Source organism: Cupriavidus sp. 05N40 (assembly GCF_056397305.1).
In genome coordinates, this window is sequence record NZ_JBFTND010000048.1 from 1 (window position 1) to 48,121 (window position 48,121).

Sequence of the window (48,121 nt, forward strand, 5' to 3'; positions counted from 1 at the left end):
TCACGCTCCTGGAGCCGTACCTACAGCCTGATAATTATTAAATCTATTTACGGGATGTTGTACTAGAGCGCCATCCCGCCTACTCGCTGCGCCGTGAAGCCATCGAATCCGCACGACGAAAGGATGACAGAGTGAATGTGACACCCCGCCAACTCCGGATCTTCCTGGCCCTTGCCAAGTCGCTCAACTTCAGCCGCACGGCCGAGCAGTTCTTCGTGACGCAACCATCGCTGCGCAAGGCCGTGAAGGACCTGGAGGATGCGCTGGGCGTCGTTCTGTTCGAGCGCTCGACGCGCTCGGTGCGCCTGACGCCGGTCGGCGAGCGCATGACCTCGCTGGCAAGGCGCGTCGTAGGCGAATTCGACAGCGGCCTTCAACGCCTGCAGAGCCTGACCGACCTGGAGGCCCACCATATGGCCATCGCCGCTATCTCATCGCTGGCGAACACCGTGCTTCCGGGCGTGTGCGCCAAACTGGAGAGCCGCTTCGCCGGGACACGCTTCACCATCTACGACGGCACCAACGCCTCCACGATCCAGCGCCTGATCAACTACCAGGTGGATTTCGCCCTGGCCTCCGCCGCCCCCTCGCACCCCGAACTGGAGTACGAGGAAATCATGCGCGACCGTTTTGCCCTTCTGGCACCAGCAGCATGGAAAAAGATGGTGCGGCCAGTCATGCGCATGGAAGAGCTTCCCGAACTGCCGCTCATCAGCGGCACCGACGCAAGCACCGCCAAGGAGTACGTGAACGCGGCCTTCCTGCAGCGAGGCATCGTCTTCCGGCCGAAGCTCTCGTTTGACCAGGTGGCCACCGCAGCGGGGTTCGTGCGCCAAGAGGTGGGAATCGCGATCCAACCCTACCTGGGCATCATGCCGTTGCTGGATTTGCGGGGCATGCGCCTCTGCCAGATCGAGGATGGCCCGATCCGATCCGTCGGCATCGTCAGGCGCAAGGGCTCATCCTYGTCGCCCATCATCGAGCAAGCCGTGGCAGAAGTGCGCGCGGCGGCCAAGCAATTAGTGCAGCAGCTTCCGGCCTGGATTCATCCGCCCGCGGCTTCGTGAGCGGTTCTCCTGAAGCGACGGCCTTCGACCATGATATCCCGCGGAGCCCACGCATGCGTCGTCATGCTCGGCGGCGATGGAAAAACACGGTTTCTCAACAGGAATCAATTGCGGGGCCGCCGATCTACCGCGAGCGAGGCGGAAGGCACAGCGGTCCGATTGTGTCCGGTAGCAATGTGGCACAGCCACAGCCATTGAGAAAAGGCACTGAATGCGCAGGCACTCATACTGCGGGTCGACGCTCGCAACGCGCCAAGGTGATGTATGGGACAAAATTCGTGAAAGGGTGCTACGAGGCATCGCCCACGCAAGACAGCGAGGGTATTGCACCACTGTCTGCCAACCCGGCCAGCCGCTTGGCGTCGGGACTACTTTTGTAGGACCAGATCGGGAACTGCCGGATACCATACGCACGGATACGAACCTGAGCCAAAGGCCCGCATGGCAAGAGAAGACATCAATGATTTGCTCGCTTTCGTCCATGTTGCGCGCGAGGGCAGCTTTACGCGCGCGGCGGCGAAGCTGGACGTGACACCGTCCGCGTTGAGCCATGCAGTGCGGGGACTCGAAGCCCGGCTTGGCGTCAAGCTGCTGGTCAGCACGACGCGCAATGTCTCGACCACCGAAGCCGGCGCGCGCTTGTTCGCCAGCGTCGCGCCACGGTTCGACAACATCGACGCCGAGTTGTCCGCGATTGGCGAGTTCCGGGACAAGCCGGCCGGCACGATCCGGATCAATTCGGCCGAACACGCCGCCAACAGCGTGTTGTGGCCAAAGCTGTTGGAGGGCCTGAAGGACTATCCCGACATCCACGTCGAGATTACGGTCGATTACTCGCTGGCGGACATCGTGTCGCAGCGCTACGATGCAGGCGTTCGCATTGGCGATCAGGTGGCGAAGGACATGATTGCCGTGCGTATCGGCCCAGACCAGCGCATGGCCGTGGTCGGCTCCCCGGCCTATTTTTCCGGACGCAAGCAGCCGAAGCATCCACAGGATCTGTCCGCACACGACTGCATCAATCTCCGGCTGCCAACCTACGGTAGCCTGCTGCAGTGGGAATTTGCCAAGGGCAAGCACAGTCTCAAGGCGCGCGTGAACGGGCGCTGGACCTTCAATAGCAGTTCGCCAATGTTGCGCGCGGCGCTGGCCGGGCAAGGCCTGGGCTATGTGCCTGAAGGCATGGCGCTGGAGCATATCGCCAACGGCAGCCTGATCCGCGTGCTCGACGACTGGTGCCAGCCTTATCCCGGCTACTACCTCTACTATCCCAGCCGCCGGCAATCGTCCCGCGCACTCGCCATCGTGGTCGAGGCGTTGCGGCATCGGCGCTGATTCCGTTCGGTGATGGCGTCCGGGGGCGGCCAAACTGGACGCCATTCATGAATCTGGCTCAAGATCACATGCGCCGTTGCTGTCTTAATCTGCGGCTCGGCAGTCCGTAGCATTGGGGTAACCAAAAACGCCCAGTTTGGGGGCAAACCCGCCCCTGCTTTCAGAACGCATGATCCCGCCCCAGTCACCGACCGCCCCGACCCACGCCGCACAGCCCGAGGCAACGCTGCGGCTGATGCTGATCCTCAGCGCGCTGATGTCGTTCGCATCTATCTCGACGGACATGTACCTGCCCGCGCTGCCGACCATCAGCCGGATGATGCATGCGAACCCGGCCAGCCTCCAACTGACGTTCTCCGCATTCCTGATCGGGTTCAGCATTGGCCAACTGATCTGGGGCCCCGTCGGAGACCGTCATGGCAGGCGACTGCCCATTGCACTCGGCCTGGTCCTGTTCACTATTGGTTCGGCCGGATGCGCAATGTCAACGAGCGTTTGGCAGATGATGGGATGGCGGGTGGTCCAGGCCCTCGGCGCCTGTGTCGGGCCGGTGCTGTCACGTGCCATGGTCCGCGATCTGTACGCGCGCGACGATGCGGCGCGCGTCCTGTCGACGCTGATCCTGATCATGGGCGTGGCGCCGCTGCTGGGCCCCTTGCTCGGTAGCCAGATCCTGGCGTGGTGGTCCTGGCAAGGCATCTTCTGGAGCCTTGCCATCGTGGGCCTGCTGACGATGTTTGCATTGCGGGCATTGCCGGAAACGCTGCCGCCCGCCCGCCGGACGACCACGCCGATGCGCCATGTCGTGCGGGACTACCTCGCGCTCGTCAGCGACCCGCGGCTGATCGGCTATGCCTTCTCGGGCGGATTCTTCTATGCCGGGGCCTATACGTTTATTGTCGCGACGCCGTTTGCCTACATCGACTATTACCATGTCACCCCTCGGGCTTACGGCCTGCTGTTCGGCGTGAACATCATTGGGATGATGGCGGCCAATTTTGTCAACGCACGCCTGCTGAAGACACTTGGAAGCGAGCGCCTCTTTCACCTGGGCACCTGGGTCCTGGCGATTTCGGGTGTGGTCCTTGCGCTGGACGCCCGCTTCGGCTGGGGCGGTCTGACCGGCCTGGTCCTGCCTATCTTCGTGTACATGTCCATGAACGGCTTTATCGTCGCCAACTCGGTGGCCGGCGCGCTTGCCGCGTTTCCGCACAAGGCTGGCTCGGCATCGTCGGTAGTCGGCGCCATGCACTACGGCAGCGGCATCCTGAGTGCCGCCATGGTTGGCTGGTTTTCGGACGGCACCCCCTGGACCATGGCATGGATCATGGGTGCGGCCGGCATCGGCAGCCTGGCTACGTCACTGCTCTCGCGGCACCTCGCCGCGCAAAGGGCGGGGGCGTCGTGCCCGACATAGTCATTGACGGGCCGGCATGAACGTCTCCGACGCCAGTTTTGCCAACGGAACCATCCGGGCGAACGGCCGCAGCCGCTCCCTGGCATCGTTGGCCGGCAAGGACGGCATCGTTGCGCAAGACCACATCGAGTTCGGCGATCTGGCGCGGCGATTCCAGCAATCGACGGCCGATGCGCCCGTCGACCGTTCACACGTTCTCGCGCAGCGCCTCCACCAGCACGGCAAGCGCGCGCGACGAGTGTCGGCTATTGGGGTAGTAAAGGTGATAGCCCGGAAAGACCGGCGACCAGTCTGCCAGCACCCGCACCAGCTGGCCCTGCGCAATGGCCGTATCCACGGCGCTCAGTGGCACATAGCCGATCCCGAATCCGGCCAGACATGTCGCAACGATCTGCGCGACATTGTCGAGCACGAGCTGGCCATTCACCCGCACCTGCAATGAACGCCTCCCCTTCTTGAATTCCCACGCATACAGGCCACCTTGCGTCGGCAAGCGCAGGTTGATACAGCAATGCCCGGTCAGCTCCTGTGGAGCCGCAGGTTGCGGCCGCGTCGCAAAGTATCCTGGGGTGGCGACCACCGCCATTGGCATATCCGGGCCGATGCGTACGGCGGTCATGTCCTTGGCCACTTGGTCGCCCGGCCGAATCCCTGCATCGAACCGGTTCGCCACAATGTCGGTCAGCCCGTAGTCAATGCAGACCTCGATACGGATGTCCGGATACCGCGGCAGCACGTCCACCAGTCTTGGCCACAACACCGTATTGGCCGCATGCTCGGTCGCGGTGATGCGCAGCGTTCCGGCGGGCTTGTCGCGCAACTCACCCACGTTCGATAACTCCGCCTCGATCTCTTCAAACTGCGGCGCAACGGACTGAAGCAAGCGTTCGCCCGGCGCCGTGGTCGACACGCTGCGCGTCGTACGTGTCAGCAAACGCACGCCAAGGCGGGATTCCAGAGACCGGATCGAATGGCTGAGCGCCGACTGCGAGACGCCCAGCTGCCCCGCGGCGCGCGTGAAGCTGTGCTCCCTTGCGACAGCAATGAAGGCCAGCAGATCATTGAAGTTTTCGCGTGGCATTCACGAATCCAGCTCAAGAAGATGTGTGGATTCTATCGGCTAGTTGTCTCACATCCAAGCCGATGCAGTGGTGGCACAGTCAGGGCTGCAGCAGCACCTTGATCGCCCGGCGCTCGTCCATCGCCTTGTAGCCCTCGGCCACCTCGGCGAGCGGCAGCTTCAAGTCGAACACCTTGCCCGGCTCGATCTTGCGCTGGAGCACGAGATCGATGAGGTCTGGCAGATAGCGCCGCACCGGGGCGGGACCGCCATGCAGCCGCGTCTGGGTGAAGAACAGCCGCTGGCCTTCCAGCTCGACGCCATGCGGCACCCCGACATAGCCAACCGATCCGCCCGGCCGTGTGGCATCGATGGCTTGCATCATCGCTTCGCGCGTCCCGACGCATTCCAGGACTGAATCCGCCCCGATACCATGAGTCATTTCCTTGATCCGCTGCACACCGGCATCGCCGCGTTCCGTGATGATGTCGGTCGCACCGAACTCCAGCGCAAGGTCCTGGCGCGTCTTGTGGCGGCTCATCGCAATGATGCGCCCGGCGCCCATCTGCCTGGCGGCCAGCACGCCCATCAGCCCAACGGCACCGTCGCCAACCACGACTACCGTAGAGCCCGGCCGCACGTTTGCCGCGTCCGCCGCATACCAACCGGTTCCCAGCACATCCGACACCGCTAGCAGGCTCGGTATCAGATCCTCGGGCGGCAGCTCCGCCGTCGCGATCAGCGTGCCATCGGCCAGCGGCACGCGCGCGCGCGGCGCCTGCGCACCGCTCATGAATTCGCGCTGCTGGCATGAGGACTGATATCCGAAGCGGCAATGTGGGCATGTGTTGTCGGAAAGGCAGAACGAACCGACCACAAACTGACCCGGACGCACCGACGTGACCTCGCTGCCGACCTCCTCGACGATGCCGCAATACTCGTGCCCCATCGCCTGCGGTTCCGTGACCTCGTTGAGCCCGCGATACGGCCAAAGATCAGAACCGCAGATGCAGCTCGCCGACAGGCGGATGACGGCGTCGGTTGGTTTCAGAATCCGCGGCTCCGGGCGCTCTTCGTAGCGCACGTCGCGCGGGCCATAGAGAACGGTGCCAAGCATAGCTATGTTCCTCGTTGATGTGATGTCACCCACTCGACATGCTATCGAGCGGTCCCCTGTCARGCGCTCCCCTCGTACTGCTCGGCGCAAACTTGTTCCATCCAGTCCACTACCTTGCCATCGAGAGACTCCGCGATGGCGATGTGCGTCATGCTCGTGGCCGCCGTCGCGCCGTGCCAATGCTTGGTGGATGGAGGGATCCAGACCAGATCCCCGGAGCGGATCGTCTGGACCGGCGCGCCCCATTGCTGCACGAGGCCCGTGCCTGCCGTGACAAGCAGCGTCTGGCCGAGTGGATGGCTATGCCATGCAGTGCGTGCTCCCGGCCCGAAGATCACTGTCGCACCGCCGACGCGCGCCGGCGCTTCCGCCTGAAAAAGGGAATCGATTCGTACGCTACCGGTAAAGAATTCCTCCGGCCCGTCCTTTGATGGTTGTGAGCCGATCGGTGTCACTTTGATCATCATTACTCCTGGTGTGCCGGCGCGAGTCATGCTCGCCATCAGACTGCGCTACGGAAGCGACCGGCATTGATCCACGAAGGTTACCGTGGCAGGAGAGTTGGAACTAGCCGGGAATATCGGCAAGTTGTCGTGAATTCTATTCATGAATCCTGGCGCCCCACGCCGCCCGTCCCGACCGCTGCTTCAGGCGCGCGAAAACCATCGCGACAATAGCTGGTTGACTTCGAGCGGGCGTTCATACTGGACCCAATGCCCCGCTCCGGGTACCACGCACCAGTCGCGATGCGATACTCCGCTGGCGAGTTGCTGTGCGGCCTCGACCGCCTGCGCAGTGACATCGTGCTCGCCCCACATCAGTAGCGTCGGGCCACTGAAACTCGATAGCGCATCGCGCAGCAGCGGCTTTCTGGAAAGCGCCTTGCTATGGAACCGGGTGGCCTTGCACATGCGCTCATGCAGATCCATGGCAAGTGCGTCGATGCTGCCCTGGTCGTGCAGCATGAGCGCGCCCAGGTTGTGCCTGAGCGCAGCGAGCATCTGGCCGCGGTCGTCCGTGCGCCAGTTGACCATTTCCGCCCCCTGGCGCCGGGGGCCGCCATGGCCGGCGGAGCCCAGCAATGCCAGCCGCTCGACATTGGGCATGCTTGCCGCCATGTGAGCCGCAACGACCCCGCCAAAGGAAAAGCCTGCAAGCCCGAACCTGCTGGTGCGACCCAGTAAATCGTCGAGGCTGCCTGCCACTGTGCCGACCAGCCGCGCAAGGCGGTCGGTGGCGTGCGGATCGCCGTCGAGGGTGCCGGAGTCGCCAAAGCCGGGTAGGTCGGGCAGCCACAGCGTATGCTCCCTGCCTAGCGCCTCGATATTCCTGATCCAGTGCATCCAGCTACCATGCCCGCCATGGATCAGCACCAGCGGCGAACCTTGCCCGAACTGCCGCCACACGACCTGCGCGCCGCCGCACTGGACCCGGTGAACCACGGCCATGGCATCGAGCCGGCTGAGCAGGTCATCGGTCCCTGGCCTGTTGCAAGCGGGCGATGCCCTTGTCACCACTTCAGCACCAGTGCATCTACCGCCAGTACCCCGTGGCCTTCCGGGAACACCATGAGCGGATTCACTTCCGCCTCGGCAATCCGCAGGTCCGGCTTCACTGCGAGCTGCGAGAGTGCGGAAACGGCCCTGGCGAGGGCTTCCAGGTCCCCCCGCTGTTTACCCCGCAAACCCGAGACTGTTTTCAGCGCCTTCACCTCGGTAATCATTTCACGCGCTACCTCGACGCTGACCGGCGCGAGCCGGATACTGCGGTCACGCGCGACTTCGGCCCAGATGCCACCGGCCGCCAGCATCACGATCGGACCCGCTTCGGCATCGACGCGGTAGCCTACGAGCACTTCCGTCAGACCCTTGCTCATCGGCTGCACCAGGACTTCATCGCAGCGCTTGCCCGGCGCGCGCTCCGCCAGGTTCTGTCGCAGCGTCGCCAGTGCCGCGTCAAGCTGGGCGTGGTCCTGAATACCGAGCACCACGCCGCCGACTTCGGTCTTGTGCGGAATCTCTTCCGAGCATACCTTCGCTACGACCGGGAAATCGAACGGAAGCCGGCCTGCCGGCCCGGCCAACGGCAGCGTGACTGCAGGTGCATGCGGCACACCGACCTCGTCCAGGATGCCGTATGCCTGCGCCTCGTTCAGCGGCGTTGCCGATACCGCTGGCGCAACGCCAGCCGTGGGCTGCACCCCCGGTAACCTGCGGGCAAGCACGGACGCAATTGCATCCGCGCAGGCCTCCGGCGACCGGAAGCACGGCACGCCTGCCTTGGTCAGCGACGCAAGCGCTTCGGGCGCGTCCGGCACCAGCATTGCCGCGAGCGGCTTGCGGCTCGCCGCGCTGTCGGTGATCGGCTTGACTGCGAGCTGGGGCTGGAAGCGAGCAGAGGAGCCCACCACCGCCAGCACCACGTCAAACTCGGGGGCGTCAAACATAATGTCGAGGGCACCTTTCATGACGCCATAGTTCGTGCCGGCCAGGGTCAGATCCAGCACGCGGCCGGCGGAGACAGCGATTCCGGCTGCTTCGAGCCTGGCCAGCGTGGCCGGCGATGCCGGCTCTACCACCACGTCGCGGATGCCAAGTTGGTCGACCACCATGGCTGCGCCGCCGCCCGTCGTGGTGACGACCCCGACGCGCCGCCGCGGGGCACCCTCGGCTTCAAGCGGAATGCGCCTGGCCAGCGGGAACGCTTCAAGCAGCGCTTCGATAACGCCAACGCGGGCAATGCCCAGATCCTTCAGGAAGGCATCGGCAATGTCGTCTTCGCCCGCCAGCGCGCCGGTGTGGGTGGCAGCCATTTCAGCGGCTGCAGCTGAGCGCCCCAGCTTGTAGGCAATCACCGGCTTGCCCCGTTTGGCCGCCTCCAGCGCAAAGGCTCGCAATTTGTCACCGTGGCGCAGGCTTTCCAGGAACAGCAAATAGCCTTCGATACCCGGATCGTCCAGGGTTGCGGCACAGATCTCGCCGACACAGAGATCAGCCTCGCCGCCAACCGATACCAGGCCGGCGAAGCCCACGCCACGTGCCTTGCCCCGTGAGACCAGCGCGCCAATCATGCTGCCGCTGTGGGATGCCACGAAGACCTTCCCGCGCGGCAGCTCCGGCTCGGCAAACGCGGCATTCGCGGTGAGCACGAGCCCCGCCTCCGGATTGATTACGCCAAGACTGCTTGGCCCCAGCACGCGGACCCCGGTGGCGCGGCTCAGTTCGCGCAGCGCTTCCTCCCGTGCGGCGCCATCCGGCCCGGATTCCGAGAACCCGCTCGCCAGGATGGTGACGACCTTGACGCCAAGACGCGCGCATTCGCGCACCGCATCCAGCACCGTGTCGGTCGGCGTCAGGATAAAGACATGCTCCGGAACCTCCGGCAGCGCGGCCAGGCTCTGATATGCGGTCTCGCCCTGGACAGTCTGCCGGTTCGGATTGACCGGGTAGACCTTCCCTGCGTATCCCGCGGCACGCAAGAACTTCAGGGGCCGCCCTGCAGTCTTCGCAGCATCGTCCGAGGCACCGAACAGTGCGACGCTGCGGGGGGCCAGCAGAGCTTGGGCGAGTGCATGATCAGGTTGGTTCGAAGCGGTATTCATGTTTAGTCCAACGTTACTTTCACTGTCTTGAAGGTCTTGGCCATGTGCTCGACATCCTTGTCGATATAGGCCTTGAACTCACTCGATGTATTGCCCACCAGCACAGCCCCTTGCGGCTGCAGGTTGTCCCGCATTTCCGTGGTCCCGACCGCCTTGATGACAGCCTGCTGCAGCTTCTCGACGATAGGTCGCGGCGTACCAGCCGGGGCGAACAGGCCGCTCCAGGAATCCACTTCGAGTCCGGGCACACCGGCTTCCGCCATGGTTGGCACGTTGGGCAGCAGCGCCAGCCGCTTCGGCGCCGTCACCGCGATGGGACGGAATTGCCCGGCCTTGAGATACGGCATCGCGGAGACCGAGGTCATGAATGCCATGGAAACATTGCCTGCGATCAGGTCGGTAATCACGCCCGACGCGCCCTTGTAGGGGACATGGATCATGTTGATGCCGGCGTGTTGTTTTAGCATTTCCCCGGCCAGGTGCTGGGTGCCGCCAGTCCCGGTCGAGGCAAACGACAGCTTCCCCGGTTGCTTCTTGGCGAGCGCGATCAGTTCCGCAACCGTATGCACAGGCAAGGTCGGGCTCACTGCCAGGATCGCAGGTGCCGACATGACCTGCGAGATCGGCTCAAAGCTCTTGCGGACGTCCCACTTCAGATTCTTGTAGACGAATCCGTTCGAGGCGATCGGCGCTGCAGCAAACAGCAGCGTATAGCCGTCGGCCTTGGCGCCGGCGACCTGGTCTGAGGCGATATTGGAGCCGGCGCCGGGCTTGTTCTCCACCACGAACGGCTGCCCGAACGTAGTCTGCAATTGCTTGGCCAGCAGCCTCGCAACCACATCGGTAGGGCCGCCTGCCTGATAGCCAACGACCACGCGCACAGGCCGGTTCGGATACTCAGATGCGGGGTCCGCGCTGGCGCCGCCGCTTCCCAGTGCCAGCACCAGCGAAGCCAGCGAGAGCGCTGGGGCGCGGCTTAGTCTTGCAAACATGGTTGTCTCCGGTTCGATTTTGATTATGGGGTGCGGGCGCGTCAGCCAGCCTTGGGGGGGCGCTGCGAGAACGAACGCTCGAACACGCCTTCGGCAATCCGGTTCTTCAGCATTTCAATCGAGCCGCCGGCGATCATCCAGCCGCGGATCCGGCGCAGGCAGTATTCGACAATCGACTCCTGGCTGTAGCCCATACCACCCATTACTTGCAGCGCTTCGTTGGCGACATCCCATCCGGCCTGGTTGCAAGCCAGTTTCGCCATGGCCGTGCTATGCGCCGAAGGCAGGCCATGCTCACCCTCCATGGCGGCGCGGTACAGCAGCAGTTGCGCGGATTCCAGCTTCAATGCCATTTCGGCAAACTTCCACTGGATCCCCTGGAATTCGCACAGTTCGCGACCAAATTGCTTGCGAATCCTGGCGTGCTCCCGGGCGACGTTGAAGCAGTGGCGGCCCAGCGCCAGCGATCGCGACGAATTGCCGAGACGTTCAACGTTGAAGCCGGAAATCTGTCGCTTGAAGCCGCCTTCACCAAGCAAGAGGTTGTTGGCCGGAATGCGGCAGTCCTCGAAATAGAGCTGGCACCACGCTTCGCCGCTCATGAATTTCGACGGCTCACCCACCTGAAAGCCCGGCGCGCCGCGCTCCACCAGCACCGAGCCAATCCCGCCGACGCCCGGACCAAAGCGCACGTAGATCAGGAACAACTCTGCCTCGGGACTGTGCGTCGAGAAGATCTTGCTGCCGTTGATCACATAGTGATCGCCGTCACGCCTTGCCGAGGTCTTCAGTTCCGTGACGGCCGAGCCGGCTTCCGGTTCGGTCATGCCGAGCGCAATGAGCTTTTTCCCTGCCAGCAGGTCAGGCAGGAAACGCGCCTTCTGCTCCGCCGTTGCGTACTCCACGAAGGTGCGGATTGGACCGAAGTTGCCCGCCTGCACGATATCCGCGCTCTTGGGACACACCAGGGCCACTTCCTGGATCGCGATCACGGCGTGCATCAAGGTGCCGCCTTGTCCGCCATCTTCCTCAGGGAACGCGATGCCAAGCAAGCCCTGTTCTGCCAGCATTTGTGCGGCATCCCAGGGATATTGGGCGGAATGGGCACGTTCGAGTGCACCGGGGGCTAGCTTGTCCTGGGCGAAACGCCGCACCGATTCCGCAAACGCCTGGTGCTCTTCGCTGAGTTCAAAGTTCATGTCTGCCTCGCTTATCTGGACTGTTGACTGTTGTCAGGATCGTCCATCGGAGCAGCGTTGTGAACTTCGCGTTTGGCACCCAGCCAGAACAAAATGTAATGTCAGCTAACCTGTGTCGCCCATGGCGCCATGCGTCGAGGGCTCACCGGTCGTTCGCCCGGCCGGCCTCCATCGCGACCGTTTCAAGAAGCCAGTCGCGAAACACAGCGATCTTTCTGGCCTCACGCTGCACCTTCGGGCGTACCAGGTAGTAGGCCTTCTCACCGCGGTAGGGCAGCGCGAAGGGACGTACCAGCCGCCCTGCCTCAATCTCGGCTTTCAGCATGGCAATCTGGCCGATGGCAATGCCCAACCCGTCAAGCGTCGCCTGCCAGGTAAGAACCGAACTGCCGAAGCTCATTCGCTCGGTGCCTGTCGCGGCTTCGGCCATCCCGGCAAATATCAACCAGTCGTCCCAGTCGTTGCGGCGATAGTGGGAAACCAGCAGGCGGTGGTGCAGTAGCGATTCCAGCTTCCCCCGCGGTCCACGATGCCCCTTCAGGTAATCCGGCGTGCACACCGGCTCGATCTCGTCGGGAAAAAGAAAGTCGCTGTTTACTCGTGGCCAGCGTCCGTCACCAAATTGGATAGCCAGATCCGCGGGTCTGGCGGCTAACCGCCGATTGCGAGACATGCAACTCCTGCGCCGCCAGCGTCAGGTTCTGGGTCCGCGCAACGACCTCGAACACGCGCAAGGGATTCAGGGGGGGAATGCGTCGCGCCATGCGGCCATTGTCATGAGGAATGACTTTTTATTATATCTGAACGCATGCCCCCCAGCGCTCGCATGCCGGCCTGGCTCGCCAGTGCCCGCCCTTTGGCAAGTGCCGGATCCTTCAGAGAAGGATCTGTGCGCCTTCTCCTCGGTGTACGGCTAGAGTTCATCTAGCCCCCGCTCGCGGCCAAACGGTGGACATGGCGCCAGCCTACCCCTCCTTTGCCAACCGCGCCGCTGCGAGGTGCAGCCTCAACGGCGTCCCAGCTTCACGTAGCGTGCCAGGTGGTAGTCCTCGTCGCCCAGCGCGTGGTCGGTCATGACGAGGCCCTTGGCAAGGTGCGAAAGTGGCAGCTCCCACGTCATGCCGATACCGCCGTGCATCTGAATGCACTCCTCGGCCACGCGCGTGCCCACGCGGCCGAGCGTGACCTTGGCGGCCGACAGAGCCCGCTCGCGCTCGATGCGCCCAGCCTGGAGCGCGTTGGCCGCATTGATGACGCTCGAGCGCGACTGCGCGATGCCCAGCCAGAGGTCGACCATGCGGTGCTGCAATGCCTGGTTGCTGCCGATAGGTGCGCCGAACTGCTTGCGCGTGCGCAGGTAGTCGAGTGTCCTCGCATTGGCGGCCTCCATCGCGCCGAGTGCCTGTGCACACAGCGCCAGCACACCATGCCCCAGGGTGCGCTCGATGGCGTCGAAGGCCTCGCCCTCGATGCCGATCAGCGCCCCGTCGGAAAGGCGCACGCCGTCGAGCACAAGATCGGCACCGCRCCCCCCGTCCACAAGTGCATAGCCGCGCAACTCCAGCCCCGCAGTGTCCGCCGGCAACACGAAGAGCGACAGGCCCGCCATCTCGTCGTCGTTGCCCGCGGTGCGCGCCGAGACGATGAAGAAGCCGGCCTGTTCGCCGTGACGAACCACCGCCTTGGCACCGTCGAGCACCCAATGCCCTTTGACACGGCGCGCCCGCGTCGCCACGCGCGCGTGCTCGTACCGCGAACCAGGCTCGCCGTGTGCGAAAGCCGCCAGGACGCGACCGCCGAGGATGTCGGCCAGCAAGTCGCGATGCGCACCGCTGCTGTTTAGCGCGAGGGCCGTGCCGCTCATCAGCGTAGCCAGGAACGGTTCGAGCACCAGTCCGCCGCCAATGGTCTCAAACACCACCGCGATGTCAAAGCCACTGCCGCCGAAGCCACCATCGATTTCCTCGAAGAGTGCGCCGACCGCGCCCAGTTCGACGAAGCGCTGCCACAGCGCTGCGCTGTAGCCCTCGGCCGATGCGGCGATGCGCTCGCGCCGCTCGAAGCTGTACTGCTCCGCGATGAAGCGGCGCAGCGTGTCGGCCAGCATCCTCCGCTCGTCGGTCAGTTCGAAGTTCATTCGCCCTCCTTCACAGGTGCAGCATCGTCTTGGCGATGATGTCGCGCTGAATCTCGTTGGAGCCGCCGAAGATCGACAGCTTGCGGTTGTTGAGGTATTGCGCGCTCGCGGTCGCGGCCTCCACCGGCCCACCCGCCAGGGCCTGCGCATCGCCCAACTGCGGCTGCGCGTATGGCCCGACGGCGCGCCGGATGAGCGAGGCCAGTTCCTGCCGGATCTCGCTACCCAGAATCTTCAGCGCGGAGCTTTCCGGTCCCGGCGCGCCACCGTTCGCGACCGCGGCAGTGACGCGCAGATTGGTCGTCTTGAGGTTCTCCAGGTCGATCTCGACGCGCGCCATGCGTGCCGCGAAGGCCGGGTCGTGGCCCAGCGGCTGGCCGTTGCTCATGACCTTGGCCGCTACCGCCTTCAGGCGCTGAAGCGCCACGACCGAGAAGCCGATACCCGCGTTGCGCTCATGCGTGAGGAGATACTTGGCGCAGGTCCAGCCGTCGTTCTCCTCACCCACAAGGTTTTCGACCGGCACGCGCACGTCGGTAAAAAACACCTCGTTGACTTCATGCTCGCCATCCAGCGTGACGATCGGCCGCACCTGGACGCCGGGCGAAGTCATGTCGATCAACAGGAAGCTGATGCCGGCCTGCTTGCGCTTCTCCCTGGCGGTGCGCACCAGGCAGAAGATCATGTTGGCGTGCTGCGCCAACGTGGTCCATGTCTTCTGGCCGTTGACGATGTAGTGGTCGCCGGAGCGCACGGCCGTGGTCGTCAGTGACGCCAGGTCCGACCCCGCTCCGGGCTCGGAATAACCCTGGCACCACCAGTCGGAGCCGTCGAGGATGCGCGGCAACCAGTGCTTCTTCTGTGCCTCGGTGCCATACCGGATCAGCACCGGCCCGAGCATGATCAGGCCGAACGGCACGGTGCGCGGCGCATCGGCCAACGCGCATTCGTACTCGAAGATGTAGCGCAGGACCGCGTTCCAGCCCGGCCCGCCGTGCTCGCGCGGCCAGTGGCTCGCGAGCCAGCCGCGCGACTGCAGGATGGCGTGCCACTGCTGCATCTCGGCTTTGCCCAGCGTCCGGCCCTCGGCCACCTTGGTGCTTAGCGAGGCGGGCAGCCGCTCCGCGAGGAAGGCGCGCACCTCGGCCCGGAAGGCCTCTTCGGCGGTAGTGAAGTTCAAGTCCATCGCAAGCCTCGGAATATTTCAAAGAGCCCGGCCGCACCCATGCCGCCGGAGCACATGGTCACCACCGCATACTTCGCCCTGCGGCGCCGTCTTTCGAGCAGCACGTGACCAGCCAGGCGCGCACCGCGTGGGCGGCCAGTGCCGGACCGGGCGTGATGTTGAACTCGCCGCGAAACGACCTGGTGAGCGGCGTGCGGGCAGTGGCGACGATAACGGCTTCGCGCATGACCTTGGCCTCATTCCAGCGCGATGCCGCCGATGCGCTGGATCAGTTGACCCCACACCTGCGTGTCCTGTTGCACTGTCTTTGCGAAACCGGCGGCGGACGGGCCGCCTATCTCGTAGCCAACCTGCGCGAGTGCGGAGCGCATGTCCGCGGTCTTCATCACGCTCCCAAAGTCGGCCACGAGCGCATCGACCAGCGGCTTGGACATATTGGCCGGCCCGAAAATGCCGAGCCAGCCGACCAGCGGGCCGAGCGTGGGATAACCGGCCTCGGAAAAGGTCGGAACAGTGGGATATGCCGTGATTCGCCGTGTGCCGGTGATGGACAGGCCGCGCAGTCGGCCGCCCGGCTGCAGGAAAGCGGCGGATGAACCGATGTCGCAGAACACTGCGCTCACCTGCCCGCCGATCAGGTCATTGATGGCAGCGGCACAGCCCTTGTAAGGCACGTGGACCAGGTCGACGCCAGCCTCGTGCTTGAAGACCTCGCCGATCAGGTGGCCGAGCGTGCCGTTGCCATAGGAGCCATAGCTCAGCGTGCCGGGCCTGGCCTTGGCCGCGGCGACGAAGTCGGCGAGATCTTTCGCCGGGCTCTCGGCCTTGACCAGCATCACCAGCGGCGTGACACCGATCTGTGTGATCGGCGTGAGATCCCTGGTCGCGTCGTAGGGCAYCTTCTTCATCAGATGCGGCAGCACCGTGATGGTGGAGCCCGCGGCCAGAATCAGCGAACTGCCATCCGGCGCCGACTTGACGATGTTGTCCACGCCGAGCATGCCCGATGCGCCTGGCCGGTTCTCCACGATCACCGGCTGTCCGACTGCGGGCGCCACCTTGGCCGCCAGGCGGCGCGCAATGGTGTCGATGCCACCACCCGGCGGCACCGTGACGACGATGCGGACCGGCTTGCCCGGCGTCGGGGTGGCCGTGGCAGCTTGCGCCCAGATGGGCGGCTGCAGGGCGAGCGCGCCGGCCAGGCACAGCGCGGCCTTGATCCTGATTTTCTTCATGCTTGTCTCCTTCTGTTGTCCCCGGCAAAGTCGAACTCAGATTCGACGGGCTTGATCGCGCCAGTAAGGCTCGCGCAGCAGGCGCTTGAAGATCTTTCCCGTGTCCTCTCGTGGCAGCGCCGCGTGGAAGTCGATGACGCGCGGTACCTTGAAGTTGGCGACGTGCTCGCGCAGGAAGGCCTTGATCCCGCTCGCATCGAGCCGCGCGCCGGGCCGCAGTTGCACCGCCGCCGCGACGGCCTCGCCGTACTCGTCGTCGGGGATGCCGAAGACCGCGCAGTCGGCCACCCCGGGCATGCCCTGCAGCACGGCTTCGACCTCGGCAGGGTAGATGTTGACGCCGCCCGAGATGATCATGTCGGTGCGGCGGTCGCAGATGTACAGAAAGCCCCGTGTGTCGAGGTAGCCCACATCGCCGAGCCCCACCAGGCCATCCATTTCCATCGCGTCGCGCGCTGCCTGGTTGTTGACGTAGGTAAAGTCGGGCAGCGCGGGCTGGCGCACGTAGATGGCACCGACCTGACCGGCCAGCAGCGGTTGGCCCTCATCATCGAGGATGCGCAGCTTCGCCGGCCCTAGCGCCCGGCCGACCGAGCCGGGGTTCTCCAGCCAGGTGGGCGAATCGATGAAGGTGACATAGCCGGTCTCGCTGGCGCCATAGGCCTCGGTGATCACCGGGCCGAACCACTCGATCATCCTGCGCTTCACCTCCGGCGCGCACGGCGAGCCCGTGGACGCCACGTGGCGCAGCGTGGCGACGCTGTGGCGCACACGCTCCGCATCGCCGAGCGCGAGAAGCCGGCGGTACATGGTGGGCACCAGGTAGGCGTGCGTCACCGCGTGTTGCTCGATGAGCTGGAGCGTGCGCAGCGCGTCGAAGGCCGGCTCCAGGATCAGCGTGGCACCAGCGTCGCAGGCCTGTACCAGGTACTGCGTCGACGCGCTGTGGTAGATCGGCGCGCAGAGCATAGCGGTCACCCCGGGCGCCATGCCCGAGGCGATGCGCCCGATGCGGCGCGACTCCTGCTCCAGCTCTTCGCGCACTTCGGGAGACAGCGCCAGGCGCCGCACGCCCTTGGGCTTGCCGGTGGTGCCTGAAGTGTATTGCACCGAACCGAAATGCAGGCGCGGCCGCGGTGCCATCGGCGGTGCACCGACGCCGAAGGTGGCCCACGACGCAGCGCGCCCCGAGACATCGGGCAGTGGCTTCGCTTCGTCGGCCGACACGCTCACGATGGCGACGCGCTCGGGCACGCCCGCGATCACCTGGGCGATCAGGTCGTCGTGGACGAAGAGCAGGCCGGCCCCGCTGTCCTCCAGCATGAACGCTGCCTCCGGCGCCTTGCAATGCCAGTTGAGCGACACGAAGTACACGCCAGCACGCCGGCAGGCCAGGATCAGCGCAGCATAGGCCGGGCAGTTGCGCATCATCACGGCCACGGTCTGTCCGTGCTGCACGCCGGCTGCCTGCAGGCCGGCGCTCACGCGCTCGACCTCGGCTTCCATCCACTCGGGCGTGAAAACCCGCCCTGAAAAAATGATCTTGGGGTAGCTCACTTTGTTGTCTCCTTTTTCTTCTCGCCGAGGGATGAGATGGCGTCAACCGGTCCGCGCCGTCGGGGCAAGTTGCGCGAACGCGTCCTCCGCATGGCGCGCGCCGACGGTCAGAGCCCGCCGCAGGTACAAGCCCGCGTCGTGCTCGTCGGCGAAGCCGATCGCGCCGTGGAACTGCACCACCTCCTTGGTGACACGCAGCGCAGCCGCGGCGGCGCGGTGCACGCTCGCAGCCGCAGCCCAAGCCTCGCGCCCGCCGCCGAAGGCGCGCGCCGATTCGTGCACCAGCGCGCGCGTGGCCTTGAGGTCCACGTAGCAAGCGGTGGCACGGTGCTGCAGTGCCTGGAAGCTGCCGATGGGCACGCCGAACTGCCGGCGCAGGCACAGGTAGTCGAGGGCAAGGCGCAGCGCCGCGTCCATCAGGCCGCAGAGGTAGGCGGCGTCGCCCAGCCACAGCAGGTGCCTACCGCTCTGCCATGCCGCCTGCCCGACCGAGCCCGACAGCACACGCGGCGCGTCGCTCCAGGCGGCGTGATCGATGGATAGGTCGGCGAGCCGGCTGCCGTCTACCGCGGCGCGGGTGTTGCAAACTATTCCAGGCAGGCCCCTGCGCAACAGCCGCACCTCGAAATCACGACCCTCGCCTAGTGCCACCAGCCACTGGTTGGCGGCGTCACCGTCCGGCACCAGCGGCGCCCTGACCGTGGCATCCGTCCCGACCGCAGCGGCCGCAAACGCGACGTGCCCCGCGCCCATCATCAGCGTCTGCAACGCCTCCTCGGCGGCGCCCTGGCCTTTGGCAAGCAAGAACGCGGCGGCCATGCCCATCGTCAGCGGTGGCGTCATCAGCGCGCGCCCGGCCTCTTCCGCGACCACTGCGGCGGCCGGGGCGTCGAGCGCAAGTCCTCCATTCGCCTCGGGCACCGCGATGCCTAGCCAGCCGAGTCCGGCGATGGCCTTCCACGTGGCCGCCTCCAATGCCGCACCGCCCTCATGCACCTGCCGTGCACGTGCGGTACCGCCGTGCGTGGCCGCGAAGCCCGCGGCGCTCTCGCCAATCATGCGCAGCTGCGCGGCGTGTTCGGCGTTCATGCCTTGCTCCCAGCGACGGGCAGGCCGAGCACCCGCGTCGCGATGATGTTGCGTTGCACTTCGCTGCTGCCGCCATAGATGCCGAGGCGGCGTGCCTGCAGGAACATTTCCGTGGCGTCGAGCAGGTCGTCGCCATGGCGAATGGCGTCGCGCAGTGCGGCGCCCTGGCCCGCCACCCGCTGCACCAAGTCGAGCAGCAGGTGCACGGTGTCGGTAGCGAGCAGCTTGAGATAGGAGCTGTCGGCGGCGACACCCTGCTCCGCGGCTTCGGCGGCTTCGAGATAGGCGGCGACCAGCGTCTCGACCTCCACCTCGGCCAGAGCGGCGGCCTCGTGCACGCTCTCACGCAAACGGCCTTCCGGCGCGGCGCGCAGCATCATGCGCAGGCGCTCCAGCGCGCGCAGCGCCTGGGCCGGGGAGCCGATGCGCAGACGTTCTTCGCTCAGCACCGCGGTCGCCACCTGCCAGCCCTTGTCGATCTCGCCGACCACGTTCTCGATCGGCACCACCACGTCGTCGAAGAACACCTCGGCAAACTCCTCGTCGCCGGCGATGGTGCGGATCGGCCGGCGCCGGATGCCCGGCGTCGTCATGTCGATCAGCACGAAGGTGATGCCGTGCTGCGGCTTGCCGGCGCTGGAGGTGCGCACAAGCGCGAACATCCAGTCGGCGTGGTGGCCCCAGGTGGTCCAGATCTTGTGGCCGGTGATGACCAAGGTATCGCCACGCAGCTCCGCGCGGGTGCGCAAGCTGGCCAGGTCCGAGCCCGAGCCGGGTTCGGAATAACCCTGGCACCAGATCGCGTCGCCAGAGAGGATCGGCGGCAGGTGGCGCCCCTGCTGCGCCGGTGTGCCGCGCGCGATCAGCAACGGGCCGATGTGGTTCAGGCCCTGCGTGGGAAAGTCAGGCGTGCCTGCGCGCGCCATCTCCTCCATGAGGATGACCTGTTGCACCGGGCTGGCCCCCATGCCTCCGTGCGCGCGCGGCCAATGTGGTGCGATCCAGCCGCGCTGGTAAAGAGCCCTGTACCACTGCATGCCTTCTGCGGGCAGCGGCCTGAAGGTCTTGTGACGCAATGCATCGGGTACATGGGCGGCGAGCCATTCGCGCACCTCGTGCCGGAAGGCTGCTTCCGTGGTCGATTCGGGTCTCAGCATTTTGCAATAGCGGCGGCGTCAGAGGCTGCCGATCTCCTGATAGACATGTTTGATTTCGAGGAAGTCGTGCATGCCCTCGGCGCCATGGAGGCGACCGAAGCCGCTTTCCTTATAGCCACCGACCTCGGCCTCCGCGAAGAGCTTGTTATGCGCGTTGATCCACACCGTGCCGCAGCGAAGTTCTCTGGCGATACGATGCGCCCTTACGCTGTCGCGCGACCACACGCTGGCCCCCAGACCGAAGCGCGTGGCATTGGCCAGCGCGAAGCCGGTGCGGTCGTCGTCGAACACCTCCAGCGTCATCAGGGGCGCGAAGTGCTCGGCCTGAACGGCTTCGCTTTGCGGATCGTCGACTTCGACCAGCGTCGGCGAAACAAACGCCCCATGGGCCGGCAGATTAGCCACCGGGCCGCCCCGCACCAGCATGCGATGGCGGTCGGCAAGTTCATCGACAAGGGCGAGGATCCGGTCGCGGTTTGCCATATCGATGACGGCGCCCATTTGGCTGTCCGGCAGATGGCCCGGCCCGACGGGGAAGTGCCGCATCGCCGCGACCATGGTGTCGCGGAAATCGTCATAAATCCTCCTGTGCACCAGGATGCGGCTCGCCGCCGTGCATTGCTGGCCCGACAGGATTGTCCCCGCTTCGAGGATGGCTGGGATAGCAATGGCCAGATCCGCGTCGTCGCACACCACGCAGGGCGCCTTGCCGCCGAGTTCCAGCGACAGACGCTTTAGCTGCGGCGCCGCCGCGGCCATGATGGTCTTGCCAACGGCGGTGCTCCCGGTATAGCTGACCACGTCGACATCAGGCGAGGCGACGAACGCCTGAGACACGTCGCTGCCAGGCTCATGCACAACGTTGATCGTGCCCGGTGGCAGATCCACGGCTTCAGACAGGCGTTGCGCCACGCGATGCATAAAGAGCGCTGTCTGCGGCGCCGCCTTGACCACCACAGTACAACCCGCTGCAAGCGCGGGGGCTAGCGAGCGCACGAAGAGAATCAACGGCGCATTCCAGGGCACGATGATCGCCACTACACCCGCGGCCTCGTGCGTAATCAGCGAGCGCACGCCTGGCATGGGCTCCACCACGCGGCCGGCCGCACTCCGAGCCATACCGGCGTAATAGCGCAGCTCTGACGCAGCCCCCTCGACCTCGCCGGCCGACTCGCGCAGCAACTTGCCGTTCTCCAGTGTGAGTAACCGCGCAAGCGCGGGAGCATCGTTCTCCAGCCGGAAGGCCATGTCGAGCAGTACCCGAGCGCGCAGACGCGGACTGTAGCGCCAGGCCGTGGTATAGAAGACATGCCGGGCTGCGTTGACCGCAGCCTTCGCCTCGGCCGTTCCCCCAGCCGGTGCGCTTCCAATCAGCGAAGCGTCGGCCGGGTTGGTCGAATCGAAGTACGCGCCCGAAGACACCCACTCGCCTCCTATCCAGTGCGACGCCTTTGCATCCAGACGAAGCTCCATGTTCATGTTACCGGCTGTGCCAGCCGCGCAAGCGCGATCTCGCGCAGATCGGCCTTGAGCACTTTGCCAACGCCGTTGCGCGGCAGCGCGTCGACGAAGAAGACATGCCTAGGCTTCTTGTAGCTGGCGATGCGCGACTTGGTATGTTCCTGGATCGCATCCACGCTCAACGCCCTGCCGGGATGCCGCTCGATGAAAGCGGCCACCGCCTCTCCGAAGATGTCATCGGGCACGCCCACCACGGCCGCATCGGCGACGTCGGGGTGCTCCGCCAGCACTTGCTCGACCTCTTTCGTATAGATATTGAAGCCGCCGCTGAGCACCATGTCCTTCTTGCGGTCGACGATATAGAGGTAGCCGTCGGCGTCGAAGCGACCCATATCGCCCGTGTGAACCCAGCCATCGACGATCGTCGCAGCAGTCGCCTCCGGCCGCCCGAAATACCCCTTCATTGTGGTGAACCGACCTGCCTCGCCGGACCGCACCAGAATCTCGCCGACATCATCGACGGAGACCTGCTGGCCCTTCTCGTCAATCAACTTCACCTGCACACCGGGTGTCACGCGACCGACCGACGCAGGGTGCGTGAATTGCTCCTCGTGATTGAGGACCGTGACAGATCCCACCTCCGTCATCGCGAAGAACGAGTGAAGCCGTGCCTTTGGCAGATGATCGATCATCCGGCGCTTGAGTTCCACGGGAAATGCTTCGCCGGTGACGATGATGTGGCGCAGGCTGGCACAGCGCGCGGCCTGCTGTTCGAGCACCGGCATCAACATGCGCGCGACGGTGGGCACCATGCCGGCAGCACTCACCTGCTCGCGCTCGATGATGTTAACCGCCGCCTGGGCGTCAAAGCGCTCCATTACCACCAGCGTGGCACCCAGGCCCATGGAGTTCATCAGGCGCGCAAGGCCCGTGCGATGCGCCAGTGGCGTGGTGACGAGAAACACATCGTCGGCCGTGACACCCCACTCCACCGCGTTGACGAAGGCATTGCCGATCACGAAGTTGGCGTGCGTAAGAATGGCACCCTTGGGCTTCCCGGTCGTGCCCGACGTGTACAGGATCATGGCGTCGTCGGGCGTCAATGCCAACTCGGGCAGCCGTTCGTCGGAACGCGTCAGGAGCGTCTCGAGGGATTCGGCGCCGGCCACGTCGCCACCGACCGACAAGCGCCGAACACCCATGAACTCGGAAGATAGCTCTTCGATCGCCGCCGCGCTCTCGGCGTGAAACACCAACATGCGCGCCTGGCTGTCCTGCGCGAAATAGACCAGCTCGCGTGGCGTGTTGCGCGTGTTCACCGGGATGACGATTGCACCTAGCGTGAACGCCGCATACATGACCTGCACGAACTCGATGCAGTTGGGGAGGTACACGACGATCCGGTCGCCTTGCACCACGCCGGCGCGCCGTAGCCCGGCGGCCAGGGAACGCGAACTGCAGAGCAGATCCTCGTAACTCAACCGCTTATCGCCGACGACCACGGCCGCCTTCGCTGGCGTGCGCAACGCATGCGCCGCCATAAATTGTTCGAGACGCATGGCGTTCCTTATTCGAGTTCGAAGGCCGGGTACGGATGCTCGGGCGCCAAGTGGTCGATGGCCAGCTTCACGCGCTTGCCGATCGCCATGTCACTTGGCGCGCATCTCAAGACATTGGCGATGATGCGGACGCCCTCGTCCAGTTCGACGGTCGCGACGCACAACGGAATGCGCCCCTCGACACCGGGGCCGGCGATTCGCACCACGGTGCACGCGTAGATCGTGCCCTTGCCGGAGACTTCGCGCCACTCCAGCGTGCGTCGGCCCGTGAAGCCGCTGACCGGCTTCGGATAGTGCTGGAAGCGCTGGGCGACTGTGCAGTACTGCAGCATCAGCTTGCCTTGCGCGATGCCGTCCCAGAACGGCTTGCTGTCGACAAAGACGCCCTGCTTCGGGATCGGGCGGGACGGGGGAGTGTTCATCGTTTCGTTCATGCTGTTCATGCCTCCAGGACCATGGCCGAGCTGGTACCCCAGTTCCGACCGTAGGGAATGACGCCAATGCCGGTAACCAGCGCGTTGCGCGGATCGTTCACCTGGCGGGCGCCGCCTTCGCCGAACATCTGGCGCACGGCTTCCGCAAGGTTGAGCCCGCCGCTTGCGAGTCCTGGCTGGCCGGCGGAAATCTGGCCGCCGCCAGTGTTGAGCGGCAGGTCACCGTCGAAGGAAAGATCGGTGCGCAGCGTGTAGGCCGAGCCCTGGCCGCGCTCGCAAAAGCCGAAGGCCTCGAACTGCATCATCACGGCAATCGTGAAGTCGTCGTAGGGCTGGAACATGCGGACGTCCCTGGGCGCAAGCTCTGCCTTGCGCAGAACCTCGGGGCCTATCCTGGTGAAACCGGACAGCGTGATGTCGGCCAGCGGATCGGCCCCGTTGAAGTTGGTGACCTCCCCATAGGCGACCGGGTAGACCATCTTCTTCAAACCCAGGCGCCTGGCATTCGCCTCGGTGGTGACGATAAAGGCGTTGGCCCCGTCGCAGAACATCACGCTGTCGAGTACGCGCAGCGGGTCCGCGATGACACGCGACTGCATGTACTCCTCCATGGTGAGTTCTTTCTGGAACTTTTTGTAACCGTTCGGGTTGTGCAGGGCATGCGCGCGCTGCGTGATCGCGATCTTCCCCAGCGCTTCGGGGTCCAGCCCGTACTGGTGGATATAGCGACTCATCAGCAGGCCGAAGGTGGCGGGCGGCCCCTGCACGCCCGGAGGGTCCTGGAACTCGCTGCGGTAAGCGCCGTAGTTCGAGCGCCAGTCGGAACTGGGCGCATCGGAGGACATCACGACAGCCAGCTTGCACATGCCGTCGCGGATTGCCGACATGGCACGCGCCACGCCACCCGTAGCCGAGCAGCCGCCGATACCCCCGTAGTTCAGCCATGTTGGTGTCAGGCCAAGCGCTTCGGTCATGTAGACAGCGAAGAACGGATTCTGGGCTTCCGACAAGGCGGTGGTTACCGACAGCCCATCAATCTCACTCTTGTCGATGCCTGTCTTCGCAAGCAATTGGTCGAGTGCTTCCCCGGCCAGGTCATACGCGCTGCGGCCCGTCTTGTAGTCGATGGGAGTTTCTGCGTATCCCCCAATCACGATATCCTTTTGCTTCATGCTCTCACTCTCCTCGGAAATCCGGTGTACGCTTTTCGCGGAAGGCATTCAGACCCTCCTGGCGATCTTTTGTGAAGTACAGCATGAAGGACACATCTCCTTCCGCCGCCATCCCTTCCATGAGCGGAAGGTCCATCCCGCGGTCGATGACCGTCTTGGTAAACATCACCGACAGAGGTGCATTGCCGCTGATCGTGCGGGCTAGTTCGCGCGACTTCTCCAGGGCCATGCCTGCTTCGGTAACGTGGTTAACCAGCCTGTACTCGCGCGCTTCGGCAGCTGTGATGCGTCGACCGGTCCACATGAGTTCCTTGGCCAACGCGGGGCCAACAAGACGCGGCAGCGTCTGCGTGCCGCCGCCACCGGGCATCAGGCCCAGCCGGATCTCGGGCAGGCCGAACTTCGCGTTGGCGCCAGCGACAATCAGGTCGCCGACAAGCGCCAGTTCCAGCCCTCCGCCTAGAGCGAAACCCTCAATGGCGCTGATGATCGGCTTCGAGAAACCAGGGAGTTCCCGGAACAGTTGGTTCACCTTGCGCAGGCGCCGACGCTTGCGATAGAAGTCAAAATACTCGTTGTCACCGATCGTGAACTCGCTGGTGTCGATACCCGTGCAGAAGGCCTTTTCACTCCCCTTGAGAATCACGGCCGCTATGTCGCGACGCGATTCCACCTCGCTCAGCACGCCCAGAATCTCTTCCGCGGTCGTCTCTCGCAGCGAGTTCAGTTTCTCCGGGCGATGGATGGTGATCTCCAACCAGCCTTCTACTTTTTCGACAATGATGTCCTGATGGTCCTGATTTTCCCGATGGTCCTGATGGCTCATGTGATGCTCGCTTTCTCACTTAGTCTGGGTTGTTGTGGCTTTGGCTAGGTCGACCTGGCGGTCGGGTTGCGTGCCCCCTAATGCACAAGTGACTCGCCTCCGATAGCACGCTCGATTTGTTCATGCATCTCGGCCATGCGAGTGGCATCTCTTCTCTGTTCTGCGTCAATGGATAGCTCAAGACAGACCCGGGCAGGTGCCGCGAGCACAATCACCCGATCAGCAATCTCCAGTGCATCTTCAATACGATGCGTGACGAAAACACAGGTCTTGCGTTGCTCACGCACGATCTCGGAGAAATCGCGTCGCAATGTTTGCGAGGTGACGTGATCGAGCTGACTGAACGACTCGTCGAGCAAGATAAGTGCTGGATCGACTGCCAGGGCACGAGCTAGCGATACGCGCTGGCGCATGCCTCCCGAGAGTTCCACAGGGTACTTATTGCATGCGGAACCAAGTTTCACTCGATGCAGCCATTCCTGTGCGCGCTGCTGTGCCTGCTTCCTTGGGTAGTTCAACAACAGCAGGCCAAGCTCGACGTTTTCTTGCGCAGTGCGCCACGGCAGTAGCCGATCCGTCTGAAAGCTAACGGCCAACTTGCCACGAAGTGCCGTGAACTCGCTAGCTGGATCGACACCAGCAACCATTACCGAGCCCGCATCCGCGGTGGCCGTTCCCATCAGCAGCGACATTACCGTGCTCTTGCCGGCGCCAGTTTGACCAAGCAGCGCAACGGTTTCACCCTCCCGGACCGCCATCGAGAGGTGGTCGATCGCCGTGTAGCTGCCGAAGCGCTTTACTACATCGCGCAGTTCAATAATCAGACAATTCGAATCTTTCATTAGCGCACCTTTGCTTCCTTACGCCAACCGAGGAGCCGGCTTTCCGCGAATGTGGCCACCCACTGAATCGCCAGGTTCAATAAGACCAGAAGGAATGTCCACGCCATCACCTGATCAATCCGGAACGTGGACTGGGCGAAACTCATTCGTGACCCTATTCCGAAAGCCGACGCCACCAGTTCCGCGAAGATCACCATGCGAATGGCATAACCGATCACGGATTTTGTCGTCAGGAATATGTACGGGATAATGTGCGGCGCAACCAGGAAGCGCAGCATCTGCCAGCGTGATGGCCGGAAGCTTTCCAACATGTCAATCCATTCTGTCGAGAGAGCACGAACACCTTCGTACACATTCATGGCATAGAACGGCAGCAAGATCACCGTGAGTATGAAGAAGATGCGGGCTTCCGGATCTTTGAACCAGAAGACGGCAAGCAGCATCCATGAGAGCGCAGGAATGCCTGTATCGATCATTACGATGGCTTTCAAGTAGGGGCCGACGCGCTTCGAGGTTCCCATGAGGAGTCCGACAACGACCCCCGTCACGGCGGAAAAGACGATGGCCGCCACAAGTCTCCCGAGCGTGATCGCTATGTGCAGCAGATCGGCCCCGATCAGCTCGGTTAGCGCCCTGGCAATGACTACCGGAGAGGGCATCACGTAGTCGGGGACGTACCCGCTAGCTACCTGCATCAGAATGCAAAGTAACGCCACCACAATGACCAAGGCTTTCGCGTCGCGACGGTCGTGTTTCCTGGCCGTCGTGCTGGACTGCTTGGTCGAGGAATCCAAAGACTCCACTGGGGACTCGGCGACGTTGGTCCCCGTGATATCTGCCTGCTTCATAGCGCAAAGAATCCGTTGTCAACCGTCTTGGCCAGGGCGCCATTGCGCACCAGGAACTCACTCGCCGCGATAACGGAACGGCGGCCCTCTTCTGTCTGCATCGATGCGTGCTTGAACTCCAGGCGCCGGGAAGCAATTGCCGCCTTTAACACATCCGGCGGCGTTCCGGAGTTCACTCCTGCAATTGCGACGGCTTCATCGGGTCTTGTGGTGATGCCCTCAATGCATTGCGCAAAGGCTTTGTTCAACCTCGCGACAAGAGTGGGGTCACGCGCGATCGCTTCCTTGCGAGCCGCAACGCCAAAATAGGGCAGATCGAGATTGAGCTTGCGGCGATATTCTTCGCCAGCGTTGTAGAGAACGCGCATGTCGGGAACGCGCTTGATCCCCACAGATACATTGGGTTCCCAAGTGAGTCCCGCATCGGCGCGGTTGGCCATCACCAGGGTGATTGCGGCGGCTGGATTGTCGACGTTCTGAACGACTGCGTGCTTCTCGATATCGATCCCGCTGAGCTCTTTTACAACGGCACGCATCATGCGGTACGTGCCTGTCGACTGCGGAGCGGCAAGGGTCTTTCCTTTGAGGTCTCTGACAGCGGCGAGTCTCGTTTCCCGCGTTACGATACTGATCATGTTGCCCGTGGTGACGGAGCAAACGTACTGCAGCGGCACACCCGAAAGATAACGGGATGCAAAGGTGTCCCAGCTGCCGATACAGATATCGTAATTTCCCGCAACGAAGTCGTTGTAGTAGGTCGTAACCGATGTGTAGGCCGTGGGTCTTCCCAGCTGGAGACCGTTTGCCCTGTCGATCCCCTTGGCAACCATGTATTCCGTCAGCAAGGTGGTAAAGCCAGGCGCGAGGTTGGCCCATCTAAGCGGCGTTTGAGCCAAGGCACGTGGAATTCCGAAGGCGCCGAGTCCGAAGGCTGCAGCAGGTGCAAAGACGGATGCCTCCTTCAGCAGCGCCCGTCGCGAGAGTGTGCGTCTGTTCATTGGTTGTCTCCGTATTGTTCTTTTCTGTTCGGGCGCATCGGCGAAGCATTTGCGTCCGGTGTCAAGCTGTGGCCAATGGTAGGATGGTGTCTGCGTTCCGAATAGCTGCAAAAATGGGCGGGGCGTTCCAGTTGTGGAACGCATTGCCGGTGCCTCGCTGGAATGTGCAGCGACTTATCCTGTGTTCCAAATTTTCCCGGTCATGGCAGAAAAACTGGATCTCAACTCCCTTCGTCTCTTTTTTGACGTGGTCAATGCGCAGAGCATCACGCGCGCCGCGAACGAGCTGGGTCTGCCCAAGTCGACGATCAGCCGCAAGTTGACGCAGCTCGAGCAACACATGGGGACAGCGCTTTTAAAAAAAGGCCCGAGGAAGCTGACCACGACGGAGATTGGGGCACGCCTTTACGAACATTGCCGCCGCGTAGTGGATGAAGTCGAACAGGCGGGTCTGGATACGCTCGAACTTCAAACAGAGATGCGTGGGGCCCTGCGAGTCAGCATCCCCATCGATTTCGGGGTGTCCTGGATCGGCCGGGTGATATCCGAATTTGTGCTGGCGTATCCCGAGATTGAATTGGAGGTGGATGTGAACAGCCGCACGGTCGATCTCCGTGAAGAGCCGTACGACCTCACCATCCAGCTCGGCCCACTCAAGGACACCGATTTGACCWATCGGCGCATTGCGACGCTCACCCGCGGTGTCTATGCGAGTCCGGAGTACCTGGCTCGTCGTGGCACGCCGTTGGCGGTGGACGATTTGCACAGGCACGATTGCATCATCACCGCTCAGCAACGCCTGGATGGCATCTGGACTCTCCGCAATCAGGCAACGCACCGCTTTGCCACGATCCACGGAAAGGTGGTGGTGAACAATATCTCCATTGCGCGAGAGATGGCCATCGGCCATGTTGGCATGAGCATGCTACCCAACGTCATGTGTGCAAATGATTTGCGCACGGGCCGGTTAAAGCGAGTGCTGGAGAACTGGGAAAGTCCCTCGATGCATGCGACTGCCATGGTCCTGGGCCGGAAGGGAATGCCCAGCAAGATCCGCACCTTCCTGGACTTTCTTGCCGATCGCCTGAACGTAGACGAATCGAGCCTTCGGCAACGCTAGGCGGGAGCCAGTGATCCGGGCGCCAGGAACAGAAGAATGGCGTTGGCCACGCAGATGATCCAATGGGGCCCGCGAGGTTCCATTATTGCTTTTGGGGCAACCTCACTGCCCAAATGCAAAATGCAGAACGCCCCTGGGATCTTTCATCCCCGGGGCGTTTTGCTACTGCATGGTCGCACTCACGCGGCAAAGAACATGTCGTCCCGRGACACCGCGGCATGCCCCCAGGCGGCCCGGGCGGTCACCGGCCTCAGCAACAAAAAGCGCTGATCTCTGGCCGGCAGCCCGCCCGAGCCACCACGATTTCCCCTCTCTTTACGCCAGCCATGGAAGGCTGTTCAGTGCGCCGCCCATTCGATTTTCGAAAGGTCTGTCCCTTCCTGGTACATCTCCCACAGCGGGCTGAGACTGCGCAGCTTCTCGACGCATGCGCGTACCTGCGCGACAACGGCGTCGACTTCCTGCTCCGTGGTGAAGCGGCCGAGCGTGAACCGGATCGAGCTATGGGCCAGCTCATCGCTGCGACCCAGTGCACGCAGCACGTAGGATGGCTCCAGCGAAGCCGAGGTGCAGGCGGAGCCCGAAGACACGGCGATGCCCCGGAGCCCCATGATCAGCGACTCGCCCTCGACGAAGTTGAAGCTCAGGTTCAGGTTGTGCGGGATGCGGTGTTCCAGGCTGCCGTTGACGAAAACCTGCTCGAGATCGCCCAGGCCTTGCCAGAGGCGGTCGCGCAACGCACTCACCCGGCCCGCCTCGGTGGCCAGCTCTCGCCCCGCCAGGCGGAACGCTTCGCCCATGCCAACGATCTGATGGGTCGCCAGGGTGCCGGACCGCATGCCGCGTTCGTGGCCTCCGCCATGGATCTGCGCTTCCAGCCGGACCCGGGGCTTGCGCCTGACATACAAAGCGCCGATGCCCTTGGGGCCGTACACCTTGTGCGCGGTGACGGTCATCAAGTCGACCGGCAAGGCAGACAGGTCGATCGGGAGCTTGCCGGCCGCCTGTACGGCGTCGCAGTGAAAGACGATGCCGCGCTCGCGACACAGGGCGCCGATCTCGCCAATCGGCTGGATCACGCCGGTTTCGTTGTTCACCATCATCACCGAGACCAGGATGGTGTCGGGCCGCAGAGCGTTTCGCAGCACGTCCAGATCCAGCAGGCCGTCCGGGCCGACATCGAGGTAGCTCACTTCAAAGCCCTGCCGCTCCAGTTCCCGGCAAGTGTCGAGCACCGCCTTATGTTCGGTGCGGACAGTGATCAGGTGGCGCCCCTTGCCGCGGTAGAAATGCGCGGCGCCCTTTAGCGCCAGGTTGTTTCCTTCCGTCGCCCCGGACGTCCAGACAATTTCGCGCGGGTCGGCGCCCAGTAGTCGGGCCACGTGCTCGCGCGCTTCCTCGACCGCCGCCTCCGCTTCCCAGCCGAAGGCATGGCTGCGCGAAGCCGCATTGCCGAATCGCTCATAAAGGTAGGGAACCATCTTCTCCACGACGCGCGGATCGACCGGCGTGGTGGCACTGTAGTCCATGTAGATCGGCGTGTCGGGGGCTGGCATGGCGGAAGGCTTTGGGGATATGGGAAGGGAGTCGGGAATGCACTGGCGGCCTTGGCAACGCGCCTGTCGGTCATGCCGGCGCGGCAAGGCCGCGCCATGTGCCGGTTCCCGATGCTGGCTCAGGCAGCGAGCTTCAGGTCAAGCAGCGAGACATCCTGCTCGACGTATGCGCGATACAGCTCGCCCGTGTAGAGCAGGCGCATCTGCGCGCCGTTCTCGCAGGCCTTCAGGCAACGCTGCTGCAGCTCAGGCGTGGTCGCATGTTCCAACACGATCTGGTAACCGCGCTCGCCGTGGATCTCGTCGGAGACGATGTGGAGATCGAAGAACTCTGCCTCTTCGTCCGTGAAGCCATATTGTTCCCGCAGCGCAGGCGCCTGCTTGCGGTAGATCGATGGCACCTGGGACTCCAGCCCGATCACGATGCCCGCCACCGCCACGACGGGGTCTTCCCGCATGGCCATCGCGTAGCACCAGCTCTGCAGCCCGCGCGTGGCTGCCAGCATGTTGTCCGGATTGACGATGCGCTCGCGCGTGGAGCCGCAGGCCTCGGCAAAGCGGATGAGCAAGTCGGTATGGCGGTCCCCGCCGATCTCTTCCTCGTACATGTTCGCCAGCAGGAAGTCCTTGACATCGGTATAGCCATCGGCCGGCGTGCGCGCGTAGATGTAACCCAGGTAGTCGGCAAACGGGCCGACGTACTGGTAGTGGTTCTCAGCCCAGCGTGCCAGGTGCGTGCGGCTGAGCTTGCCCTGGGCCCAGGCCTGGCTGAACGGCGACAAGTTGGCACTTTTGCCCCGCACGAGGTCTTCGAGGACGGTTCGGAAGCTGTCTTTATCGAGCAATTGGGTCACGGTTGTCTCTCCTTGGGGAATGGGTAGTGGCTCAGGCACACATTGCAGCGATGGCCGGGGCGTGCTTCACAGCATAGTTACAGATGATTTAATAATCAATACGTATCATTTTTTATGATACTTATATCAGCGAGTCTGATTTGCGTCAGGCATCTTTCCTCATCTATGCTTTGCAACAAGTTCACTTGCGATGATGAACAGTCAAAGTGAAATCATTTTCAAGAATGGAGAGGAGGCATATGCCGAAAGTGACCTTTCAGAAGGATGGCGTTGCCCACGAGGGCGAGGTGCGCGCCAACAGCAACCTCGTGGTGCGCGCGGGCATCAAGCAGTTTCCGCACCCCCACCTGCGCTACGCCTGCGGGATGGGCAAGTGCGCCAGTTGCGCGTGCAAGGTGGTCAGCGGGGCCGAGCACCTGCCGGCGCCTAACTGGAAGGAGAAGAAGATGCTCGGGGACCGCCTGGAAGAAGGTTTCCGCCTGGTGTGCCAACTCTGGATCAACGAGGACATCACCCTCAACCAGGATGTGGATCTGCGTCCGGCCGTGGCCGCCAGCGCCACGGCACAGGCCTGAACATACCGTGGAGACCCTGATGTACGTGATTCTCTCAAGCCGTGACGGCCACTACCGGACCGAGCTGGATGGCAGCATGGCGCCGGTTGAAAGCTACGACTACCTGTTCTACGGCCGCCGCCGCGCGCGCTTTGTGATCGCCAGCCTGGCGCAGCCGGTCAAGGTCCGCATCGTTGACTGCGGTCCGCCCGAACGCGTGAGCCTGGTTCCCTCGCGACTTTTGCCGCAGTACCCCACGCTGGAAGCGGCGCGCAGCGCGCTGAACGAACTGGTTAGCTTCGGCACGCTCGACGTGCGCCTGGAGCGCAGCGCAGTGGATGCCACCGGAGAGCCCGCATGATCCGCATCACCTTTCTCAGCAATCAGGAACGGGTCGCCGAAGTGCCCGAGAACAGCAACCTGCTGCGGGCGTCGATGCGCCATCAGGGCGGCATCCCGTTCAAGTGCGGCGGGGGCGTCTGCGGGACGTGCAAGTGCCGCATCGAGACCGGTGTAGAGCATGCCGACGCCGTCAAGCCAAAAGAGCGCAAGCATCTCAACGACGCGGATATCGCCGCGGGCTACCGCATGGCCTGCCAGACTTTCCTGAGTGGAGACGCCAGCGTTTCCTGGGAGGCGCGCGCAGTGGCTGCCAAGACCGCCCCTCAGGCCGTCCCGCAGCCCGCCGCCGTCACGAGCTAGCTTGTTCGCCGCCCAGCGCGCGGATGCGCTCGGTGAGCAGCGCGACGAAGGCAGCRGTTGCCGGTGGCAGCGGGCGGCGCGGGTTGGTCACCGCCACGACCAGCCGCGACAGCCGTGGCGACACCACGGTGCGGGCATGCAACCGCCCCTGCTCCAGCAAGGCGCGCACGGCGACACGGGGCAACACCGTCGCCAGTTGCGAGGACTCGACCAGTTCCACGATGGCGTTCAGCGAATCGGTTTCGAATACGGGCGACAGTTCCATGTTCTCGCTCTGCGCGAAATGCTCGAGCAACGTGCGCAGCCCGTGCTGGCGCGTCGGCAGGACCAGCTTCAGCGAGGCCAGCGTGCGCAGCGGCGTCTGCTGCGGCAGCGACAATTCGCGCTGGGCACTGGTGAGCAAGAGCAGGTCCTCGTCAACGATCGGCTCGATCTGCAAGGGCAAGGCGCGCCGCGGGTTGTTGATGATGGCGGCCTCGAGCTGGCCACCCGCCACCCAGTCGGTCAGAACGCTGCTGTAGCCCTCGGTGACCGACACAGTGACGCGCGGGTTCAGTTGGGCAAAGTCGGTCAGTGCGCCCGCCAGCACGCCCTGCGCGATCGAGGCGATCATGCCCACCCGCACATGGCCGCTGAGCTCGTCGTCCACGCGCAGGATCGCCTCCTGGGCGCTGGCAAAGTCCTGCAGCACTGGCTGGAACAGGCGGTACATCTGCAGACCGGAAGCGGTCGGCACCATGCCCTGCGTACTCCGCTCGAACAGCTTCTGGCCCAGCTCCTGCTCCAGCTTGCCGATCTGCATGCTAAGCGCGGGCTGCACGATGCCGAGCCGTCGGGCGGCGCGCGTCACACTGCCTTCCTCGAACAAGCAGGCGAAATATTGGATCTGCCGGAACTCCATCGTTTCTCCTTGACACGCCGATGGGCAATTCTACTGATTTTTCCCTGCTTCAAATCAGAATTTCTGATGTGCCCGGCGAGCGGCAGTCCTCGCCACCCAGCCATATTGCCCAAGAATGCGACCAATCATCACATCATTAATATTGATATACACCATCATACATGATTATTTGACGTGATATTAGGTTGGATCTAGAATCGATTCACAACATGCCGGATCCCACGGGCAGACAGCGCGGCATCGGTTCCACGACGCAGGCCGCGCCAGCGCGCGGCGACGCGCCAACAGACAAGACAAGACAAGATCGACTGGAGACAACCCCATGCGCTTTACCCGCCCCTTCCGCATCGCCACCTGCCTCATGTTCGGCGCGCTCGCCCTGAACGGGCGCGCCACCGCAGCGGACGCCCCCGCCAGCTATCCGGCGAGCACCGTGCGTATCGTCGTCCCCTACCCGCCAGGCGGTTTCAACGATACCCTGGGCCGCGTCGTCGCCAACGAACTGTCGAGGACCTGGGGCAAGCCGGTCATCGTCGACAACAAGCCGGGAGCCGGCACGATCCTGGGTACACAGGCAGTGGCCCGCGCCCCGGCCGACGGTCTCACGGTGCTGGTGGCGCAATTCCCCTTCGCCGCCAACCCCTGGCTGTACCAGAAGCTGCCCTACGACAGCATGCGGGACTTCACGCCGGTCGTACTCGCCGGCCATTCGCCGATGCTGCTGGTCGTCAACGCCGGCTCCAAGGTGCGCTCCGTCAATGACCTGCTGAGCGCAGCCCGCGCGGCACACGGCAACCTGCCGTACGGCTCCTCGGGCAGCGGTTCGTCCAATCACCTCGCCATGGCGTACTTTGCGCGGATGGCGAAGGTCGAAATGAACCAGGTGCCTTACAAAGGCAGCACGCCAATGCTGACGGATCTCGCGGGCGGACAGGTGGAAGTCGCGTTCGACGCCCTGCCGCATGCCCTGCCGTTCATCCAGTCGGGCAAGCTGCGGCCTATCGCCATCGCCGATGCGAACCGCTCGAGCCTGATGCCGGACATCCCGACCGTGGCCGAGAGCGGCGTGCCGGGATACGACGTGTCGTCGTGGCATGGCTTCATGGTGCGCACGGGCACGCCGCAAGCGATCGTCGACAAGCTCAACGCCGACATCAATGCCATCCTCCGGCGCCCGGAAATCCAGAAGCAGTTCGCGACGCACGGTGTAGCCGTCGACGGCGGTAGCCCGGCCCAGTTCCAGGCCTTCATCGGCCACCAGATGGTGCTGTGGAAACGCGTGGTCGCGGATGCACACATCCCTGCTCAGTAACCGCGAACTCGTGCGCTAGCCCCGAGCGCACGGCTTCCCGGCATCGTCCCCTCCCGCCGTTTCGCGCATTTCGCGCGGGCGGGTGGCAACGTTCATCCCAGCCTTTCTAATTTTCGCTACCCACAATGAGCGACTTTCAAGCCCCCAACCTGATTGGCGGCCAATGGCAGCCTGCTGCCTGCGGCGCCACGGCCGTTAGTCTCAATCCCGCCGACGGCACCTCGCTCGGCCACCTGGCAGACAGTGGCGAGACCGATGCGCGTGCCGCCATCGCGGCCGCCCGGGAAGCTTTCGAGAAGCCGGGCTGGTCCCAGAATCCGCGCTTGCGCCAGATGGTGATGCTGCGCTGGGCCGACCGCGTCGAAGCACGCGCGGAGGCGCTGGCCAACCTGCTGACGCGCGAGAACGGCAAGGTCCTGGCGCAGGCCCGCGCCGAGATCGCCGGCGCGGTCTCGGAGATCCGCTACTACGCCGGCCTGGCACGGCATATCCCCGGCCATGCGCTGGAAGTCGAGCCGGGCGTGTTCTCCACCATGCTGAAAGAGCCTGCCGGCGTGGCTGGCCTGATCATTCCGTGGAATGCCCCGGTCGTGCTCCTTGTGCGCGCACTGGCACCCGCGCTGGCGGCCGGCTGCACCTGCGTGATCAAACCCGCCGCCCAGACCGCGCTGATCTCGACCGAAATCCTCCGTGCCTTGCACGCGGACGAGGCGCTGCCGCCAGGCGTCGTCAACCAGGTCAACGAGACGGGCAGCGCGGTGGCCCGCTGCCTGGTCGCCTCGCCCGAGGTGGACGTCATCAGCTTTACCGGTTCCAACGCCGTGGGCCAGCGCATCATGGCCGATGCCGCGTCCACCATGAAAAAACTGTCGCTGGAACTGGGCGGGAAGTCCTGCTGCCTCGTGTTCGAGGATGCCGACATCGCCAGCGTCGCCCCTCAGCTGGCACGGGCGGCCACGGTGATTTCCGGCCAGCAGTGCACGGCAGCACGCCGCGTGCTGGTGCACGGCTCGCGCTACGACGAGATGAAGCAGGCCCTGGCGCAGGCGCTGCAATCGCTCGAGATCGGGCCCGGCTTGGCCTCGGGCGCCGCGATGGGCCCCCTGATCGACCGCGCTGCAGCCACCCATGTGGCCAACCAGATGGCGGCCGCGATGGATGCCGCCGACGAGGTCATCGTGCGCGGCGGCCCGCTGGGCGGTGCGCTGTCCGCGGGGCACTTCGTCAGCCCTGCCCTGGTCGCGCAACGCGACACCAGCGCCTTCTTCGTGCAAGAGGAAATCTTCGGCCCCTTCGTTGTGCTGGAGCGCTTCGACGACGAGGCCGAGGCCGTGGCCCGCGCCAACCATACCGAGTTCGGCCTGTCCGCCAGCGTCTGGACGCACGACGGCGCGCGCGCATGGCGTGTCGCCCGTGCATTGCGCAACGGGACGGTCTGGCTGAACGACCACAACAAGCTGTTCGCGGAGGCCGAGACCGGCGGCTACCGGCGCAGCGGCATCGGCCGCCTGCATGGCTATGACGCCCTCATCGACTTCGTCGAGATCAAGCACATCTACCACAGCGTCGGCACGATCCGGATGCCAGGTTGACTTAGCCACGACGCGCCTCCCGAGCGCGCGCCAGAACAGACTCCAGGAGACAACCGCCATGAAACCCATCCCCCGCATCCTGACGCTTGCCCTCGGCGCGCTGATCGCCGCTGGCGCGCATGCCCAGCCTGACAGTTATCCGTCCAAGCCCATTACCATCGTCGTGCCGTACACCCCCGGCGGCTTCAACGACACCATGGCGCGCGTCTTCTCCCGCAAGCTGCACGCCGCCCTCGGGCAGCCCGTGGTGGTGGAGAACCGGCCCGGTGCCGGCACCATCGTCGGCACGGAGTTCGGCGCACGGGCCGCGCCAGACGGCTACACCCTGACGGTGGTCGGCTTTCCGCTCGTGGTGAACCAGTATCTCTACAGGAAGCTCGCCTACAACGCGGACCGCGACTTCGCCCCGATCATCCTTGGCGCCCAAACCCCGAACCTGCTTGTCGTGCGCAAGGACTCACCCTACAGATCGATGCGTGAGCTCGTGGACAGGGTCAAGGCCACGCCGGGCAAGGTCAACTACGCCACCGCGGGCAACGGCACCTCCAACCACCTGACGATGGAGTACTTCAAGAGCCTCACGTCCACAGATATGCAGCAGATCCCCTACAAGGGCAGCTCGCCCATGGTGAGCGACCTGCTGGGAGGCCAGGTTGACGTGATGTTCGACAACACGCCCAACGTGCTGCCCCACCTGCGTGCGGGCAAGATGCGCGCGCTGGCGGTGACCAGCCCCCAGCGCTCGCCGCTGACGCCAGAGGTGCCGACGGTGGCGGAACAGGGATACCCCGGCTTCAATGTCTCGGTCTGGTACGGGCTGGCGGCGCCCGCCGGCACCCCGCAGGCGATCGTGACCCGACTGAATGCGGAACTCAACAAGGCACTGCAGTCGGACGACGTCAGGCAGGTGTTCACCCAGCAGGGCGTCATGCCGATGGGCGGTTCGGTCGCCGATTTCAAGACCTTCTTCCAGGCGCAGTCCCGGCTTTGGGAAAAAGTCATCCGCGACAACCGGATCTCGGCGGAATGACAGACATGGCAGTCCTGGAGACGACGCGATGAGCGCACCACGGATACTCTCGCTGGCCGATCTGGAGCGTGCCGCGCGGCGGCGCCTGCCGGCCAGCGTCTTCGGCTACGTCAGTGGCGGCAGCGAGGACGGCAGTTCCCTGGACGGCAACCGCGCAGCGTTCGCCCGTTGGCGGTTCCTGACACGGCCGCTGGTCGATGTGTCGGCGCGCTCGCAGTCCGCAGAGCTGTTCGGCACGCGCTTTGCCGCGCCGCTCGGTATCAGCCCCATGGGCGCCAGCGTACTATGCGGCTTCGACGCCGACTGCGCGCTGGCCGCCGCGGCGCGGCTCGCGAACGTGCCGTTCGTGCTTAGCGCGGCCTCGACCACGCCGTTGGAGAGGGTGGCGAAGGTCAACCCGGACATGTGGTACCAGGCCTACCTGCCGGCGCGCACGGAGGTGATCGATCCCCTGCTGGAGCGGCTGCGCCGGGCTGCGGTTCGTGTGCTGGTCGTGACCGTCGACGTACCGATTGCGTCCACCCGGGAGAACGAGATCCGCAACGGCTTCAGCCTGCCCCTGCGGCCCAGCCCGCGCCTGATCCTGGGCGGTCTCGCACGCCCGCGCTGGCTGGCGGGAACCTTCGCCCGGACGCTGCTGCAACACGGCGTGCCTCACTTCGAGAACTTCGCCGCCACGCGCGGCGGCCCCATCGTGACCGCCATGAAGGGGGACCACCGTGCAGGCCGGGCAGCTCTCACGTGGGAGCACATCCGCCATATCCGCAAGGCTTGGCCGGGCACGCTGCTGCTCAAGGGCATCCTGCGCCCGGAGGATGCACTGGCCGCACTGCGAGCCGGCGCCGACGGCATCTTTGTCTCCAACCACGGTGGGCGACAGCTCGACGGCGCGCTTGCGCCGCTGGACGCCCTGCCGGCCATCGCCCACGCCGTGGCCGGCAGCGGCCTGAAGCTGATCCTGGATGGTGGCATCCGGCGCGGCACCGACGTGCTCAAGGCCCTGGCCCTGGGTGCCGACGCGGCGTTCTGCGGCCGCCCGCTGCTCTATGGACTGGCGACGGGTGGGCGCGCCCTGGCGCAGGAGGCGCTGGAAGTGCTCAAGCGCGAGATCGATGTCAATCTCGCGCTGCTCGGCTGCCCCGACGTCGCGGCGCTCGACCCGTCCTATCTGTGCGCCATCGGCGCCCCCGCCATGCTGGCCAGCGCAGCCTCTATGGCCACTCATCGACACGAACATGCGGAGCTTCCCCATGCAGCCTGACCTCAAAGACCGCACCGGCGGCCAGATCCTTATCGACGCCCTGCTCGCCCAGGGTTGCGACACCGCTTTCTGCGTGCCCGGCGAAAGCTTTCTCGCGGCCCTCGACGCCATGCATGATGCGCGCGCGCGCCTGCAACTGGTCGTCTGCCGGCAGGAAGGCGGTGCCGCCCACATGGCCGAGGCCTACGGCAAGCTCACCGGACGCCCCGGCATCTGCTTCGTGACACGTGGGCCGGGCGCGACCAATGCCAGCATCGGCGTGCATACCGCCAGCCAGGACTCCACGCCGCTGATCCTGTTCGTCGGCCAGGCCGCGCGCGGCCATCGCGGGCGCGAGGCATGGCAAGAGATCGAGTTCCGCCACATGTTCGGCCACATGGCCAAGTGGGTGGACGAGATCGACTCGCCCGCACGCATCCCGGAACTGGTAAGCCGCGCCTACCATGTCGCCATGTCGGGCCGCCCCGGTCCGGTCGTGCTGGCCCTGCCCGAAGACATGCTGGAAGAAGTTGCCTGCGTGGCCGACTGCCCGCCGGCCAGGCCTGCCCAGGCGTGCCCGGATGCCGATGCGATGACGCGACTGCAGGAACTGCTGGCCGGGGCGCGCCATCCTCTGATGGTGCTGGGCGGCGGCGGTTGGACCGAACAGGCGTACGCCGACATCGCGGCCTTCAGCGAGCGCCACGCGCTGCCCGTCATTTGCGGGTTCCGCCGCCAGGGCCTGTTCGACAACCGTAGCCCGCGTTACGCCGGCGAAGCGGGACTGGGCATGAACCCCGCCCTGGCGCGCCGGATCACCGAAGCCGACCTGATCCTGTCCGTGGGCGCCCGCCTGGGCGAGACCAGCACGAACGGCTACACGCTGTTGCAGGTGCCGCGCCCCGCGCAGACGCTGGTGCACGTCCACGCCGATCCGGATGAACTGGGCCGTGTGTACTGGCCGGAGCTGCCGATCAACGCCACCATGCCGGCCTTCGCCCGCGCGGCGCGCGCGCTGCCCGCCCCAGCGGCGGCGCCCTGCTGGCAGGCCTGGACCGAGGCCGCCAATGCCGACTACCGGGACTTCCTGCGTCCCACCGCCATGCCCGGCGAAGTCAACCTCAGCGAGATCATGGCGTGGCTGCGCGAGCGGCTGCCCGCCGACAGCATCCTGACCAACGGCGCCGGCAACTACACCCTGTGGGTCCAGCGCTTCTACCCGTACCGCGGCCTCAACACCCAGCTTGCGCCGACCAGCGGCACGATGGGCTACGGCCTGCCCGCCGCCATTGCCGCCAAACTGCGCCATCCCGGCCGCACCGTGGTCTGCTTTGCCGGCGACGGCTGCTTCCTGATGAACGGCCAGGAGTTCGCCACCGCCATGCAATACGGCGCCAACGTCATTGTCGTGGTGGTCAACAACGGCATGTACGGCAGCATCCGCATGCACCAGGAGCGCCACTATCCACGCCGCGTGTGCGGCACCGACCTGTGCAATCCCGACTTCGCGCGGCTTGCCGAGTCCTACGGCGGTCACGGCGAGGTGGTGGAACGCACCGCCGATTTCGCCRCCGCCTGGGATCGCGCGGTGCAGGCGGGACGGCCCGCGCTCATCGAGTTGCGCACCGACCAGCAGGCGCTGACCCCGCGCCTGACCATTGCCGACCTGCACAACACGGGCACGACGCGCTGAGTGCCCGCGCCAGACTTTCACCGCCTTATGGAGACTCCCATGTCGGATTCCGAAACCTTCACCGCCCGTATCCTCGCCACCCGCACCATCGCCGAACATACCGTCGCCTTCGACCTCGAACGCCCGCCCGGCTTCGAGTTTGAAGCCGGCCAGTTCCTCAGCGTGCAGATTCCGGGCTTCACGCCCACCGAGGAAGACGATGGCGAACGCATGCTCTCCATCGCCAGCGCCCCGCACGACGGCCATCTCACGGTGGCGATGCGGATGCGCGATTCGGCGTTCAAGCGCCATCTCGGGCAAGGCCAGCCAGGCGCGTCATCGGTGCTGATCAGTCCGGCGATGGGCGACTTTGTCCTGCAAGACGACCAGCGACCGGTAGTCATGGTGGCCGGCGGCATCGGCATTACGCCGTTCTACAGCATGCTGCGGCACCTGCAGCGCAACGGCGCAGGTGCTGCGCGCCGGGTCACCCTGCTGTACGGCAACCGCTCGCCGGCTAGCGTGGCCTGGCGCGAAGAACTGGACGCCCTGACGGCCGAACTGGAGAACTTCGAAGTGGTGCATGTGTTCAGCGAAAGCAGCGAAAGCAGCGAAGGCTGTGGCGAACACGACGCTGCGCACGCGAAGGTGCGCACGCGCGGCGGCTTCATTGACGCCGGGCGCATCCGTGCCGACGTGGCGGACTGGCAGGACAGCATCTACTACGTGGTCGGGCCGACCGCGATGGTGGGTGCGCTGCAAGACTCGCTGGACGCCTGCGGCGTGCCGCCCGAACAAGTGGTTGCCGAGTTCTTCGCCGGCTATTGAGGAGAGCACGATGCCTGACTTCACCCCCCGCATCACCACCGTTGCGCTGTCCGGGCGCGGTCGCCTTCATGTCGTGCGCGCAGGCGACCCCCGCGCGCCGGCGGTCTTTCTCAGCCATTCGATCCTTTCCAGCCACGCCATGTGGGACGCCCAGGCAGCACTGCTCGCCAGCCGCGGCTGGCAGGTCGTTCGCGCCGACATCCGCGGCCACGGCGACTCGACCGTCGACACCGCGCCGGCCAGCATGGACGACCTGGTGGCCGATACCGTGGCAGTCCTGGATACACTGGACCTGGAACAAGTCCACTACGTGGGCTTGTCACTTGGCGGCATGATCGGCTTCGGCCTTGGCCTGCACCACGCCGAGCGCCTGCTCAGCCTGTGCCTGTGCGATGCCCGCGCCGATGCACCGCCGGAAGTCGCCGCGCCGTGGGATGCGCGCATCGAGCAGGCCCGCGCAGGCGGTTGCGCCGCATTGGCCGATGGCACCCTTGAGCGCTGGTTCGGCCTTCCGTTCCTGACCCGGGAACCAGAGACCGCGGCGCGGCTACGCGCCATTGCGGCTTCAACCTCAGTGACCGGCTTTGCAGGCTGCGCCCGGGCCATCCAGCAACTGAACTACCTGCCGGCGCTCGCCGGAATCCGCACCTGCACCACCCTGCTGGTCGGCGCGAATGATGGGGTACTGCCGGAAGCCAACAAGGCAATCCAGACGATGATCCAGGGAAGCCGGCTCGACCTGATCGAAGGGGCGGGCCACTTGCCGAATATCGATCAGCCGGAACGATTCAACGCGGCCTTGCTAAGACATTTGGCAAGGAAAGACTAGGACGGCCAGGGCGGACAAAGGTCACCGCCCAGAGGTCAAGTGTCTGATCCCGTGCGCGGTCCTGCAGTTGGGCAACCCGCTGTCCTCGCTCACGCACGAATCTGCTGTCGCCGCTGCCACTGTTCCGGCACATGAAGCTACCTGAAACCCCTCTTTTGGAATGCGAAATTGGCGAGGCGCTGAAGATAGCCGATGCTCGACGCCTGCCAATGCAAAAGTTGGCGATACCGCAAGCGCCCCACCCCGGGAGGGGCCGCAAGACCAAACGGAGACAAGGCACATGATGCAATCGCGCACCGTCGGCGACCTGAAGATCACCCGCATCCTCGAATACGCGGGACCGACGCACGACCCCGCCTTCCTCTTTCCGGACATCGACCGCGCCGTGCTCGACGCCAATGCCGGCCTGATGGCGCCGCACCATTGGATACCGCACATGAACAAGCTGATCGTGACGATCCAGTTCTGGGTGGTGCACGCCGGCGACGACATCATCGTGGTCGATACCGGCGTGGGCAACTTCAAGCCGCGCGCCGGCATTGCGCGCATGAATATGCTCAACACGCTGGTGCGCGAGTGGATGATCGCCGCCGGCGCGCCGCCGGAGAAGGTCACCCATGTGGTGATGACGCACCTTCACGCGGACCACGTCGGCTGGAACACCACCTGGCAGGACAACCGCTGGGTGCCAACCTTCCCCAATGCGCGCTATTACATCCCCAAGGATGACTTCGTCTTCTGCGACGAGGGCCGCAACAAGGAGCCGGGTGTGGTGGACGTGTTTGGCGAGTCCTTTTTTGACAGCGTCATGCCAGTGGTCACGGAAGGTCTGGCGGAAATGRTGGTGCCCGGGCAGGAGATCGCCGGCTGCCTGCAGGTCGAGCCCGCCGAGGGGCACAGCCCCGGCCAGGTCGCGTTCCGCATCCGCTCGCGGGGCGAGGAAGCGATCTTCTGCGGCGATATCCTGCACAGCCCGCTGCAAATCGTGCGCCCTGACGTGAATTCCGGCTACTGCATCCGCCCGGACCTGGCGCGCAGTACGCGCCTGGCCTTCCTCAACCAGGCCGCCGACCGCGAGGCGCTCATCCTGCCGGTGCATTTCGGCGAGCCCTACTGTGGCTATGTCAGGCGCCAGGGCGCGGGCTTCCGCTTCGAGCCGGCCACCTGGTAGCTACGGGGCGGCCGCTTGCCCGCCGCGTGCCTTCCCGCCGTCACGGGTATGATCGTGGCACACCCAGTTTGCCGCGAGTCCAGCAGCATGGCCGTTCCCTTCGACATCACCGATTTCCGCCTCTTTGTCAATGTAGCGGAAACACGAAGCCTCACCCGTGGTGCGGAGCGCTCCTTCCTCTCCGTGCCGGCGGTCAGCAACCGCATCAAGAATCTCGAAGACACGCTGGGCGTGCGCTTGCTGGAGCGCTCGCCCCAGGGCGTATCGCTGACAGCGGCCGGCGAGGTTTATCTCCAGCACGCCCGCGTCGTGCTCGCCGAGCTAGAGCGGCTCACAGGCAATCTCCAGCCGTTTACCGCGGGCCTTTCGGGGCAGCTCAAGCTGGTAGCCAACACCACGGCCATCACCGAGTACCTGCCCCCGGTGATCGGCGACTACCTCGCCAGCCACCCGGACGTGCGCATCGACGTGCGCGAGCGCCTGAGCGACGACATCGTCCGCCTGGTGCGCGAAGGCGCCACCGATCTCGGCATCATCTCCGGCAATGTGCCCACCGCGGGCCTGCAAGCGGTGCCCTTCGTCAAAAGCGCACTGATTCTGGTCGCGCCGCTCGGCCATCCGCTGCTCGCGCAACGCGAGGTCTGGTTCGAGCAGTTGCTGGAGTACGCCTTCGTCGCGCTGCTCGAAGGCAGTGCCTTCCAGATGTTCATGATGCGTGCTGCCGGCGCGCTGCACAAGCCCATGACCATCCGGGTGCATGTGGCCAGTTACGATGCCATCTGCCGCATGGTCTCCGCCGGGGCCGGCATCGCCATCATGCCAAAGGCCGCGTTCGCGCGCCTCAAGGGCGAGCAGCCGATCGGAGCCTGTAACCTGCGCGATGACTGGGCCATACGCACCTTCCAGGTTTGCGCACGAGACCTGGAAGGCCTGTCCAGCTTCGCCCGTGAGTTCGCCAACCGGCTGATCGGCCGCTACGCACCGGGCGGCATCGCCAGCTAGCTCGCGCCCTTCCCTGCTTGCACCTGCCCCCGCTCGATCTCCGCCCCGAAACTGGCTAGCGGGGCGCGGTGTCGCCCGCGCTTCGAAGCAGGGACTCTGACAACGCAGCCCTTCTCAACACGCAACCGGGCGTGCAGTCGCCCCGCTTCGCCACGCCTTAAGCCAGCGCTAAGGCAGCTTGCAGAACCCGAAATTGTTAGGCCGCCGACTGCATGGCAACCTAGTCTCGCCAAACAACAATGAAGCGAGACATGATCGATAAGCTCTACAGAACGGCGCGCGAAGCCGTGGACGATGTCCACGACGGCGCCACCATCGCGATCGGCGGATTCGGCGGCGCCGGCATGCCCGATGCACTGATCGACGCCCTGATCGAACAGGGCGCCACGGATCTCACGGTAGTCAGCAACAACGCCGGCAACGGCGACCACGGGCTGGCCGCACTCCTCAAGACCCGCCGGGTACGCAAGCTGGTGTGCTCGTTCCCGCGCCAGCGCGATGCCTACGTCTTCGAAGCACTGTACCGCGCCGGCCAGATCGAGCTGGAAGTCGTGCCACAGGGCACGCTGGCAGAGCGCCTGCGCGCCGCCGGCAGCGGCATCGGCGCCTTCTACACGCCAACGGGCTTCGGCACGCTGCTGGCTGAAGGCAAGGAGACACGCCAGATCGACGGACGCGGCTACGTGCTCGAGTACCCCATCCACGTCGACGTCGCGCTGATCAACGCCGCGGCGGCCGACCGCTGGGGCAACCTCGTCTACAACAAGACCGCGCGCAACTTCGCGCCCGTCATGGCGATGGCGGCAAGCCAGACCATCGCCGCGGTAACGCGGGTCTGCGAGCTGGGCGAGATGGACCCGGAAGCCATCGTGACCCCCGGGATCTTCGTCAGCCGCGTAGTGCTGCGCGACAACGCCGGCACGCAAGCGGCACTCTTGCAAGCGAGTTGAACACCATGGACCAAGTGGCAAAGAACCTTCTGGCCGCGCGCGTGGCGCGGGATATCCCCAACGGCTCTTATGTGAACCTCGGCATCGGCCTGCCGACCCTGGTGGCCAACCACCTGCCCCGCCACCGCGAAGTCATCCTGCACAGCGAGAACGGCGTACTCGGGCAATGGTCGGCAGCGGAGCCGGGACAGGAAGACTGGGACCTGATCAATGCGGGAAAGGAGGCGATCCGGCTGGAGAAAGGCGCGGCCTTTTTCCATCATGCCGACGCCTTCGGCATGATGCGCGGCGGCCATCTCGACATCTGCGTGCTCGGCGCCTTCCAGGTATCGGAGCGCGGCGACCTGGCCAACTGGCACACCGGGGCGCCCGATGCCATTCCGGCCGTGGGCGGCGCCATGGACCTGGCCATCGGCGCCAGGCGCGTGTTCGTCATGATGGACCACATGACCAAGGACGGGGCCAGCAAGCTGCGCCACCAATGCAGCTATCCGCTGACGGGCCTCGCCTGCGTAAGCCGCATCTACACCGAACTCGGCACCTTTGCCATCGGGCCACAAGGCGTCTCGGTCATCGAGATCATCGGTGACATGTCGCCGCAGGCCCTCCAGTCAGTCACAGACGTAGCGCTCGACTTCACCACCCTCGCCATGGCAGAGCCTGCCTGATATCCGCCGGAAAGGCCGGCGCTCGAGGCAGCGATGCCTCGGAACGCGGTGGCACAACACTGACAAAGAACGAGACACAAACAGGAGACAACCATGCTAGCTTGGTACAAGACTGGGACACCCCAGCAGAAGAAGACGTTCTGGGCCTGCTATTCGGGCTGGGCGCTGGATTCCTTCGACATGCAGATGTTCAGCTTCCTGCTGCCTGCCCTGACGCTTGCGTGGGGGCTGACCAAGGCGGAAGTCGGCGTGCTTGGGACCGTGGCGCTCATCGTTACCGCCGTTGGCGGCTGGGGTGCCGGCATCCTCAGCGACCGCTACGGCCGCGCGCGCATCCTGGTGCTGGCGATCATCTGGTTCACGTGCTTCGGCGTGCTCGCCGGCTTCGCCCAGACGTATCAGCAACTCGTGGTCGCCCGTACGCTCCAGGGCCTGGGCTTTGGCGGTGAATGGGCGGTCGGCGCGGCGCTGATGGCGGAAGTGATCGACCCGAAGCACCGGGGCAAGGCCATGGGCTACGTGCAATCCGGCTTCGCGCTGGGCTGGGCGCTGGCGGTCGTCGTGGCCACGCTGCTGCTGGCGTGGCTGCCTCACGAGATGGCATGGCGCGTGGCGTTCTGGAGCGGCATCATCCCCGCGTCGATCGTGCTGTTCATCCGGCGCCATATCAAGGACGCGCCGATGTTCGAGCGCGCCCGGCAGAGCCACGCACCGCGTGCCACGCTGGCATCGGTGTTCAACCGCAAATACGGGCGTTCACTGGTCCTGTCGAGCATCCTGGTAATCGGGCTGCAGGCCGGCTGCTACGCCATCCTGGTCTGGTTGCCGTCCCTGCTTAACCAGCGCGGGGTCGCAGCCACATCGATGATCGTGACCGTCTTCATCATGGCCTTCGGCTCCTTCTGCGGCTTCGCGGTGGCGGCCGACCTTTGCGACCGGATCGGCCGGCGCCCCACGCTGATCCTGCTCTCCATCTGCGCATGGATCGTCACCGTCAGCTATATGCTGCTGCCGCTGAATACCACGATGGCCACCATCCTGGGCTTCCTGGTCGGCTTCTCCGCAATCGGCATGTTCGCCGCGCTCGGGCCCTTTCTCAGCGAACTGTTCCCCACCCATGTGCGCACCACCTGCATGGGATTCGCCTATAACGTAGGCAAGTCGGTGGGAGCGGGCTCCGTCGTCGGCGTCGGCGTGCTGTCCACCCATATCGGCCTCGCCAATGCCATGGGCACCTTCTGTCTGGTGGCCTATGCCTTCGCAGTGTTCGGCATACTGCTATTGCCCGAGACGCGCGGCATTGCCATCGAGAGCATCGGCGAAGAGGACGAGCGCCATGCAGCGGCACCGCTGGCCGCACCGGCGCAGGCGCATACCTGACACGCAGCGCGCTCCCGGCAAGGAGCGCATAAACACGACTGAGCCAACCCCAAACCGAGAGGAGCCAACATGATTCGCCTGCTGTACCTGCTGGTCAAGCCAGAAGGCATGTCCGACAAGACCTTCCGCGCGGAATGCCTGCGCCACTACGAGATGTCGCACGATGTGCCGGGCCTGCACAAATATGAGGTCCGCCTCGTCGCCGCGCAGCCCACCGATACCCATGTGCCCTTCTTCGACATCGGCCACGTCGACGCCATCGGCGAATGCTGGTTCGAGAACGAAGCTGCCTACGAGACCTACCTGGCGTCGGACGTCCGCAAAGCCTGGTTCGAGCATGGCAAGACGTTTATCGGCCGCCTCAAGCCTTTCCGCACAACGCCTGTCACCGGTGACGACAGCGCGGGCTGAAGGCCCGTCCACCCCACTTTCAACAAACAAGGAGACACCATGCTTTACTGCGTACAGATG

Annotated in this window: 47 protein-coding genes; 20 read left to right on the forward strand and 27 right to left on the reverse strand. The window is 64.7% G+C overall.

Features of this window, described 5'->3' with window-relative positions; all coding sequences use genetic code 11:
• Positions 1-137: 137 nt before the first annotated feature.
• The 3 genes from AC1DO7_RS13605 to AC1DO7_RS13615 all read left to right on the forward strand — a co-directional run bounded on the left by AC1DO7_RS13605 (position 138) and on the right by AC1DO7_RS13615 (position 3,819).
• A complete protein-coding gene (locus AC1DO7_RS13605; protein ID WP_477116238.1) occupies positions 138-1,067 on the forward strand; it encodes a LysR family transcriptional regulator in 930 nt (309 codons plus the stop codon).
• 441 nt (positions 1,068-1,508) lie between these two features.
• On the forward strand, positions 1,509-2,402 hold the full coding sequence (locus AC1DO7_RS13610; protein WP_441622283.1) for a LysR family transcriptional regulator: 894 nt from the start codon (positions 1,509-1,511) through the stop codon (positions 2,400-2,402).
• Between the two features lie 169 nt (positions 2,403-2,571).
• A complete protein-coding gene (locus AC1DO7_RS13615) occupies positions 2,572-3,819 on the forward strand; it encodes a Bcr/CflA family multidrug efflux MFS transporter (RefSeq protein WP_441622285.1) in 1,248 nt (415 codons plus the stop codon).
• 187 nt (positions 3,820-4,006) lie between these two features.
• Here AC1DO7_RS13615 and AC1DO7_RS13620 read toward each other — a convergent pair whose 3' ends face one another.
• The 24 genes from AC1DO7_RS13620 to AC1DO7_RS13735 all read right to left on the reverse strand — a co-directional run bounded on the left by AC1DO7_RS13620 (position 4,007) and on the right by AC1DO7_RS13735 (position 28,289).
• A complete protein-coding gene (locus tag AC1DO7_RS13620; protein ID WP_441622287.1) occupies positions 4,007-4,900 on the reverse strand; it encodes a LysR family transcriptional regulator in 894 nt (297 codons plus the stop codon).
• 79 nt (positions 4,901-4,979) lie between these two features.
• Positions 4,980-5,996 carry a zinc-dependent alcohol dehydrogenase family protein gene (locus AC1DO7_RS13625; RefSeq protein ID WP_441622289.1) on the reverse strand — a complete coding sequence of 339 codons (1,017 nt, stop codon included), beginning with the start codon at positions 5,994-5,996 and terminating at the stop codon, positions 4,980-4,982.
• A 59-nt stretch (positions 5,997-6,055) separates the two neighbouring features.
• The gene (locus AC1DO7_RS13630; RefSeq protein ID WP_441622291.1) at positions 6,056-6,463 is read right to left on the reverse strand and encodes a (R)-mandelonitrile lyase; all 408 of its coding nucleotides are present in this window, start codon (positions 6,461-6,463) and stop codon (positions 6,056-6,058) included.
• 180 nt (positions 6,464-6,643) lie between these two features.
• Positions 6,644-7,369 (reverse strand): alpha/beta fold hydrolase, encoded by a 726-nt coding sequence (locus AC1DO7_RS13635; protein ID WP_441622293.1) that lies wholly within the window; start codon positions 7,367-7,369, stop codon positions 6,644-6,646.
• A 137-nt stretch (positions 7,370-7,506) separates the two neighbouring features.
• A complete protein-coding gene (locus AC1DO7_RS13640) occupies positions 7,507-9,597 on the reverse strand; it encodes an acetate--CoA ligase family protein (protein WP_441622295.1) in 2,091 nt (696 codons plus the stop codon).
• Positions 9,598-9,599: 2 nt separating this feature from the next.
• Complete coding sequence (locus AC1DO7_RS13645) at positions 9,600-10,541, reverse strand: Bug family tripartite tricarboxylate transporter substrate binding protein (protein ID WP_441643562.1); 942 nt, start codon at positions 10,539-10,541, stop codon at positions 9,600-9,602.
• Positions 10,542-10,630: 89 nt separating this feature from the next.
• Positions 10,631-11,788 (reverse strand): acyl-CoA dehydrogenase family protein, encoded by a 1,158-nt coding sequence (locus AC1DO7_RS13650; RefSeq protein WP_441622299.1) that lies wholly within the window; start codon positions 11,786-11,788, stop codon positions 10,631-10,633.
• A 142-nt stretch (positions 11,789-11,930) separates the two neighbouring features.
• A complete protein-coding gene (locus tag AC1DO7_RS13655) occupies positions 11,931-12,461 on the reverse strand; it encodes a LysR substrate-binding domain-containing protein (protein WP_477116230.1) in 531 nt (176 codons plus the stop codon).
• Positions 12,403-12,552, reverse strand: a complete 150-nt coding sequence (locus tag AC1DO7_RS13660) for a LysR family transcriptional regulator (RefSeq protein WP_477116231.1) — start codon at positions 12,550-12,552, stop codon at positions 12,403-12,405. The genes AC1DO7_RS13655 and AC1DO7_RS13660 overlap by 59 nt, the downstream gene beginning before the upstream one ends.
• Before the next feature lie 242 nt (positions 12,553-12,794).
• A complete protein-coding gene (locus AC1DO7_RS13665) occupies positions 12,795-13,925 on the reverse strand; it encodes an acyl-CoA dehydrogenase family protein (RefSeq protein ID WP_477116232.1) in 1,131 nt (376 codons plus the stop codon).
• 10 nt (positions 13,926-13,935) lie between these two features.
• A complete protein-coding gene (locus tag AC1DO7_RS13670; RefSeq protein ID WP_441622305.1) occupies positions 13,936-15,111 on the reverse strand; it encodes an acyl-CoA dehydrogenase family protein in 1,176 nt (391 codons plus the stop codon).
• A 58-nt stretch (positions 15,112-15,169) separates the two neighbouring features.
• Entirely contained in the window at positions 15,170-15,337 is a 168-nt protein-coding gene (locus AC1DO7_RS13675; protein ID WP_441622307.1) for a hypothetical protein, read from the reverse strand.
• Positions 15,338-15,347: 10 nt separating this feature from the next.
• Complete coding sequence (locus tag AC1DO7_RS13680; RefSeq protein ID WP_477116233.1) at positions 15,348-16,346, reverse strand: Bug family tripartite tricarboxylate transporter substrate binding protein; 999 nt, start codon at positions 16,344-16,346, stop codon at positions 15,348-15,350.
• A 36-nt stretch (positions 16,347-16,382) separates the two neighbouring features.
• Positions 16,383-17,903 (reverse strand): AMP-binding protein, encoded by a 1,521-nt coding sequence (locus AC1DO7_RS13685; protein WP_441622310.1) that lies wholly within the window; start codon positions 17,901-17,903, stop codon positions 16,383-16,385.
• Between the two features lie 42 nt (positions 17,904-17,945).
• On the reverse strand, positions 17,946-18,992 hold the full coding sequence (locus tag AC1DO7_RS13690) for an acyl-CoA dehydrogenase family protein (protein ID WP_441622312.1): 1,047 nt from the start codon (positions 18,990-18,992) through the stop codon (positions 17,946-17,948).
• On the reverse strand, positions 18,989-20,149 hold the full coding sequence (locus tag AC1DO7_RS13695) for an acyl-CoA dehydrogenase family protein (RefSeq protein ID WP_441622314.1): 1,161 nt from the start codon (positions 20,147-20,149) through the stop codon (positions 18,989-18,991). Before AC1DO7_RS13695 ends, AC1DO7_RS13690 begins: the two co-directional genes overlap by 4 nt.
• A gap of 18 nt (positions 20,150-20,167) precedes the next feature.
• Positions 20,168-21,628: an aldehyde dehydrogenase family protein gene (locus tag AC1DO7_RS13700; RefSeq protein WP_441622316.1), complete on the reverse strand. Its 1,461-nt coding sequence runs from the start codon at positions 21,626-21,628 to the stop codon at positions 20,168-20,170.
• Positions 21,625-23,169 carry a class I adenylate-forming enzyme family protein gene (locus AC1DO7_RS13705; protein WP_441643564.1) on the reverse strand — a complete coding sequence of 515 codons (1,545 nt, stop codon included), beginning with the start codon at positions 23,167-23,169 and terminating at the stop codon, positions 21,625-21,627. Before AC1DO7_RS13705 ends, AC1DO7_RS13700 begins: the two co-directional genes overlap by 4 nt.
• An 8-nt stretch (positions 23,170-23,177) precedes the next feature.
• Positions 23,178-23,603, reverse strand: coding sequence for a Zn-ribbon domain-containing OB-fold protein (locus tag AC1DO7_RS13710; RefSeq protein ID WP_477116234.1), 426 nt, complete (start codon positions 23,601-23,603; stop codon positions 23,178-23,180).
• A gap of 5 nt (positions 23,604-23,608) precedes the next feature.
• Entirely contained in the window at positions 23,609-24,775 is a 1,167-nt protein-coding gene (locus tag AC1DO7_RS13715; RefSeq protein ID WP_441622322.1) for a thiolase family protein, read from the reverse strand.
• 4 nt (positions 24,776-24,779) lie between these two features.
• Positions 24,780-25,601, reverse strand: coding sequence for an enoyl-CoA hydratase/isomerase family protein (locus tag AC1DO7_RS13720; RefSeq protein WP_441622324.1), 822 nt, complete (start codon positions 25,599-25,601; stop codon positions 24,780-24,782).
• A gap of 77 nt (positions 25,602-25,678) precedes the next feature.
• Positions 25,679-26,443: an ABC transporter ATP-binding protein gene (locus tag AC1DO7_RS13725; protein ID WP_441622326.1), complete on the reverse strand. Its 765-nt coding sequence runs from the start codon at positions 26,441-26,443 to the stop codon at positions 25,679-25,681.
• A complete protein-coding gene (locus tag AC1DO7_RS13730; protein WP_441622328.1) occupies positions 26,443-27,291 on the reverse strand; it encodes an ABC transporter permease in 849 nt (282 codons plus the stop codon). The genes AC1DO7_RS13725 and AC1DO7_RS13730 overlap by 1 nt, the downstream gene beginning before the upstream one ends.
• The gene (locus tag AC1DO7_RS13735) at positions 27,288-28,289 is read right to left on the reverse strand and encodes an ABC transporter substrate-binding protein (protein WP_441622330.1); all 1,002 of its coding nucleotides are present in this window, start codon (positions 28,287-28,289) and stop codon (positions 27,288-27,290) included. The genes AC1DO7_RS13730 and AC1DO7_RS13735 overlap by 4 nt, the downstream gene beginning before the upstream one ends.
• 133 nt (positions 28,290-28,422) lie before the next feature.
• Here AC1DO7_RS13735 and AC1DO7_RS13740 point away from each other — a divergent pair, with 133 nt between their 5' ends.
• Positions 28,423-29,409, forward strand: coding sequence for a LysR family transcriptional regulator (locus AC1DO7_RS13740; protein ID WP_477116235.1), 987 nt, complete (start codon positions 28,423-28,425; stop codon positions 29,407-29,409).
• A 338-nt stretch (positions 29,410-29,747) separates the two neighbouring features.
• Here the strand turns inward: AC1DO7_RS13740 and AC1DO7_RS13745 are convergent, their stop codons facing one another.
• Both AC1DO7_RS13745 and AC1DO7_RS13750 read right to left on the reverse strand, forming a co-directional pair.
• Entirely contained in the window at positions 29,748-30,965 is a 1,218-nt protein-coding gene (locus tag AC1DO7_RS13745) for an IscS subfamily cysteine desulfurase (protein WP_441622334.1), read from the reverse strand.
• Between the two features lie 119 nt (positions 30,966-31,084).
• Complete coding sequence (locus tag AC1DO7_RS13750) at positions 31,085-31,819, reverse strand: iron-containing redox enzyme family protein (protein ID WP_441622336.1); 735 nt, start codon at positions 31,817-31,819, stop codon at positions 31,085-31,087.
• Positions 31,820-32,058: 239 nt separating this feature from the next.
• On the opposite strand from AC1DO7_RS13750, the gene AC1DO7_RS13755 reads away from it, so the two are divergent.
• The 3 genes from AC1DO7_RS13755 to AC1DO7_RS13765 are packed head-to-tail and all read left to right on the forward strand — an operon-like array spanning position 32,059 to position 33,075.
• Complete coding sequence (locus AC1DO7_RS13755; RefSeq protein WP_441622338.1) at positions 32,059-32,394, forward strand: 2Fe-2S iron-sulfur cluster-binding protein; 336 nt, start codon at positions 32,059-32,061, stop codon at positions 32,392-32,394.
• Between the two features lie 19 nt (positions 32,395-32,413).
• Positions 32,414-32,734, forward strand: a complete 321-nt coding sequence (locus tag AC1DO7_RS13760) for a ferredoxin (protein WP_441622340.1) — start codon at positions 32,414-32,416, stop codon at positions 32,732-32,734.
• Positions 32,731-33,075 (forward strand): 2Fe-2S iron-sulfur cluster-binding protein, encoded by a 345-nt coding sequence (locus tag AC1DO7_RS13765; protein WP_441622342.1) that lies wholly within the window; start codon positions 32,731-32,733, stop codon positions 33,073-33,075. The genes AC1DO7_RS13760 and AC1DO7_RS13765 overlap by 4 nt, the downstream gene beginning before the upstream one ends.
• Here AC1DO7_RS13765 and AC1DO7_RS13770 read toward each other — a convergent pair.
• Complete coding sequence (locus tag AC1DO7_RS13770) at positions 33,065-33,976, reverse strand: LysR family transcriptional regulator (RefSeq protein WP_441622343.1); 912 nt, start codon at positions 33,974-33,976, stop codon at positions 33,065-33,067. The genes AC1DO7_RS13765 and AC1DO7_RS13770 overlap by 11 nt on opposite strands.
• 322 nt (positions 33,977-34,298) lie before the next feature.
• Here AC1DO7_RS13770 and AC1DO7_RS13775 point away from each other — a divergent pair, with 322 nt between their 5' ends.
• The 13 genes from AC1DO7_RS13775 (at position 34,299) to mmlI (ending at position 48,061) form a co-directional block, all read left to right on the forward strand.
• Positions 34,299-35,288 (forward strand): tripartite tricarboxylate transporter substrate binding protein, encoded by a 990-nt coding sequence (locus AC1DO7_RS13775; protein ID WP_441622345.1) that lies wholly within the window; start codon positions 34,299-34,301, stop codon positions 35,286-35,288.
• A gap of 125 nt (positions 35,289-35,413) precedes the next feature.
• Positions 35,414-36,880: an aldehyde dehydrogenase family protein gene (locus tag AC1DO7_RS13780; protein WP_441622347.1), complete on the forward strand. Its 1,467-nt coding sequence runs from the start codon at positions 35,414-35,416 to the stop codon at positions 36,878-36,880.
• 58 nt (positions 36,881-36,938) lie between these two features.
• Positions 36,939-37,910 carry a tripartite tricarboxylate transporter substrate binding protein gene (locus AC1DO7_RS13785; protein ID WP_441622349.1) on the forward strand — a complete coding sequence of 324 codons (972 nt, stop codon included), beginning with the start codon at positions 36,939-36,941 and terminating at the stop codon, positions 37,908-37,910.
• 28 nt (positions 37,911-37,938) lie between these two features.
• Positions 37,939-39,171, forward strand: coding sequence for an alpha-hydroxy acid oxidase (locus AC1DO7_RS13790; RefSeq protein ID WP_441622351.1), 1,233 nt, complete (start codon positions 37,939-37,941; stop codon positions 39,169-39,171).
• Positions 39,161-40,843, forward strand: coding sequence for a thiamine pyrophosphate-binding protein (locus AC1DO7_RS13795; protein WP_477116236.1), 1,683 nt, complete (start codon positions 39,161-39,163; stop codon positions 40,841-40,843). The genes AC1DO7_RS13790 and AC1DO7_RS13795 overlap by 11 nt, the downstream gene beginning before the upstream one ends.
• A 39-nt stretch (positions 40,844-40,882) precedes the next feature.
• Positions 40,883-41,650, forward strand: coding sequence for a ferredoxin--NADP reductase (locus AC1DO7_RS13800; RefSeq protein ID WP_441622355.1), 768 nt, complete (start codon positions 40,883-40,885; stop codon positions 41,648-41,650).
• Positions 41,651-41,660: 10 nt separating this feature from the next.
• The gene (locus AC1DO7_RS13805) at positions 41,661-42,479 is read left to right on the forward strand and encodes an alpha/beta fold hydrolase (RefSeq protein ID WP_441622357.1); all 819 of its coding nucleotides are present in this window, start codon (positions 41,661-41,663) and stop codon (positions 42,477-42,479) included.
• A 280-nt stretch (positions 42,480-42,759) separates the two neighbouring features.
• Positions 42,760-43,650 carry an MBL fold metallo-hydrolase gene (locus AC1DO7_RS13810; RefSeq protein ID WP_477116237.1) on the forward strand — a complete coding sequence of 297 codons (891 nt, stop codon included), beginning with the start codon at positions 42,760-42,762 and terminating at the stop codon, positions 43,648-43,650.
• An 87-nt stretch (positions 43,651-43,737) separates the two neighbouring features.
• Positions 43,738-44,652 carry a LysR family transcriptional regulator gene (locus AC1DO7_RS13815; protein ID WP_441622361.1) on the forward strand — a complete coding sequence of 305 codons (915 nt, stop codon included), beginning with the start codon at positions 43,738-43,740 and terminating at the stop codon, positions 44,650-44,652.
• A gap of 251 nt (positions 44,653-44,903) precedes the next feature.
• Positions 44,904-45,602 (forward strand): 3-oxoacid CoA-transferase subunit A, encoded by a 699-nt coding sequence (locus AC1DO7_RS13820; protein WP_441622363.1) that lies wholly within the window; start codon positions 44,904-44,906, stop codon positions 45,600-45,602.
• Between the two features lie 5 nt (positions 45,603-45,607).
• Positions 45,608-46,270: a 3-oxoacid CoA-transferase subunit B gene (locus tag AC1DO7_RS13825; RefSeq protein WP_441622365.1), complete on the forward strand. Its 663-nt coding sequence runs from the start codon at positions 45,608-45,610 to the stop codon at positions 46,268-46,270.
• A gap of 93 nt (positions 46,271-46,363) precedes the next feature.
• The gene (locus tag AC1DO7_RS13830; protein WP_441622367.1) at positions 46,364-47,650 is read left to right on the forward strand and encodes an MFS transporter; all 1,287 of its coding nucleotides are present in this window, start codon (positions 46,364-46,366) and stop codon (positions 47,648-47,650) included.
• A 69-nt stretch (positions 47,651-47,719) separates the two neighbouring features.
• Positions 47,720-48,061 (forward strand): 4-carboxymethyl-4-methylbutenolide mutase MmlI, encoded by a 342-nt coding sequence (gene mmlI / locus AC1DO7_RS13835; RefSeq protein ID WP_441622368.1) that lies wholly within the window; start codon positions 47,720-47,722, stop codon positions 48,059-48,061.
• Positions 48,062-48,121: the final 60 nt, after the last annotated feature.

Coding starts and splice junctions, on each gene's coding strand:
- AC1DO7_RS13730 (WP_441622328.1), bottom strand. CDS start 27,291: ATGAAGCAGGCAGATATCACGGGGACCAACGTCGCCGAGTCCCCAGTG.
- AC1DO7_RS13715 (WP_441622322.1), bottom strand. CDS start 24,775: ATGAAGCAAAAGGATATCGTGATTGGGGGATACGCAGAAACTCCCATC.
- AC1DO7_RS13710 (WP_477116234.1), bottom strand. CDS start 23,603: ATGAACGAAACGATGAACACTCCCCCGTCCCGCCCGATCCCGAAGCAG.
- AC1DO7_RS13765 (WP_441622342.1), top strand. CDS start 32,731: ATGATCCGCATCACCTTTCTCAGCAATCAGGAACGGGTCGCCGAAGTG.
- AC1DO7_RS13725 (WP_441622326.1), bottom strand. CDS start 26,443: ATGAAAGATTCGAATTGTCTGATTATTGAACTGCGCGATGTAGTAAAG.
- AC1DO7_RS13805 (WP_441622357.1), top strand. CDS start 41,661: ATGCCTGACTTCACCCCCCGCATCACCACCGTTGCGCTGTCCGGGCGC.
- AC1DO7_RS13815 (WP_441622361.1), top strand. CDS start 43,738: ATGGCCGTTCCCTTCGACATCACCGATTTCCGCCTCTTTGTCAATGTA.
- AC1DO7_RS13790 (WP_441622351.1), top strand. CDS start 37,939: ATGAGCGCACCACGGATACTCTCGCTGGCCGATCTGGAGCGTGCCGCG.
- AC1DO7_RS13620 (WP_441622287.1), bottom strand. CDS start 4,900: ATGCCACGCGAAAACTTCAATGATCTGCTGGCCTTCATTGCTGTCGCA.
- AC1DO7_RS13640 (WP_441622295.1), bottom strand. CDS start 9,597: ATGAATACCGCTTCGAACCAACCTGATCATGCACTCGCCCAAGCTCTG.
- AC1DO7_RS13675 (WP_441622307.1), bottom strand. CDS start 15,337: ATGCGCGAAGCCGTTATCGTCGCCACTGCCCGCACGCCGCTCACCAGG.
- AC1DO7_RS13720 (WP_441622324.1), bottom strand. CDS start 25,601: ATGAGCCATCAGGACCATCGGGAAAATCAGGACCATCAGGACATCATT.
- AC1DO7_RS13735 (WP_441622330.1), bottom strand. CDS start 28,289: ATGAACAGACGCACACTCTCGCGACGGGCGCTGCTGAAGGAGGCATCC.
- mmlI (WP_441622368.1), top strand. CDS start 47,720: ATGATTCGCCTGCTGTACCTGCTGGTCAAGCCAGAAGGCATGTCCGAC.
- AC1DO7_RS13760 (WP_441622340.1), top strand. CDS start 32,414: ATGTACGTGATTCTCTCAAGCCGTGACGGCCACTACCGGACCGAGCTG.
- AC1DO7_RS13655 (WP_477116230.1), bottom strand. CDS start 12,461: ATGTCTCGCAATCGGCGGTTAGCCGCCAGACCCGCGGATCTGGCTATC.
- AC1DO7_RS13775 (WP_441622345.1), top strand. CDS start 34,299: ATGCGCTTTACCCGCCCCTTCCGCATCGCCACCTGCCTCATGTTCGGC.
- AC1DO7_RS13705 (WP_441643564.1), bottom strand. CDS start 23,169: ATGCGTCTCGAACAATTTATGGCGGCGCATGCGTTGCGCACGCCAGCG.
- AC1DO7_RS13695 (WP_441622314.1), bottom strand. CDS start 20,149: ATGCTGAGACCCGAATCGACCACGGAAGCAGCCTTCCGGCACGAGGTG.
- AC1DO7_RS13660 (WP_477116231.1), bottom strand. CDS start 12,552: ATGGCGCGACGCATTCCCCCCCTGAATCCCTTGCGCGTGTTCGAGGTC.
- AC1DO7_RS13800 (WP_441622355.1), top strand. CDS start 40,883: ATGTCGGATTCCGAAACCTTCACCGCCCGTATCCTCGCCACCCGCACC.
- AC1DO7_RS13615 (WP_441622285.1), top strand. CDS start 2,572: ATGATCCCGCCCCAGTCACCGACCGCCCCGACCCACGCCGCACAGCCC.
- AC1DO7_RS13825 (WP_441622365.1), top strand. CDS start 45,608: ATGGACCAAGTGGCAAAGAACCTTCTGGCCGCGCGCGTGGCGCGGGAT.
- AC1DO7_RS13650 (WP_441622299.1), bottom strand. CDS start 11,788: ATGAACTTTGAACTCAGCGAAGAGCACCAGGCGTTTGCGGAATCGGTG.
- AC1DO7_RS13780 (WP_441622347.1), top strand. CDS start 35,414: ATGAGCGACTTTCAAGCCCCCAACCTGATTGGCGGCCAATGGCAGCCT.
- AC1DO7_RS13755 (WP_441622338.1), top strand. CDS start 32,059: ATGCCGAAAGTGACCTTTCAGAAGGATGGCGTTGCCCACGAGGGCGAG.
- AC1DO7_RS13625 (WP_441622289.1), bottom strand. CDS start 5,996: ATGCTTGGCACCGTTCTCTATGGCCCGCGCGACGTGCGCTACGAAGAG.
- AC1DO7_RS13670 (WP_441622305.1), bottom strand. CDS start 15,111: ATGGACTTGAACTTCACTACCGCCGAAGAGGCCTTCCGGGCCGAGGTG.
- AC1DO7_RS13830 (WP_441622367.1), top strand. CDS start 46,364: ATGCTAGCTTGGTACAAGACTGGGACACCCCAGCAGAAGAAGACGTTC.
- AC1DO7_RS13745 (WP_441622334.1), bottom strand. CDS start 30,965: ATGCCAGCCCCCGACACGCCGATCTACATGGACTACAGTGCCACCACG.
- AC1DO7_RS13700 (WP_441622316.1), bottom strand. CDS start 21,628: ATGAACATGGAGCTTCGTCTGGATGCAAAGGCGTCGCACTGGATAGGA.
- AC1DO7_RS13690 (WP_441622312.1), bottom strand. CDS start 18,992: ATGAACGCCGAACACGCCGCGCAGCTGCGCATGATTGGCGAGAGCGCC.
- AC1DO7_RS13785 (WP_441622349.1), top strand. CDS start 36,939: ATGAAACCCATCCCCCGCATCCTGACGCTTGCCCTCGGCGCGCTGATC.
- AC1DO7_RS13610 (WP_441622283.1), top strand. CDS start 1,509: ATGGCAAGAGAAGACATCAATGATTTGCTCGCTTTCGTCCATGTTGCG.
- AC1DO7_RS13820 (WP_441622363.1), top strand. CDS start 44,904: ATGATCGATAAGCTCTACAGAACGGCGCGCGAAGCCGTGGACGATGTC.